Below are 55,587 nucleotides of genomic sequence, written 5' to 3'. Positions count from 1 at the left end.
GTTGTAGGCCGCGTTGACCTCGCCGCCGACGAACCACTTAGCGAACGGCGGGTCGGACCAGTCCAGCGCCTGGGTGAAGTCCCTGGACCAGCTCAGCAGCTCCCGGGCCTGCTTCGCCCAGAAGGCGGGACGGTCGGCGTCGGCCTCGGCGTAATCGGCGGCGGTGACCACTGCGTTCGCGGCGAACTCGGCGGACGGCGCGAAACGGCGGTTCTCCTGCGACAGGTTTTCGAACGCGTCGCCCTGGGGCATCTGCGTGGCCATGGAGCCGGGTGGTACCGCGGTGCGGGCGTTGGACATGGGAAACCCCTGTTCTTTCTTACATATTCTGCAGTGAAAATTGCGTGTGTGCGGCAGCGGCGTATCCCCAGGGTGCCTGGGGATACGCCGCCGTCGCAGCCAGCCGGGTTGATCAGTACTTGTTGATCAGTACTTGATGACCACGCGGCCGTCGATCTTGGCATGCTTCATTTCGTCGAGGACAGCATTCACTTCGGAGAGCTCCCTCGTGGAGACCGTGGGGTGGATCTTGCCCTGGGCGTAGAAGTCGAGTGCTTCTTCCAGGTCCTGCCGGGTTCCGACAATTGAGCCGCGGACCGTCAGGCCCTTGAGCACAATCTCGAAGATCGGCGCCGGGAAGTCCCCCGGCGGCAGCCCGTTGAAAACGATCGTTCCGCCGCGCCGGGCCATCCCGATGGCCTGCCCGAACGCTGACGGGTGCACTGCCGTGACCAGGACTCCATGACATCCTCCGGTTTCGCGCTGGATAACTTCGACGGGGTCTTCGTGCAGGGCGTTGACGGTCAGTTCGGCGCCGTGCTTCTTGGCCAGGGCCAACTTGTCATCGGCAATGTCCACCGCAGCGACCCGCAGCCCCATGGCGACGGCGTACTGGACAGCGATGTGCCCGAGTCCGCCGATCCCGGAGATGGTGACCCACTGGCCCGGCTTGGCCTCGGTCATCTTCAGGCCCTTGTAGACGGTCACGCCGGCGCAGAGCACGGGTGCGATTTCCACCGGGTCCGAACCGGCCGGAATGCGGGCGGCAAACCGGCTGTCGACCAGCATGTACTCGCCGAAGGAGCCGTCGACGCTGTAACCGGCGTTCTGCTGCGCCTCGCACAGGGTTTCCCAGCCAGTGCGGCAGTACTGGCAGTCGCCGCAAGCGGACCAGAGCCACGCGTTGCCGACCAAATCGCCGATGGCCAGATCGGTGACGCCCTCGCCGACGGCGACGACCTCGCCCACGCCTTCGTGGCCGGGAATGAAGGGCGGTGACGGCTTGACCGGCCAGTCTCCCTCCGCGGCGTGCAGGTCGGTGTGGCATACGCCGGTGGTGAGGACCTTGACCAGGGCCTCTCCGCGTCCCGGCACGGGAACGGGCAGGTCCTGGATCTGAAGATCCTTGCCGAATTCGGTAACTACAGCTGCTCTCATCGTCGTCATTGTCGATATTCCTTCGTCGTTTGTAGCCGCAGCAAATAATGCGCAGGCATGAGTTTGAACGTCACTCCAGAAGCCGGGCGTGATGCCCGTTGTCCGCCGAAAGCCTCACCGGGGGTGCGGGTGAGGCCCGCGGATTGTCAGGGTGTGGATAACCCAACCATCGCTGGCACTTGTGCTGAGCAGGATGATGGCCGCTGCCTAAAGCCTAGGGAAGGGAGGGTTGCGACGAGGTTGCAGTCTTGTGAGTCAGGTCACCTTGGCTGGTGAGTTCCGAGTTCGGCTTCCAGGCGCTCGATGTCGGCCACCACCCCAGCCCTCTTAGGGGAGCGGGGCGGCAGCAGCTTCAGCGCCGCCATCCGGACGGCAATGTCATCGCTCGCTTCGGGAAGTTCCGCATACTGGAGCAGGGCTTCCGCGCTGCCGTCCGTTAGGACCGCCTCCCGAAGGAGTGTGGAGACGCGCCTGCGCAGCGTCACCACACCCGGAGCCTCGGAGCGAGGCAACACCGGTCCGCGATAAATCTCCAGGGCGACTCGGTGTGCCCCGCGCTGGAGGCAACTGAGAACCTGTCCGGCGTCCGGCAGCACGTCCACGATGAGTCTGTAGGGCCGGGATTCCGGTACGGCGGCAGGATTGAACTGCTGCAGGACTTTTCTCAACCGGACCATCTCCGCCCGAAGTGTCATGGCTGGGACTTCCCCGAACAGCATGCCGCCCAGCTCTTCGCCGCTGAGACCATCCGGATGGATGCTCAGCAGGGCCAGAATCTCACTGTGCCGTGGAGACAGCGATACTGTTCTTCCTTCGATGCTGAGCAGCGCGTGGTCGCGGCCGAGCAGTTGCAGGCTGTTGCGATAGAGGCTCCGGGCCGGGCTGCCGGGAACGGTTCTGGGCCTTGCGGCGGACGCGGGCTCTCGCCGCCGTGCGAGCCGGTCGCGTTGCGCAGCGGCCAGCAGGAGACGCTCCACGTGCAGCTGCGCCTGCGCGGCCGCGACCGCAGCCTCTACGAGGGAAAGCGTGTGCGGGGCGACTGCCATCTCGGTGCCGGTGATATCCAGGACTCCGATCACGGCGCCGGTGTCTGGATCACGGAACGGCACGGCCGTGCAGCTCCACGCGTGAACAGCCCGGTTGAAATGCTCGGGACCGGAGACCTGGAGGCTGCGGCCCAGTGCCAGGGCGGTTCCAGGAGCGCTCGTGCCCACGCTGGCCTCGGACCAGTCCGCGCCCTCAACGAACATCATGCCCTCGGCACGCCGGCGCAGGGCAGCGTCCCCGTCGACCCACAGGAGCCGGCCCAGCTCATCCCCGACAGCCACGAGCAACCCTTGGTCGGAACTGGGCTGAATCAGCAGCTTGTTAATCACCGGCATGATCGACGCCAGCGGATGGCCGCGACGGTACTCCTCAAGGGCTTCTCCATCGAGGAGTACCGAGGACGGCGGCATGTCAGGGTTGGCCTGCAGCCGGAGCGAACGCTTCCAGGATTCTTCAATGATTCTGCGAAGCGGACCCGTCCCGGACCTGATGCTGAGCTGCATCGATGCTGTGACACGCCTGGCAGCAGATTGCGCCGGCTCGGTCGCCGGGTTTGGGGATAGCGACCGGGGACTACGCACGGTGGCTCCAGTGTCGACAAACAGGAGTGGGGTCCAAGTGGCCCCAATCACAAGGATACCGCCGCTGTGTGCCTTGATCGCGGCCTGGCCCCATCACAAACTGCTGGCGGAGTCCATCTAGACGCGTCCCAGGGCGTCGATGTCCTCGAGGAACTGCTGGTGCACTTCATCGCTGACCGTTGTCCGGGTGTCCGCGATCGCGTCGAGGTAGTCCTGGGTCGAGGGGCCCTTCCGGACCGCCTCGCGGACTGAGGCGCTGCCGCTGGACGCCGCGCCGCCGTCGTCGTACACCGCCTTTTCCAGCGCCCGCTGGGAGGCGCTGCGGGCCGCGTACTCGATGTCCGCGGGGGAGAAGCCCTCGGTACGGTCCACCAGGAGCTCGACGTCGACGTCGTCCACCACGGCAACGGGGATGAAGCGCTGCCACATGGCCTCCCGGGCCTGCCGGTCCGGCAGGCCGATCGGGATGACGTAATCGAACCGGCCGTGCCGCAGGAACGCCGAATCCAGGGCGCGGATGAAGTTGGTGGCGCAGACCAGGAGCCGGCCGGGCTGCTCGCGGAAGGCGGGGATGATCTTCAGGAGCTCGTTCGTGACGCCCTGCAGGGGAGAGGGCGGTTCGCCCGAGCGCTGCGCGGCGATCTCCTCGACCTCGTCGATGAAGACCACCGCGTGCTCCAGTTCGGCGATTTCCAGGAACGTCTCGCGCAGCGCCCCGGCCAGCCCCTTCGGATCGGCGGCCAGCCGGGAGGGGAAGACCTCCACGAACGGCCACTCCAGCCGGGACGCGATCGCCTTCGCAAACGTCGTTTTGCCGGTACCGGGAGGGCCGAAGAGGACCACGGCGCGCGGCGGCACCACACCGTATTCGTCGGCGAGGTCTGCCTCCGCGAGCGGAAGGACCAGCCGGCGCTCCAGGAGTTCCTTTTCCAGGCGCATGCCTGCGACGTTCTCCCACAGGTCACGGGCCAGGATGCGGCCGCCAAGCAGGCTGAGGGGTTCCAGTTCCTGGCGCTGGACCGGGATCTTCCGTTCGAAGTAGCGCAGGTTCTTCTTCAGCGCGAAGCCGCGGCCCAGGAACGCCTCCACCCGGGTTTCGGATTCCGGCATCAGGGCCGAGAGCTTGTTGAGCCCGTGCGGTGCCATCCGGTTCTCGACCGCGGCCAGCAGCGAGGTGCCGATTCCGCGGCCCCGGAATTCGGGCAACGTGGCCAGGAAGACGATCCAGCCCTGGTCATGGGCGGCCCGTCCGACGGCGGCACCCACCACCTGCTCGCCCTGCACCGCGACGACGGCGTGGTCCTTCTCGCAGGAGGCGAGCACCTCGGAGAGGGCGTAGACGGGCTCGACATTTGATTCCTTGAGGGACTCCCAGAGGTGCAGGATGCCGTCGAGGTCGGCCGAATGGAAATCCCTGATCCGCCAATTGGTCATGAGCTGTCTCCCGGGTGGTTCGTCGCTGAGCCATGTTGAGTCTGTCCGCTGAGCATATGCGAACCGGCCGCAGGAGAGGTTGCGGGGACGTTGCGTTACGCGGAGGCGGACTGCCGGGATGTTACTCCGAATCCCCGCCGGTCCCACGCACGGGTCGGTTGGCCACGAGCGGATACGGGCCGGTGAACCCGTCGCGGACGGCGGCGATCTCCAGGATGCGGTGCCGGCAGAGGCGCCAGCCGAGCATCAGCAGCGGGATGATGACCGCGAGGGAGGCGATGGTCCACGTTCCGACTGGCGAGTCGAAGGCCATGAGGACCAGCACCGCCAGGAGGAAGGCCAGGGTGATCCAGCCCGTGACGGGTGCGCCCGGCATGCGGAACGCGGGCCGGAGCAGTTCCCCGCGGGCTGCGAGCCGGGCGAGCTGCATCTGGCAGAGGACGATCATGGCCCAGGTGCTGATGATGCCCAGCGATGCGACGTTCAGGACGATCTCGAAGGCCTCGGCCGGGACCACGGCGTTCAGGATCACGCCCAGGACAGCCACTGCGGCAGTGAGGGCGATGCCGCCGTAGGGGACACCGGACTTATTCATCCGGCCTGCGAATTTCGGCGCGGAACCGGAAATGGACATCGAGCGCATGATCCGGCCGGTGGAGTAAAGGCCTGCGTTGAGCGAGGACAGCGCCGCGGTAAGAACCACGAGGTTCATGATGGCGTCCACGCCGTCGACCCCGATGGAGCCGAAGAATGTCACGAAGGGGCTTTCGCCGGCCTTGTAGGAGCTGTAGGGCAGCAGCAGGGAGAGCAGCACGAGCGAGCCGACGTAAAACACCGCGATGCGCACGATCACCGTGTTGATGGCCCGCGGCATGATCTTTTCGGGGTTTTCGGTCTCGCCGGCGGCGGTGCCGATCAGTTCGATCGAGGCGTAGGCGAACACGACGCCCTGCATCACCACGATGGCCGGCAGCAGGCCATTGGGGAACATGCCGCCGTTGTCCGCGATGAGGCTGAAGCCGACTTCCTGCCCGGCCACGGGCGTGCCGAAGATGACGAAGTAGATGCCGACGAGCAGGAAGGACACGAGCGCCACGACCTTGATGAGCGCGAACCAGAATTCCAGCTCGCCGAACACCTTGACGCTGATCAGGTTCAGGCCCAGGACCAGGATCAGGGCCGCCAGGGCCCAGGTCCACTGCGGCACGTCGGCGATGGGCGCCCAGTATTTCTTGAAGAAGTTCATGTACAGCGCGACGGCGGTGATGTCCACGATCGCGGTCATGGCCCAGTTCAGCCAGTACAGCCAGCCGGTGACGAACGCGGCCTTCTCGCCGAAGAATTCGCGGGCGTAGGACACGAACGAGCCGGACGAGGGCCGGTGCATCACGAGTTCGCCGAGCGCGCGCAGGATCATGAAGGCGAAGAACCCGCAGACGGCATAGCTGATGATCAGGGCCGGACCGGCGGTGGCGAGCCGGCCGCCGGCGCCCATGAACAGGCCGGTGCCGATGGCGCCGCCGATCGCGATCATCTGGACCTGCCGGGGTTTCAGGCCTTTGTGGTAGCCCTGGTCCTCGGCGTGGAGCGCAGCTCCCGAGGCGTGGGCATGAGCCGGAATGGTGTGGTCGGTGACGGCGGATTGTTGCTGGGTCTGCTGTCGAGCGGGCAGTTTTTGGGCGCGGGCAGTGTCAGGAGAAGTCATGGGGGTCCTTCGGGGTTCGGAGGGGCGCTACTTGCTCAGGTTGGCCAGGCGGTGCGGGCTGAGGAGCTCGGTGAGCTGCTCGTCGGTGAGCAGGCCGTGTTCGAGCACTAGTTCCGCGACGCCCTTGCCGGTGGCGAGGGCTTCCTGGGCGATGGCCGTGGCTGTGGCGTAGCCGAGTTGCGGGTTCAGGGCGGTGACGAGGCCGATGGATTGTTCCACGGTGAGGCGGAGGTRTTCGGTGTTGGCGGTGATGCCCCGGACGCAGCGGGCCGTGAGGGTGCGGCAGGCGGCTTCCAGGTGGGAGATGCTCTTGTGGAGGCTGTGGACGATGATGGGTTCGAAGGCGTTGAGCTGGAGCTGGCCGGCCTCGGCGGCCATGGTGATGGTGACGTCGTTGCCGATCACCTCGTAGGCGACCTGGCTGACCACTTCCGGGATGACCGGGTTGATCTTGCCGGGCATGATCGAGGAGCCGGACTGCACCGCGGGGAGGTTGATCTCGCCGAAGCCGGCGCGCGGGCCGGAGGAGAGCAGCCGGAGGTCGTTGCAGATYTTGGARAGTTTCACGGCRACCCGCTTSAGCACSCCGGAGAGGTGSACGAAGGCGCCGACGTCCTGGGTGGCCTCGATCAGGTCCACGGCCGTRATCAGCGGCAGGCCGGTGATTTCGGCCAGGTGCCGGCAGGCCGCTTCGGCATACCCGGCGGGGGCGTTCAGGCCGGTGCCGATCGCGGTGGCGCCGAGGTTGATTTCGTGGATCAGCAGGTCGGCTTCGGCCAGGCGGAGCCGGTCCTCGCCGATCGTGACGGCGTAGGTGCCGAACTCCTGGCCGAGGGTCATGGGGACGGCGTCCTGGAGCTGGGTGCGGCCCATCTTCACCACCGTGCGGAACTCGAGGGCCTTTGCGGCGAAGGCGTCTTCGAGCTCGGTGAGGGCCTGGAGCAGTTCCCGGGCCGCGAAGATCGTGCCGAGCTTGACCGCGGTGGGGTAGACGTCGTTGGTGGACTGGCTGAGGTTGACGTGGTCGTTGGGGTGCAGCCGGGCGTAGTCGCCCTTCGGGTGCCCGAGGATTTCCAGGGCCCGGTTGGCGATGACCTCGTTGGCGTTCATGTTCGAGGAGGTCCCGGCGCCGCCCTGGATGACGTCGACGACGAATTGCTCGCTGAGTTTGCCGTTCATGACCTCGGTGCAGGCTTCCCCGATGGCGGCGGCACGCCCGGCGTCGAGCAGTCCGAGCTCGTGGTTGGTGCGGGCGGCGGCGAGYTTCACGGCGGCCAGCCCGCGGACCAGGTGCATGTTGGAGGACAGCGGCTGGCCGGTGATGGGGAAGTTCTCCACGGCCCGGAGGGTGTGGACGCCCCAGTAGGCGCCGGCGGGAACATCCCGGTCACCCAGGAGATCGTGTTCGGAGCGGAATTCTGCGCGTTCGTCGTGCGAGGTCATGGCGGTCCCTTACAGGTTTTTGGGGGCGTGGGAGAACTTGGGGTCAGCGAGGAAATCGGTGGCCTGCAGCAGCCCGACGGGCCGGCCGCCGCCCAGCACAGGGGTAGCGGCAAGGCGCGCCAAGGGGGAGGTGTCGACGTCGAGCGCGGCCAGGACCCGGACGGTGACGGGCATCCGGGCGCGGTCTCCGCCGTCGGAAACCTTCACGGCGAGGGCACGGCCATCCGGGAGGCCCACCAGCTGGACGCCCTCGAAACCGTCCTTGGCAAGCAGGCCGGGGACCAGGCGCATCAGCTCGGTGACATCCCGGTCCTCGCCCGCAACCATCTCGGGGTGGCGGCGCATGGCGCGGCCGACGGCGGCTTCCGCTTCGCCGACTTCTGTTTCGCCGGATCCGGCCGCGGCGGCCGCGGCGAGGCGGCCGAAGGCGCGGGCCATGCCGCGCAGCGTGAGCGCAAAGAGCGGGGTGCCGCAGCCGTCAGTGGTGGTGCGCTGGGGGTCTTCACCGGTCAGGTCCGCCACGGTCCGGGCCACCAGCTGCTGTAGCGGGTGCGCCGGGTCCAAGTAGCCCTGAACCGGCCAGCCATTGATAACGCAGGTGGCCGCCATGGCGGCATGCTTTCCGGAACAGTTCTGCGTCAGTTGGGTGGCCTGGCCCCCGCCGCCGAGCCAGTCTTCGCGCTCGCGGACGCCGTAGGGGAGATCGGTGCTGTTCTCGAGGTCCGCGGGCGTCAGCCCGTGCAGCTCCAGGATGCGCCCGGCGCCGTCACGGTGGCTGGCTGCGCCAGAATGGCTGGCGGCGGCGAGGGCGAGGAGTTCGTCCGGGAGGTCCAGCCCGGCGCGGACCATGGCGACGGCCTGCAGGGGCTTCAGGGCGGACCGCGGGTAGAACGGGGCGAGGGGCTCCCCGGCAGTGAGGAGGATCTGGCCGTCCGCTGCGGTGGCGATGACCGAGCCGTAGTGGACACTCTCGACCAGCCCGTCCCGGGTCTGGACCGCAAGCGGGACGTGCTGCGGCAGCCACTCCGGGGCGAGCGGGGTCGGGGTGTTGGCGAGAGCAGGGGAAGTCATTGCGTCCTTTGGCGGTGGCGGTTGATGCGGTTGTGGTGGCTGGTCACTGTGTTGGTGCTGGTTTTGCCGGTGCTGACCAGATTGCTTACGGCATCGTTGACGGCACCAGGCACCAGGCACCAGGCGCCTGACCTCAGGCGTTGAGAATCGAGTCGAGGGCAATGCCAACGGCGTGCAGATGCTGGCTCATGGCGATGCGCGCCGTCGCCGCGTCGCCGGCTTCGATCGCGGCCAGGATGCGCCGGTGCTCCTCGTCGGACGCGTGCTGGCGGTCCGCCACCATGTTCAGGGTCTCGGACTGGTGGGCGAGGGCGTCCCGGATGTCCGCGACGACGTTCTCGAAGACCTTGTTTCGGCTGGCCCGCGCGATCAACGCGTGGAAGCTGGAGTCCAGGCCCACCCACACTTCGGGGTCGTCCTCGCCGCTCATCGCGGCAACGATGTCGCGCAGCGTTGCCAGCTCCTCGGCCGAACGGCGTTCTGCAGCCAGTCCGGCGGCAGGAACCTCGATATGGGGACGCGCCTCCGTGAGGTCGCGGGCCGAGTATTGGCCCAGGACCAGGTCCTTTGCCACGCGGTTGGCGACGACGAAAGTGCCCCGCCCGGTCTTGGTGACCGTCAAGCCCAGGGCGGTGCAGGAGCGCAAGGCCTCGCGGACCACGGAGCGGCTCACGCCGTACTGCTGGGCAAGAGTGGCCTCGGAGCTCAGCTTGGCGCCGACGCCGAGCTTGCCGGATTCGATCTCGGTGCGGAGGACGTTGAAAACGGCTTCGGCGGCACTGAGGCGAGCCAAAGGCTGTCCTGCTGTCCGGCTGTCTGACAGGTTCACGCTTTAAAACATGGCAGAGATCACATCGGCGTGTCAAGTATGACGGCGGCCCCGGGGGTTCGGGGCCGCCGTCGCCGCTCGGGCCGGAGTTCCGGCGGCGGCCTACTAGCCTGGGTTTGCGTCCGGGCTGCTGGCCGGGACTACTGGACCTTGGACGGGCGGGTGCGGACCAGCGCGGTGACGCCCGCGGCCAGGCCGATCAGCCCTGCAGCCAGGCCGATCCAGACGGCGGCGGATCCGCCGTCACTGGACGTGCCCGCTGCCGCTGCCGGGGCCGCCGAGGGTGCGGTCGTCGTGGCTGCGGCGGGGACGGCTGCGCCGTGGGCCTCGGCGTCCTTGGCCGTGGTCACGAAGGAGGGTGCCGGGTGCCCGGGTTCGGCCTGGCCCTCGACTGTCTTCTCGTCCCACTTCACGACGGTTCCATCGGTGTAGGTCTGGGCCGTCGGCAGCGTCACCGTAGTTCCCGCGTCCGGCAGGACGCCGACGGACAGTGAGAAGGCCTGGTACTCGTCCGGTCCGATCTGGTGGGCCTCGTCAGCGGTCCAGACCACGGAACTCGGGGCCTTGGTGATCGTGGCGCCGGCGACCGTGATCGGCTTCGGCAGCTCGCTCGTGGTGATGACGGCCTTCCAGCCCTCGACAGGCTTCACCGACACCGAAGTGAACGGGGTGTCCGTGGGCAGCGTGACTTCGAGTTTGCTGGTCTTGGCCGATTCCGACTCGCTGGGGACATTGAACGTCAGGTGGCTGTAGCCGCCCGCGGCCGGATCATCGGTGTCGACGTGGACGTGGGCGGAGGCGGCTGCTGCGCCGGCGGCGAGCAGGCCCGCGGTCATCGTGGCGGCAGCGGCGGTTTTGAGGGTACGGAGAAGGGAGGATTTCATGGCAAGGGTGCCTTTCACTAACGGATATCAAGTGGGGAGCCGTCCGGTGCGTTGTCCTTCCGGCGGTAGCAGTGGGGTGGCCGCCTGCTGTCCCCGTCCGTAGGTGAAAGGGATTGAAGTCAGGCGGCGGGCGACAGCGCCGGAGGTCCGCGCCTGGTCGGCAGGCGGAGGCCAGCCCGGGCTTTGGGGAAGACCAGGTTGACCGCGCAGGGGCCGGGGACGCGCAGGGGCGTGGCGGCGGAGGGCTGGGGCAGTTGCACGAGCGGGCGCAGCCAGGAAGCAAGTGCGGACAGGGCCCGCTCGCTGCGTGCGAGCAAAAGTGCCGTGCCGAGCGTCGCAATCGCGTGTGCGGCGAACATGGCTCCGCCCATGTCGGCCGCCGAAACCGCCATGGAAGGCTCGGGCATCGCCGGGGCAATGGCAGCCGCTGAATGGCCCGGATGGCCCGGATGACCCGCAGCCATCCGGGCCTGGAGGGCCGCGGGCGCCCCTGAGGACAAGGCGCCGAAGGACCAGTGCAGCCACAGTTGCCCTACGCCGAGCAGGCCGGCCAGGGCCGGAAAGGACAGGCGGACGCGGGTAAGTACGGCCACGGGGACCATCGCCACGGCACACAACGCCGTCACGATCGCCGGCTCGGGCAGCCGTCCGCCGCCGGCCAGGTGCCCGCCGGCTGCCAGCGCCACGATGATGGATCCGATCAGGCCGGTGCGGAACAGCCGGAAGGAAGCGCGCGTCATCGTGTGCAGTCCTTTCCGGATTCCGTGGGGTCTGGTTGTCGCTTAAGTCCCTTAAATCCTACGGGCCATTGTGAACCGCCACGTCCGCGCGCGGCTGAACCGCCCAATCTGTGCCGGCCGGGCTGCGCCAGCCGGCTATGACGGCGGGTGTCTTCGATCGCCGGCGGTTGCCCCCGCCTGCCCAGTTCGCCGGTACGTACGTGCCGTTATAGCTCTGTGCAGGCATCCTGGCCCGTCCTATACTGGAAATGCCTGCAAAGCGGCACGTTCGTACCGCCAGGGTTCGAACCCACAGGGTTCGAACCCACAGGGTTCGTACGCACGAACGCCGGACCCTCGGACGTGTGTTGACTAACGGGAGGCTGCCATGGGGAACGCATTTCCGGGCGAACTCGCTGCCGAGGCCCGGGCCCGGCGCGGGTCGCTCCGCCTGAGCCAGCGCGAGCTGGCCGAACTGGCCGGAGTCTCAGAACGCTTCGTCCGGTTCGTCGAACAGGGTAAACGCACGGTGCAGCTGGACTCCCTGCTGGCGCTCCTGGACACGCTGGGGCTGGAACTCCGGGTCCAGACCCGGACCAGCGCCGCAGCCCGGGCCCTCGCCGGCCCGGTGGCCGGCCTGCGGGCCGACGGTGAACTGCGGGACGGGCCGGAAGCCCGGCCATGAGGCACCGCATCGCGGATATCTATAAGGCCGGTGTGCTGGCGGCCCGGCTGGAACGGCACGACGGCGGCACCCGGTTCAGCTATCTGCCGGCCTATCTGGCGTCCGGGGGCCCCGCCGTCGCGAGCTCCCTGCCGCTAACTCCGGAACCCGTGCTGTCCGCGGCGGGGGCGGCCCCGCCGTATTTCACCGGGCTTCTGCCGGAGGGCCGGCGGCTGAATGCGTTGCGCCGTTCCATCAAGACCAGCGTGGATGATGAGCTGTCCTTGCTCATCGCGGCCGGTGCCAACCCGGTGGGTGATGTGCAAATCGTTGGCCATGGCGAGAAGCTGGACCCGGACGAGCACGCCGTCGAGCTTGACCCCGCAACGCCCGTGGATTTCGAGGCCCTGCTGGGCGACTCCGGGCTGATCGACCCGGTGGCCCTGGCGGGGGTGCAGGACAAGCTGTCCGCTGGAATGATCTCCATGCCGGTGGCCAGCGCCGGCCGGCGCTACATCCTCAAACTCAACGCCCCCGAGTTCCCGCACGTCGTCGAAAACGAGTACGCGATGTTCCGGTACGCGGCGCGGCTGCGGATCCCATTGAGCCGGGTCCAGCTGATCCGCGACGTCGCCGGCCGGCCCGGGCTCCTCGTGGAACGCTTCGACCGGGTGCCTGTAGCCAGTGGCACTGTATCCGGTGGGCCTGTCGCCGGCGGGTCGGGGCCCAAGGCGGCGGCCAGGTCGCCGCGGGCGGTGCAGCGGCTCGCCGTCGAGGACGGCGCGCAGGTGCTGGGCCTCTACCCTGCGGACAAGTACAACGTGGGATACGGGCAGGTGTGCCGTGCGCTTGCGGCTTATTGCGCGGCTCCGCTGCCCGCGGTGCGGAATTTGGCCCTCCAGGCGGCATTTGCGTGGCTGACGGGCAACGGCGACCTGCACGCGAAGAACGTTTCCATGGTGCAGCAGCCGGCCGGGGAATGGTCCATCGCGCCGGTATACGACATCCCGTCCACGGTCGTCTACGGGGACAAGACACTCGCCCTGACCCTGGACGGCAAGCGCACAGGGATTTCCCGGAAGCACTTCCTGGGCTGGGCCGCGGGGATGGGGCTGACTGAACGTGCTGCCGTCCAGGTGCTGGAACTGGCGCTGAAGGCCTCGGATCCGCTGCTGGCGGACCTTCAGGCGGGCACGGCGTTCCGCTCCATGACCGACGACGGCGCCTCGCCGTTTTCAGCGATGGTCACCCGCGACTGGGGCAAGGAACTCAAACACCGGCGCAGGCTGCTGGCCGGGTGATGCCGCCGGCGCCGGCTTGGCTTGCGCCGGATGCCGCTGACGGATGCCGTTGCGTGGAGCCTCAGAGGTGCTGGATGCCCGCCCGCTGCATGGCGTCTTTGTAGACCTCAACGTTCTTGGCGAGGAGCTCTTCCTGCTTGGCCGGAGATACCGCGAAGGCGCGGCCGCCAAGTGCGGTGGCCTTGTAGATCTTGACACCATGATTCTTCAGCGAGGAATGGTAGGTCTTCTCGAAAAGCGTCAGGAAGGAGTGGGCGTCCGCGCCGTGCGCAATAACCGCCGAGACGCGCTTGTTGATCTTGAGGAACTGGCGGAAGGGCCGGAGGCCGTCCGTCTTCTCCTGGACGTTCAGGGCGGAGGATGCCTCCGGATCGCGGATCCACGGGTAGGCGTTCCACGGCATCACATAGCGGGGGTCCAGCTCTGCGGCCTCGTAGATGGAGGTCGCGCGGCGGGCGGCTTCATCGTCGTTGAAGTGCGAGACAAAGCCTGATTCGGTGCCCTTGCCCGGGCTGATATGCAGGCTGACGATCCGGCATTCGTCCTCGTCATGGATGGGGTCGATGTACGGGACCACGGATCCAGGCTTCTTTTCCATGAGTTCGTCGCACAGCTGCGTCACCGCGGCGATGTTCGGCTCCTGCAGCAGGGTCTTCTTTTCGTCCCAGTCAATCGTCACGATTTCTCCCTCAGCACTTGGCGTCCAGAATCAGGCGGCTTCCTCCACTCTACGCTTTCGCGGCAGGGGGTGTTTCGGCCGGACCTATTCGGCCGGGGCTGCGCAGGGGTTTGCCCTGGGTCAACGGCCCTCTGGTGACGGCAGTGAGGCGGGCGTAGGCTTAAAGCGCCTGCAGGTAACCATCTGATGACTCCGGGTTGTTCGGGACATTGAAGTGTCCGAGCCGTCTCTTAGCGAGATCGCGAAGGTACCTGCAGGCCTGACGTCCGCCGCCGCTCAGGTGGTCGGGCGCTTTTCTTTGCCGCCGGCCTGCCGGATGCGATGAAGCGGGGCGGAGCCGAGGGCAAGAGCCGCGAATCGAGTGCTTCGAATAGCGGCCCGTCGCCCGACAACTGTGCCCCGAGGCCGAGCCAATGTTAGTTCGGTCCTGCACGGCAGCCACCGGACTGTCCCTATGCCGCAGCCCCAACTTTGGGCTTTCCACGCCTGAGCGTTTTGGCTTGGTGCCGGAGCTGGCGCCGGTGTCGGGAGCCCGGCTGGGACCCCGTCTGGTCCGTGGCTGATGGCCGGAGCGGAGTTCCCGGCAGGGGTGGCGCGGTGGAGTAGTAGCTGTGGCCTGTCGGTGTCGTCAGCTTGAGCGTGTGGCGGGTGCCGGGTGCGGGGCGTGCTTTCCAGCCGGGGGTTTCTTTGGTGTGGTTGCAGGCTTCGCAGAGGCCGGCGGCGTTGTCCGTAGTGGTCGGGCCGCCGGTGTGGTGGGGGACGATGTGGTCCAGATGACGGATGGGGGCGTCGCAGTAGGGGGTGCGGCACGTGTCGTCTCTGGTTTGGATGAAGCGGCGGTGCCCGGGCGGGAAGAGCCGGGCGCGGGAGTCCATCCCCACGAGCTCGCCGGTGCCGGGGTGGGTGTAGAGCCGCCGGAGCCAGAGGTTGAACGCGGGGTTGTCGCCGCTCCCGGCGGCGCCACCCGGTCCACGGGGACTGCCGGTGCTACCGCCCGGCGACGGGTTGATAAGGGTGCGGGCCCAGGCGGCGGGGACGGTGCCGTAGCCGGGCAGCCGGGCGGGTTCGGAGCCGGCCTGGAAGAGGGTGCGGTCGGTGATGACGAGCTGGATCTCGACGCCGCTGATCCCGCCCGGGGTTCCGGTGGTGCGTTCGACCAGCGCGTCGGCCATGAGCTGCCCGCGGCCCCTCGGGTCCGCGGCGGCGCGGAGGGTGTCGGCGTGCCCGCTCAGCGCCTTGTAGACGGCGACGCCTTGGGCGACGGGCAGCAGGGCGGTCAGATGGCACATGGTGTCGGGGGCCGGGCGCAGGCTGACGTGCCGCTCGGWKRCGGCGTGCGCGGCGCGTTCGGTGACGGAGCGGGGGTCACGCCGGTACGCGGCGGTGCGGGCCGCGGCCACAATGGCCCGGTCGCCCTTGCCCGCCAGCGCGCCCGAATCGGCGGCGAGTTCGGCGTCGACGGCGGCCCGGTCCGCGGCGCTCAGGCACGCGGTTTCGCGKACGAGCAGGGTGGCGCGCCATTCRTTGAGCTGACCGGTCTGCAGGGCGGCGAGCGTGTGCGGCATCTCGGTGATCAGGGCGTTGGCCAGGCCGAGGAGCCGGCCGCCCCTGGCCGGGGATTCGCGCCGGGCCAGGGCGATCTGCGCGCCGATCCCGGCGCCGAGCTTCTCGGCCGGGACCCCGAGCCGGGCTTGTTCGCGGCGTTGGAGCAGGTCGAAGGCCACGGCGAGTCGGGCCTGTTCCGCGGAAGCGGCGGACTTCCAGTCCTCCAGTTCCCGGATCCGGTCAATGATCCCGGCACTGTCCGTGGCCATGCTCACGGAACCCATCGGTCCGGCGGCCGCGCCGCTCCAGGCGCAACCAAAGCCGCCGTCGCCGTGTCCTGCCGGAACCACTTCGGGCCCTTCATTGCCGTCCATGAATTAAGTGTCCCTGCGGGCTATGACATTTATGGCCCTCCGCAACCGTTCCACCGCCTCGGAAGCCATCGGCGACCTTCCAGGGCCCAAAGTCACTCCCGAGACGCTGCCCAGGAAAACGTCGAGCTGAAGACGCGTCCGTAACGCGTCGAGCGCAGAGTGCAACTCGTCAAGCCGTCGGTACTGTTCGATCGTTCCGTCGGGATCCTCGGCCTGACGCACGTCCCGGAGCACGCGGGCGCAAAATGCGAGCAAATCCCGGCCGCCGTCGTCACCGCGCCCGGCGCGGCCGAAGCCGCCGTCGCCGTCTCCCGCCGGAACCACTTCGGACCCCTGATTGCCGTCCATGAATCCAGTCTCCTTCGGGGATCGGACATTAATTAGGGGTAACCAGAAGGAGGCCGCGAGGTTAGCGGGATTGGTGGGATGCGCTGGCGGTTGTGGAGGTGCGGCCGCGAGTTCCCGGCGTCCGAGGACCCCCCACCCGAGCGCCCCGCCCCTGTCTCAAACACGGGCACGGGTCCATCATGGGAGGGGGCGTTAGCTCTGCGCCCCAGGCGGAACCGGGCGGAGGATTGTCCATGAACCAGAGGGAATCTATAGGGACGAGGATCAGCTCGCTGCCTTCGGACCGCCGCTCGTTACTTAAAGCGGTCGGCGTCGGCGCCGCGGGGATAGCGGGCATGCCGCTGCTGGCCGCCTGCACTGCCCAAAGTGCCCCCGCCGGTGCCGGAAGCAGTGCCTCTGGCGCCTCCGGTACGCCGTCGGCGTCTGTGCTTCCGGCGCCGGAACCGCAGGTCGAACCGCTCCTGGACCAACAGAAGGTCAACGCCGCCTTGGCAAAGCTGGACGGGATGGTCCAGGGCGTGATGGAGAGTACCGGTGTTCCGGGAGTCGCCGTGGCCGTGGTCTACCAGGACCAAATGGTGTACGCCAAGGGCTTCGGCGTACGGGAATCGGGCCGGCCGGAGACAGTGGACACGGATACCGTTTTTCAATTGGCCTCGGTCTCCAAACCCTTGGCCTCCACGGTGGCGGCCGTGGCCGTGGGCCGCAAGGCCATCTCCTGGACGGAACCGGTGATCAACCACACCCCCGGCTTTGCCCTGAAAGACCTCTACGTCACGCGGAACGCCACGGCGGCGGACCTGTTGTCACATCAAGGCGGCCTCAGTACGGGGGCGGGCGATCTGTTGGAAGACCTCGGATTCGACCAGCCCTATATTCTCAGCCACCTCAACCAGCAGCCGCTGGACTCCTTCCGGTCGAGCTACAACTACAGCAACTTCGGCTACACGGCTGGTGCACAGGCTGTCGCCGATGCCATGAACAAGCCCTGGGCAGACCTCGCCGAAGAAGTCTTGTTCAAGCCCCTGGGCATGTCATCCACGAGCTATCGCCACGCGGACTACCAAAAGGCGACGAACAAGGCTCTGATCCACGTCCCAGCCGGTAACAAGACCTGGGTTGCCAAATACACCCGGGATGCCGACGCCGAAGCACCCGCCGGCGGGGCCAGTTCCTCCGTGCGCGACCTGGCGCGCTGGATCCGCCTGCAGCTCGCCAACGGCAGCTTTGAGGGAAGCGAGGTCATCGATCCGGACGCGCTTGGTGTCACGCATGTCCCGCACGCCGTCTCGGGCCCACCGGCGACGCCGGGCGCCCGCACCCGCTTCTACGGCTTGGGCTGGAACGTCTCCTACGACGACCACGCCCGCCTCATGCTCGGGCACTCGGGGGCCTTCAACCTTGGTGCCGCGACCGCCGTCTCACTGCTCCCCGGCGAGCAGTTGGGCATTGTGGCCCTGACCAATGGCCGGCCGCAGGGCATCCCCGAAGCCATCTGCGCCGCATTCCTGGACACGGCCCAGAACGGCGCCCCGACAGTGGACTGGATCGGATTCACGTCGGGCGTCTTCCAGAAGATCGATGAGTCGGAGAAGCCAAAAGTTGACTATTCCAAGGCACCGGCCCAGGCCAAACCGGCGCAGGGCAACGATTTCTACATCGGCAGTTACGTGAACTCCTACTACGGCCCGCTCACCGTCGCGGTGGAGAACGGCGTGCTGACCCTTGAGCTGGGCCCGGCCGGCAGGACCACCAAGTTCCCGCTCACCCATTTCGACGGCGACACCTTCAGCTTTGAGTCAATCGGCGAGAACGCCAACGGTCTTGCCGGGGCAATCTTCGCCCCCGGCGCGGACGCGGCCTCCGGCGCGGACGCGGCCCCTGGTGCGGACGCCGCAGCCGGAGGCGGCACGGCTTCGAGCGTCAGGCTCGATTTCTACGATCAGACCGGGCTGGGCACCTTCACCCGCGGCTGAGCCCGGACTTCAGTGAGTGAGCTTCTTCCGTAAGCTTCAAAGGAACGCCACGAGCCCCGATCCAAGGAACCCATGCCCATCAACACACAATCGCTGAAACAGGACGGCTTCACCGGTTTCCGGCCGCTCCAGGACCTTGACATCAACCGGATCCCGCAGAAGCCCGGGATCTTCGCGGTACTGCGGCCAGAGGGCTTCCGGCCCCAGTTCCTGGCCAGGAGCACCGCCGGCATCTTCAAGAAGAAGAACCCCACCCTCAAGACGGACGCTCTCGACGCCGAATGGGTGGACGGTGCCGATGTTCTTTTCCTGGGCAAAGCCGGCCCCGGAAGCAAGGGCAACCGCGGACTGCGCCGGCAAATCCAGGAATTCGTCGACTTCGGCGAAGGCAAGCCGCCGGGCCACTGGGACGGGCGGCTCATCTGGCAGCTCGCCGTGCCCGGGTCCCTGATCATCGCGTGGAAAGAGTTGCCCGTTGAGCAACTCAACGCGGCCGAAGCCCGGTGCCATGCCGCATTCATCGAAGAATACGGCCGCCTGCCGTACGCCAACTTAGTCCAGGCGCGCGTCAAAGGTGCCTAGCCGCCGTACGTGAACCGTCCCGCCACTAACGTGGCGGCCACCGGCATGGCCGCAAACTCCGCATCCGACACGGTCACTGGGTCGCCGTCGAGCACTGCAATATCGGCGGGGTCCCCGACCCGGAGACGGCCGCGACCGCGGGTCGAGGCCGTGAGGGCCTCCTGCCGCGTGAGGGCCTGCTCGGCATGCCACGGCCCGCGGCCATCCAGCCGGGCCCGCGCCGTGGCAGCGGACATGGCAATCCACGGATCCAGGGGGGCCACCGGAGCGTCCGAGCCCAAGGCGAGAGTCGCCCCGGCGGCCAGCAATGAACGGAGCGGGAAGGACCGGTCCGTGCGCCCCGGCCAGTTCGCCTCGGCGGCGTCCCGGTCATCGAGGGCATGCGCAGGCTGGACGCTCGCGGTCACGCCCAACCGGCCGAAGCGGGCGAAATCCTCGCTCCGGACAAACTGGGCATGCTCCACCCGTCCGGCGAGGCCCGCCGCCTCAAACGCATCCAAGGCGACTTGGTTGGCCGCGTCGCCGATTGCGTGGACCGCCGGCACAAAACCCGCCTGCCGGGCCCGGACCAACAGGGCGAGCAGCTCCGCCTCGCTCACGGTCAGCAGCCCGTGGCCGCCGTTCGGATACGGGTCCACGCAATACGCTGTGCGGGTATTGAGCGAGCCGTCGATCAGCACTTTCAGGGGGCCCACGCTGAGCAGCCCGCCACTGCCGGCCACCGCCAAACCTGTCCGCAGCCCCTCTGCCACGGCCCGGTCCAGGTCCTGCGGATAGACCCCCGCTTCAACCCGCAGGGCAGCGAAGCCGCCGGAGATCCTCCGCAGCCAGGCGTCGCGGTTCCACGTCATCTCGAAGTCCACAATCCCGACCACGCCCCGCGCGGCCGCAGCCTGACCTGCCTGCCGCACCCACGGATCCACCACCGCGTCCGGCAGCTGGCCAAGCTCCCGGGTCAGGGCGAACGCCGGTTCTTCCCGGAGCAGGCCGCCCGCATCCACCGGCATTCCGTACTGTTGGGCCGCTGCGGAGTTGAGCCAGACACAGTGGAGGTCGTGGCTGATCAGCGCCGTAGGCCGGCCGCGCGTCACGCCGTCCAGGAGGTCCAGACTGGGCAGGTCATGCCAGATGGCATCGCGGAAACCGACGCCCACCAGCGTCTGGACGGGACCCGGAGCTCCGGCGCCGCTTCCGGTCCCGGTGCTAGTGTCCCCGGCGATATGGGCCCCGACGACGGCGGCCGCCTCGCGCGCCGAGCCGGCACTGGAGAGGTCAAGCCGGTTGGAGGCCAGCGCCCACTGCGTCATATGAACGTGCTCATCCCACAGCCCAGGAATGGCGTAGCGGCCCTCCAGATCCACCACCCGGGTGGCAGCGGGGAGCGCCCCCGAGCCCGGGCGCGACGGGATGATTGCCGACACGGCCCCGGCACGAAGATGAACGTCGAAGCATATTTCCTCCCCGGGGTGCCGCGCGGAGGCCAGCACGAGATCCGGGGGTCGGCAGGGATCGAGCGGATCAGACATAGGAACAGGCTAGGCGGGCGACGCCGCAGGACCCAACAGGCGCACACGGGACTTTCGCCCCTTACCTCTGCCACGAGCGCCCCCCAAGCTGAATGTGTGGGGAGGTTGCTGCACGGCCAGTTGGGGGGACGTGTCGAGCGAAGAACCACTTCACGTAAATACGGCACGGGTCTCACCGCGAATTGGGGAAGGAAATGGCGTTTGCACTTTCCGGCTTCAGCAGGAAAAGGCAGGAGACCACGGCCACATGAGTATCCATCACCATTCGGGGGACCCTAAACTCAAGGTGCTCATCCGCCTGAACGCCGACGCCGAAACAGCGCGGATCGACGTGCATGGTGTGGTGACCGTGGCCAACGTGCGGGCGCTGTACGTCGTTTGCCGCCGCGTCACAAGCAAGCTTCCCGGGTTTGAACTCGTGCTCGACCTCGCCCATGCCCGGGTGTCGGCCGCCGCGATCGAGGAACTCCGTGAGCGTGCCCGCGCCTCTTTGCTGTATTCGGGGATCGATGGCACGGAGACTCCGTGCCGTCTGCGCCTCGTGGACCCGCTGGTCATCCTCAAAACCAAGGAGCACGTATGAAAGCCCTCGTCTATGGCGGTCCCGGGGAGAAATCGTGGACCGAGGTCCCCGATCCCACCATCCAGAATCCCAGCGATGTGATCGTCAAAGTGGACACCACCACCATCTGCGGGACCGATCTGCACATCCTCAAAGGCGACGTCCCCGCGGTGGCCAAGGGCCGCATCCTGGGCCACGAAGGGGTCGGCACCATCACGGAGATCGGCGCCTCCGTGACCAGCCTCAAGGTCGGGGACCGCGTCATCATTTCATGCATCAAGTCCTGCGGGCACTGCGCCAACTGCAAGACCGGCCTGTACTCCCATTGCCTGGGGGAGGAGGGAACCTCCGGCATCGGTTGGGTTTTCGGACATCTGATCGACGGCACGCAGGCCGAGTTCGTCCGCGTCCCCTACGCAGAGAACTCCCTGCACCTCCTGCCTGAGGGAGTCAGCGACCAGCAGGCCGTCATGCTCTCCGACATCCTCCCCACCGGCTTTGAGATCGGCGTGCAGTACGGCCGGGTCAAGCCCGGCGACACGGTCGCCGTCATCGGCGCGGGCCCCGTGGGACTTGCCGCGATCTCCACCGCCGGCCTCTACGGCGCCGCCACGATCATCGCCGTCGACCTCGACGCGAACCGGCTCGAGAAATCCCGCGAATTCGGAGCCACCGATGTGGTCCTCTCATCCGATGCCGACTGGAAGGAGCAGCTCATGCTCCTGACCGACGGGCAGGGCGTGGACGTGGCGATCGAGGCCGTGGGCGTCCCGGCGACCTTCACGATGTGCACCGACATCGTGCGTCCTGGCGGCACCGTGGCCAACGTGGGCGTGCACGGCAAAGCCGTGGAACTGCACGTCGAAGACCTCTGGATCCGGAACATCAACATCAGCATGGGCCTGGTGAACACCAACACCACCCCCATGCTGCTCAAGCTCGTGGCACAGCAAAAGATCCCCGCGGACAGTTTCGCCACCCACCACTTCACCTTTGACGAGTTCATGGAGGCGTACGACACTTTTGCCCGCGCCGCGGAGACGAAGGCCCTCAAAGTCGTGATCACGGCATGAAAGCGCTCGTTGTCCTCCACTCCGGCGGTGCCGGCGCGATCGACGAAGCCAAGCCGTTCGTGATCTCGCTCGGGCGGTAGCGGCCCGGGCCGCCAGCTTCCGGAAGCCACGCCCGGCCGGGCGTGGCAAACGGACCATCTGAAAGGACGGCGGCCATGAAAGCAGGCCGGATTGTCATGCTGGTGATCGGCTCGCTGTGCGCGCTGGTCGGTTTGGGACTGTTGGCGGGCGCCGGCTTTGCGGGCTGGGTCAACTACCAGCAACGTGACGGCAGGTACTTCATCACGCCGTCGGCGCCTTTCTCGGGCAATTCCTACGCGCTGACGACCCCCCGGCTGGACCTCATGACAGGCGGCGGCGTGGACGACGGCGTTCCGGTGGACATTGCGGGCAGCGTGCTGCTCCGCGGTTCCTCCACCGATCCCGGCAAGGAAATCTTCATTGGAATTGCCCCGCGGGCCGACGTCGCGACGTACCTGGCTGGTGTCCGGCGCACCGAAATCGTCGACGTCAGGTTCAACCCCTTCCGCGCGCGGTACCGCGAAGTGGCCGGCTCCCAGGTCCCGTCCAATCCGGCGCAGCAGACCTTCTGGGCCGCGACTGCCACAGGCCCGGGGGAACAGGAACTGACCTGGGACCTCCGCTCCGGATCCTGGGCAGTGGTGGTCATGAATGCCGACGCGACGTCTCCGGTGAGCGTGAATCTGCAGGCAGGGGCACGCACAGACCTGCTCCTGCCGGTGTTCATCGGCCTGCTGATCGGCGGACTCGTGATGCTGCTGATCGGCGTGCCGCTGATAGTGCTGGGCGCCGTTGGACTCGGCCGCGGCGGCCCGGGCCAAGGCGGGACGGGCAGCGGTGTCCCTCCCGGCCGCTTGCCGGCCCAGCCCGGCCAGCCGTATCCCGCGGGTCCCTACCCGCCCAGGGCCACCCCCGGCCAGCAGAACAGTGCGGCCCCGCCGGGTGCCGTTGCGGCCTACGCTGCTCCGCCGGGGACTCCGTATCCGGTGGCGCCGGGTGCTACGACCGCATATGTGTACCCCGCCCGTCTCCACGGCTACCTCGACCCGAACCTGTCACGGTGGATGTGGCTCGTGAAGTGGTTCCTGGCCATCCCGCACTTCATCGTCCTGTTTATCCTCTGGTTCGCCTTCGGAGTGGTCACGATCGTGGCGTGGTTCGCGATCCTGTTCACGGCGCGCTACCCGCGCTCGCTGTTCAATTTCAGTGTCGGCGTGATCCGCTGGAACTGGCGTGTGGCCTTCTACGCCTTCAGCGCTATCGGCACGGATGTCTATCCCCCCTTCACCCTGGCCCGCACCGATTACCCGGCGGACTTCGACGTCGACTATCCCGAACGGCTGTCCCGCGGCCTGGTGCTGGTCAAATCCTGGCTGCTGGCCATTCCACATCTGCTGCTTATCAGTCTGCTGACGGGGACCGCGAGGACGTGGGAGTACCGGGACGGCGAGTGGGTGCAGCAAGGTGTGGGCATCTCCCTCCTGGGGCTGCTGGTCCTGATCGCCGGCGTGATCCTATTGTTCACGGGCCAATACCGGCGGGGGCTCTTCGACCTCCTGCTTGGCCTGAACCGCTGGATCTACCGCGTTATCGCCTACGTTGCCCTCATGCGGGACGAATATCCGCCATTCCACCTTGATATGGGTCCGGTCGATCCGGGCGAGCTGCCGGTGCCTGCATACGCCGGACCCGCGCTCGGAACCGGAGGACCCGCCGCCGGACCCGTCGGGCCTGGACCAGCCACCGGACCCGCGGTCGGGCCCGGACCCGCGGCCGGCCCCAGACCCTCCGCCGGACCAGCCACCGGGCCCGCGCCCGGAACCGGAGGACCAGCCACCGGACCCGGAGGGCTGCCCAGAAGCTAATGCCGCGCTGCGCCCGGTCCTCTTGCCACCCGCGCTCCGCAAGAACATAGTTGAGGGAATTCACGTACTCCGCGGCACTAGGCAGGCGACCATGGTGAACATCGGGATTCCGGAAAACGGCGTGCTTCACGGCAAGACCGCCCTGATCTACGGCGGCGGCGGGGCGGTCGGCGGGGCGGTGGCAAGGGCTTTCGCGGCCGACGGCGCCACGGTGCACATTGCCGGAAGGACGGAATCGCGGCTGGAAAAAGTAGCCAATGACATTCGCGAGGCAGGCGGCACAGCCGAAACTGCCGTCGTCGACGCCCTGGACGAAGAGCAGGTGGATGCCTTCGTAAACCGGGTGGCGAAGAAGAGCAAGAGGATTGATATCTCCTTCAACGTGATCTCATTCGGCGACGTCCAGCAGCCACTCATGGAGATTGATGTGGATGACTTCACCCAGCCCATCACCCTGGCCGCGCGGACGCACTTCCTGACCACCCGCGCGGCCGCCGCCTACATGGTCAAGCAACGCTCCGGCGTCGTGCTCATGTTCGGCGGCTCGGGCCCGCAGACGATCCCCGGCCTGGGCGGTTTCAAGGTGGCGCTCGACGCGATGGAAGGACTGCGCCGGCAATGGGCCCTGGAACTGGGAAAACACGGCATCAGGGTGGTCACCATGGTCACCGGCGGCATTATCGAAACCATCCCGTGGCAGGCCGAGGGCCGCGATGAGATCGTGGTGGAGATTGCCAGGGCCGCGCATTTGAACCGGACGGCCACGCTGGCGGACGTCGGTAACGTGGCCTCCTTCATCGTCTCGGACAAGGCGGCGGCCATCACGGACGCGACCGTCAACATCTCCGCCGGCGCGATCGTGGACTACTGACGCCGGTCAGGCCACCAGGTTGGCTGCGGCGACGTCCATGTGTTCGAGGACCGTCGTGCGGGCCAGTGTCGCGTTGCCGGTCTCGATCGCGGCGACGATGTCGTGGTGCCGGTCCACGCTCATGTTCTTGACGGCCCTCTCGATCCCGGCAAACATGATGGACATCCGAATGGAGCCCTCAAGCGACTCCCAGGAGTGCAGCAGGGTCTCGTTTCCGGTGAGCCTGCACAGTGTCCGGTGGAACTCCAGATCGGATTCAATCCGTTCCTCCAGGCTGGCCTCGGCGGCCGCGGCCATGGCATCGACGGCCGAGCGCAGGGATGTAATCACGGAGGCCCGGTCCGGCAACTCACACAGTGTCCGGACCGCAAGCGATTCGAGCGCAGCCCGGACAGCGAAGATGTCCCGGATTTCCTTGCCGTCCAGGTGCCGCACGGACAGCCTGCCGCGCGGTCCGGCGGACAGCAGTCCTTCTTGCTCCAACTGACGCAGGGCCTCGCGCAGTGTACCGCGGCTGATCTGGAGCATGTCGGAGAGTTCGGTCTCCACCAGATGCCGCCCCGGCTCCAGCTCTCCGCTCGTGATGGCCGTGCGCAGGGCGGATAGCGCCTGCTCGCGGAGGCTCTTCTTTTCCAGTCCGAGAAGTGGGGCTGTTGCTCCGGCCATCGTTAGTCCTCACGCTCAGCGGTCAACTGTTTGTCAGTGGTCAACTGTTTACAGTTGGTGTGTTAACAATTGATGGTACGGCATGGGCGGGGCCGGCGACTGCCGATCCCTCCCATCCTCAGCCGAGTTCGGCGAGCACCTTGGCAACGACTCTCTGCACCGAAAGGCCGTAGCGTTCGTGCAGGGTGGGCAGCGCGCCCGCGTCCAGGAATTCGTCCGGCAGCGCTACCGGCACCACCCGTTTACCCAGCCCTGCGGTGACCACGGCCGAAGCCACGGTCTCGAACAACCCGCCCACCACACTGTGGTTCTCCAGCGTGACCGCGAGGCGGTCGGTGTTCAGCTCGGCGAGGACCGTCGCGGCGTCGAACGGCTTGATGGTGGGGGCGTGGACGACGGCGACATCCACGTGGTGCGCAGCCAGCGCCTCGGCCGCCTGAAGGGCCCGCATGGTCATCAGCCCGCTGGAGACGAAGACGACGTCACGGCCGCCACGCAGGACTTTCGCCTTGCCGAGTTCGAACGTGTAGTCGTACTCGTCCAGCACGGTGGGGACGTTGCCGCGCAGCAGTCGTAGGTACGTGGGGCCCTCACTGGCGGCCAGTTGGGGGACGGCCTGCTCGATGTCCAGCGAGTCGCACGGGTCCACGATGGTCAGATTGGGCATGCCGCGGAAGATCGCCATGTCCTCGGTCGCCTGGTGGCTTGGACCGTACCCGGTGGTCAGCCCCGGGAGCCCGCCCACGATATTGACGTTGAGGTTTGGCTCGGCGGCATCCAGGCACAGGAAATCGTAGGCGCGCCGGGCAGCGAACACCGAGTACGTCGAGGCGAACGGGACCAGACCGGTCTCAGCCAGGCCCGCCGCGGCGCCGAAGAGCAGCTGTTCGGCCATGCCCATCTGGAAGAAGCGTTCCGGGAATGCCTGGGCGAAAATGTGCATGTCCGTGTACTTGCCCAGGTCCGCGGTCAGTCCCACGATCTTGTCGTTCTCCTGCGCGGCCTTGACCAGGGCGTGCCCGAACGGCGCGGACGCGGTCTTCTGGCCCGGGTCCGCGAAGGAGGCGATCATGGCAGAGGTCTTCAGCTTGGGTGTTGTTGCGGTACTCATCGTGCAGCCTTTCCTTCGAAACCTGCGGTCAGCTGCTCGCGGCAGAGCTGCCATTCGTGTTCTTCGATGCGCATGAAGTGGGCTTTTTCGCGGTCCTCGAGCAGCGGCACGCCGCGGCCCACCTTCGTGTCACACAGGATCACGGAGGGACGTCCGACGGCGGCGGCCTGGGCGGCCGCGTTGTCGAACGCGGCCAGCAGCGCGCCGACGTCGTTCCCGTTCACGCGCTGGGCGTACCAGCCAAACGCCTGCCACTTTTCGGTGACGGGCTCGGTGCGCAGCACGGTGTCGGTCTTGCCGTCGGCCTGTAGGGCGTTGATGTCCACCATGGCGGTGAGGTTGCCGAGGCGGTGGTGGTGGGCGCCCATCGCGGCCTCCCACGTGGAGCCCTCGTCAAGTTCGCCGTCGGAGAGGAAGTTATAGACCCGGGAACCCGAACCCTGGTAGCGCAGGCCGAGGGCGGCGCCGACGGCGATGGAGAGCCCGTGGCCGAGGGAGCCGCCGGAAATCTCCATGCCGGGGGTGTAGGTGGACATCCCGGACATCGGCAGCCGGGAGTCGTCCGAGCCGTAGGTCTCCAGTTCCTTGACGGGGATGATTCCGGCCTCGGCGAGGGCCGCGTAGTGGCCGATCGCGTAGTGGCCGGTGGAGAGCAGGAACCGGTCGCGGTCCTCCCACTCAGGATCGTCGGCGCGGAAACGGAGCTGGTCCGCGTAGACCGCGGCAAGCATGTCGGCCGCGCCGAGGGCCTGGCCAACGTAGCCTTGGCCTTGGACTTCGCCCATGTTCAGGGCATGGTGGCGGATCCGGTAGGCGGCCCCTTCGACCCGTGCCAGGCGTTCTGCCTCGGCGTCGGAGGCGTTGCCTCGGGTGGTTATTTCCTGTGTTGAAACCACGATTCTTCCTTTCAGATATGACGTGGCGAGCTGCTTCGGGAGGCCTTCGACGGCTTCCGGGCGGTGCGTATCTACGCGCTCACGTGGGTGGGGGTGCTTTTGGTAGCCTGATCCGCGAATTCCCGTTCGCGCTTGCCCCAGGTTTCACGGGTGGCGACGGCGGCCCACAGGCCGATGGCGGCGTAGGTGCCGAAGAGCAGTGCCGGTCCCATCCAGCCGAAGCTGACGAAGAGCAATGTGGTGATGAACGGGGTGAACCCTGAGACCATGGCCGAGATCTGGTAGGCCAGCGAGGCGCCGGAGGCGCGGGTCTTGGCCTGGAACAGCTCCGGGAACCACGGGCCCTGGGCGCCGGCCAGGGAGTTCTGGCAGACGGCGTAGGAGATCACGAGGGTGGCGATGATGAAGATGAACAGTCCGGTGTTGACCAGCAGGAACATCGGCACCGCGAAGGCCACGGCGAAGGCGCAGGACCAGATATATAGCGGGCGCCGGCCGATCCTGTCCGTCAGCCGTGCCCAGGCCTGGGTGGCGAAGATGCCGATTGCGGAGGCGATGCACAAGGCCACGAGCGTCTGCGACTTGTCGGCCAGGTGCTGGCTGTTCAGGTAGGAAATCATGTAAGTGATGGACACGGCGTAGCCGGCGGTCTCGGCGATGCGCAGGCCGATGCCCTTGACGATGTTGCGCCAGTCGGTCTTCAGGACCTCCTTGATGGGCGACTTGACGATGTCGCCGCTGTCCTTGACCTCGTCGAAGACGGGGGATTCGGGGACCTTGGAGCGGATGATCAGTCCGACGACGACCAGCACGATGCTCGCCAGGAAGGGAATGCGCCAGGCGAGTTCGCCGCCGAGCTGGACGCTGAAGAGGAACACGAGGTTGGCCAGCAGCAGCCCGACCGGGAAGCCGGCCTGGACCATGCCGGTGTACTTTCCCTTCGATTTCCAGGGTGCGTGTTCGTAGCTCATGAGGATGGCGCCGCCCCACTCCGCGCCGAAGGCCAGACCCTGGACGATGCGGACAAACACCAGCAGAGCCGGAGCCAGCAGACCCACCTGGGCGTAGGTGGGGAGCAGGCCTATGACGAAAGTGGCGATGCCCATGAGGATCAGGGAGGCCACCAGGACCGGCTTGCGGCCGACCTTGTCCCCAAGGTGCCCGCCAATGATGCCGCCGATCGGGCGCGCCGCGAATCCGACACCCAGGGTGGCGAAGGCAGCCAGGGTTCCGGTCACAGGATCGCCGGTGGGGAAGAAGGCCGTACCGAAGTACAGGGCAGCCGCTGTGCCGAAGCCGATGAAGTCATAGGTTTCGATGACGGCGCCGACGCTGGAGCCGATCGCGACCCGTTTCGCTTCCCTGGTGCCGTGCACCGGGCCCCGCATGGTGAGAGCTTCGTTGCTCATGTCAATCCCTTTCGAAGAGAGCTGCCGACGCTTCCGCACCGACACTGTCGACTGTTAACAGATGATACGCCAGTGTGACCCGCGCCATAAGCAATGTCAACAGTCAACTTCAAAGGTTGACTGTTGACAGTCGAATTCTATAGTGTGGTCCGTATCACCACCGCCTCCGGGCGCAACCAGAGGAACAACGACGATGTTCAATTCCCGACTCGGCTGCTCGTCCATCAGCTTCCGCCACCAGAGCCTGGCAGAGGCCCTGCGCACCATCGAGGGCCTCGGCTTCGATGAACTGGATCTCGGTGCGCTACCCGGAGTGTGCGACCACGTTCCCTACGACCTCGACGCCGATGCCGTCGCCGCCGTCACGGCCGGGGTGGTTACCTCCGGGCTGCGGGTCCGGTCGGTCAACGGGGACATCGGGGACCTGAACGCCTTGCTCGACGCCGACGCACAGGCAGCACGGAACCGGCACCTTGACGCGCTGCTCAGCTTGGCAGCCGGCACGGGCGCCAAGGCGCTGGTCCTGCCCTGCGGCGCCCTCGGCCGCGACCCGGTCCGCAGCCTCGACGAGGACCTGGACACCATTGCCGCGCAACTCACCGCCGCCAAGCGGCGGGCCGACGTGTTCGGCGTCGAGCTCTGGACCGAGTCCCTGCACTTCCTGCGGTTCTGCTGGAACCTCGAGCGCGCGGAATTGCTGGCCGGGCGGCTGGCCGGTTCCGGGGTCGGGATCGTCATGGACTTCAGCCATATCGTGGCCGCCGGCGAGGATCCGTTGGACTACCTCAGGCGCCATCAGGGCCGCATCGCCCATGTTCACTTGCGCGATGCCGTGCCGGGGAACATCAACCTCAGCATCGGCAACGGCCAGGCCGATTTCGCCGCCGGCCTGGAGGCCCTCGCGGCCGACGGCTACACCGGCCACTTCTCCCTGGAGCTGGAGACCCGGGACGTGACCCACGGGGAGCGCCCCGCGGCGGCCGCCAAGGCCGCGAGCTTCATCACAGACCTCATCTGACTTGCCACACCAACGAACAACCCAAGGAGCATCATGAGCACCATCCAGCGCACCGCCGTCCTCACCGGGGCAACCTCGGACCGGGGCATCGGCATCACCACCGCACGCCGCTACGCCAGCCAGGGCTGGGCCGTGGTGATCCTGGACCTGGACGGCGAGAAGTCCGCCAAGGTCGCAGCGGAGATCGGCAACGAGTTCACCGTTCCCGCCTTTGGCTACGAGGTCGACGTCGCCAGCGAGGACTCCGTGGCAGCCGCGTACAACGCCGTGGCCGCCGAAGTCCGCTCCGGCAGCCTTCCCGCCGTCGGGGCCCTCGCCAACATCGCCGGCATCACCTCTCCGGTGCCGTTCCTCGAGACCACCCTGGAGCTCTGGAACAAGGTCATGGCCGTGAACGCGACGGGAACCTACCTTGTCACCCGCGCCTTCCTGCCGGACATGATCGCCAGCGGCTGGGGCCGGATCGTGAACATGTCCTCCGTCTCTGCCCAGCGCGGCGGCGGCGTCTTCGGCAAGGTGCCCTATTCCGCGGCCAAGGCGGCCATCCTGGGCTTCACCAAGGCCCTGGCCCGCGAAATCGGCAGCACCGGCGTGACCGTCAACGCCATCACCCCCGGCGCCGTGGACACGAATATCCGCGTGGGCAGCACCGAAGAGCAGGAAGCGGCCATCAACGCCGGAATTCCGCTGGGGCGCAACGCCAGCACCGAGGAAATCGCGGCCGTCATCACCTTCCTGTCCTCCGAGGAGTCCGCCTACCTCACCGGAACCACCATCGATATCAACGGCGGAAGCCACATCCACTAGCAGTCCCGCCGTTGAGAAGACCGCGAGCAGCTGAAAGAGCCCACGATGACCAGAATATTTAACAACCCGTCCGATTTCGCCGAGGAAGCCCTCGCCGGCTTCTGCGACGTCCATGCGAACCTGGTGCGCCAGGTGCCCGGCGGCGCCGTCCGCCGGCACCGGCCCCGCCAACCGAAGGTGGCCGTGCTGGCCGGCGGCGGCTCGGGGCACTACCCGGCCTTCGCCGGGCTGATCGGCGCTGGACTGGCCGACGGCGCCGTCGTCGGGAATATCTTTACTTCGCCGTCGGCCCAGCAGGCGTACTCCGTGGCCAAGGCAGCGGATTCCGGGGCCGGGGTGGTCTTCACCTATGGCAATTACGCGGGCGACGTCATGAACTTCGGCATGGCCAGCGAACGGCTCGCCGCCGAGGGGATCGAAGTGGAGAACGTCCTGGTTACCGACGACGTCGCCAGCGCGCCGCCGTCGGAGTCGGAAAAACGGCGCGGCATTGCCGGTGATTTCACGGTCTTCAAGATCATGGGCGCGGCCGCCGAAGCCGGCGCCGACCTCGCCGAGGTGGTGCGCCTGGGCCGGAAGGCCAACGACCTGACCCGCACCATCGGCAGTGCCTTCCACGGCTGCACCTTCCCCGGCGCCGAGGCGCCGCTGTTCACCCTCGAGGACCGGCAGATGGGCCTCGGCCTGGGCATTCACGGCGAACCCGGCCTGTTCGACACGGATCTGACGCCCGCGAAGGAGCTGGGCCAGGAGTTCGTGTCCCGGCTGCTGGCCGAGACGCCGCATGGTGCGGGAGACCGCATCGCCGTCATTCTCAATGGACTCGGTTCCACTAAGCACGAAGAACTCTTCGTCCTCTGGCTCAGCGTCGCACCGCTGCTTCGCGCCGCCGGCTACACACTGGTGATGCCGGAAGTCGGCGAACTGGTCACAAGCCTGGATATGGCCGGTGTGTCCCTGACCGTGACGTGGCTCGATGACGAACTCGAGCCGCTCTGGACCGCTCCCGCCGAGACCCCCGCCTACCGGCGCGGGAATGCCGCGCTCCCCGGCGGCGAGGCGGACGAGACGACCCCGGCCGAGGACACCGAGGCGCCGGAAGCCTTCGCCGCGGCAGAAGCTTCACGCGACTATGCACAGCAGTGCGTTGCCGCCCTGGCGGCAGCCCGCGAGGCCATCCACGACGCCGAGAAGTTCCTTGGCGACCTCGATGCCATTGCCGGTGACGGAGACCACGGCCGGGGCATGGTCCGCGGGATTGATGCAGCAAGTGCCGCTGCGGCAGGCGCTGCGTCCCGCGGTGCCGGTGCCGGGGCCGCCCTGGGCGCCGCCGGCGATGCGTGGGCGGACAACGCCGGCGGCACCTCCGGGGTGCTGTGGGGCGCCGGCCTGCGGGCCTTTGGCGAGGCGCTCGGCAACCACCACGCACCCAGTGCAACCGAACTTGCGGCAGCGGTGGCAGCCTTTGCCGCCCGGATCACCGAGCTCGGCAAGGCCGACGTCGGCGACAAGACCATGGTGGACGCGCTGGTCCCGTTTGCCGAGACCTTCAGCCGGCTCACCAGCGCAGGGGCCGGGGCGGATGCCGGGTGGGCGGAAGCTGCGCGGGAGGCTGCCTCCGCGGCCCAGGCCACCGCGGCCCTGCGCCCGCTGAAGGGCCGGGCGCGGCCCCTGGCGGAAAAGAGCGTGGGCACACCCGACCCCGGAGCCACGTCCCTGGCGATGGTGTTCACTGTGTTCGGTCCGCACCTTGCCGGTGTGCGGCAGGCTGCAGGGGCACGCCCGTGAGCCCGGGAGCAGGGATCCGGCTCATTGTGGGTGCGGACGAAGCCGGAGTGGACTACAAAGACCAGATCCTGGCGGACCTCCGGACGGACGCGCGGGTGGCCGAGGTCATCGATATCGGCGTCAACCGCGGCGACGCCCCGGAGGAGTTCGCCAAGCCCTACCCGTACGTGGGCATCGCCGCGGGCGAATTGATCCGGGACGGGCAGGCGGACCGGGCCATCCTGTTCTGCGGCACGGGGATCGGGGTCGCCATTGCCGCCAACAAGGTGGACGGCATCCGGGCCGCGACCGCCCATGACTCCTTTAGCGTGGAGCGGTCCGTACTCTCCAACGACTGCCAGGTCCTCACGATGGGCCAGCGCGTGGTGGGACTGGAACTGGCACGGCGGCTCGCGCGGGAGTGGATCGGCTACACCTTCGATCCCTCGTCCGCCTCGGCGGACAAGGTCAAGGTGCTGACCGGCTACGAGGGATGCTGAGGCCTGCCCCGGGCCGCCCGGCCAGGCACGGGCCCGGCGTCTTCCAAGAAATGGTATCTATCATGGGCCCGTGCCGCCCCTTGATGTAGTCCTCACCGCCTGGCAGATCGACTGGGCCGCCGCCGCCCTGATCGGCGGCTCGGCGTTGCTGTATGCGCTGGGCCTGAGGGCCGCGGCGGCGCGCGGGCACCGCCATCCCGTGTGGCGGACGCTGGCGTTCTATCTTCTGGGCCTTGGGTCCCTGACAGTGCTGACGTGCGGGTTCCCTGGCGTCTACAGCGCGCAGCTCCGGTGGGCCTTCACGCTCAAGATTTCCCTGCTGCTCTTCGTGGTGCCGCTGCTGATCGGCCTGGGAAAACCCATCTCCCTCGCCCGTGCGGCCCTGCCGCCGCGCGGCGTCGGCCGGCTGAACAGGGCGCTCGCCCACAGTGCGGTGCGGTTGGCCGGCAACTCCATGGCCGCCCCGCTCCTGGGCCTTGCCCTCTTCTCCACTTTCCTGACTCCGGCGTTCTACACCCTCCGCACAGCCGCTTGGGCCGAGGCGCTCCTGACGGTCGGGGTCCCGCTGCTTGGCATGATGATGGCCCTGCCGATCATCGAGGACGCGGACTTCCGCCGCTCCAGCGCGTTCTTCATCATGGAGTTCGTGTTTGTTTTCATCGAGTTGCTGGTCGATGCCGTGCCCGGGATCCTGCTGCGCCTCAACGGCCAGGTGCTGGATCACGTCGCATCGACGCCGTCTGCGCTGGGCTGGTTCCCCAACGCCCTGCGTGACCAGCAGCTGGCGGGGGACGTCCTGTGGTTCATCTGCGAAATTGTCGACTTGCCCCTGATCATCCTGATGTTCATCCGCCTCTCCCGCAGCGACAAACGCGAGGCCCGCGGCTTTGACGAGCTCACGGATTCCCAGCTCGAGGAACTGAATGCGGAGCACCTGCGGCGCGGCCGCTAAGTCCCCGCGCCCCGGGTGGGGCGCTATGCCACGCTGACCTTGATCCGCTGCACCACATTGTTACCCATGCCCTGGTAGTTCCATTCCGGTTCCAGCGGCTGGACCGCGCCACTGGCATCCGTGGCACGGCAGGAGAGCTCGTGTTCGCCCGGATCGGCCACCCACGGCATCGACCACGCACACCACGCGAACGGCGCAGCCGGGGGCTCCAGATGGGCCGCGGCCCACTTTCCGTCGATCCCGACGTCGACGCGCTGCACGGCGCCCTGCCCGGACCAGGCCCGGCCGGTGAGCATCACCGGTCCCGGGGGCAGGATCCGGCTCCGGGTGAAGAAATCCGGGACACCCGGGGGCATCATGAGCGAGCGGACCTTGATCCAGGTGACCGGGATTCCGGGATCCTCGGCATCCTGCTGGTAGCGGTACGCCACCGCCTGCTGGAAACCGTCATAGGGCTTGGTCAGAACCTTGATCGAGGTCAGCCACTTCACGCTCGCCATGCCGTACCAGCCCGGCACCACAAGCCGCAGCGGATAGCCGTGCTGCGGCGGCAGGTCCGCGCCGTTCATCCGGTAGGCGAGCACGACGTCGGGACGCAGGGCCTCCTCGATCGGCAGGCTGCGCGCGAACTGCTGGGCGACGCCGCCCTGGCTGCCGGCGTCGGCCCCGGTGAAGAGCACCTCCACGGCGTCGTCCTCCACTCCGGCCCGCGTCAGCAGGTAGGCGAGCGGGACACCGGTCCACACGGCGGTCCCCACGCCCTCGAGTACCCACGGCTGGCTCAGCGGGCGGGGCCGCAGGAGGGACCGGCCGTTGCCGGCGCACTCCAAGGTGACCGGGAGGGTGATGCTCGGTGCCCGGAGCAACGCCCGCAGGCTCAGTTCGAAGGACCGCTGCACGGCGCCGCCGATCCACAGATGCCAGTGCTCGGCGTCGATGAACGGGATGTCGAAGTGCGTGAGCACGTAGTGCAGTCCGGGCGGTGTGGTGTCGCTCCGCAGGGCCTCGAGCGGCATGGAATGGTTCCGCACGGCGAGCTGGAGTTCCTCCGCCGTCAGCGGGCCGTGGCTCGGTTCGCCGGGATGCGCCCGGGGTTGTCCGGCCTGCCGGCGCGGACTTTTCAGGACAGAAGAGTGTCTGGACATTTGCTTTGGCATGGCATGCCGCGATTCTTTCCGGACCAGCCCGGTCCCGGTCCTGTGAAGGACCCGCCGGTTTAGTAGGTATCACCTGGTCTCAGGTCTACGCCGCAGCCCGGAAACCGTCAACACCGGGACGCACCGGTCCCGCCCCTTCCGGTCCAGGGGCTACAGCGTGTGCGCCTCGGCCAGGAACTGCGCCAGGCTCAGCGGTTCCCGGCCCGTCAGCTCATGCACCGCCGACGTCGGACCGGCGAGTTCGCCGGCGGCGATGGCCGTGTAGGTGCTCACCCAGGCGTCCACCTGCCATGGCGGGGCGCCGTAGGAGGCGCGGGACCCGTAGGCCTCCGCCAGGGTCTCGTTGTGGAAGGTGATGGCCCGGTCGGTTCCGGCGGTCAGGAGTTCGGCGGCGCGGGCCAGCGAGATGTCTTCCGGGCCGGTCAGGTCATAGGTCCGTCCCACATGCAGGGACGGGTCCCGCAGCACGGTGACGGCCGATCGGGCAATGTCTGACCGCGCCACGGCAGCCATGACGCCGTCTCCGGCGGGGCCGCGGATCACGCCGTCCTCGCCGGCCAGCAGCGGCAGGAAGTCCAGGTAGAAGTTGTCCCGCAGGAACGTGTAGTCCATGCCGGAGGCCTTGATGCGCTCCTCCGTCGCGAAGTGGTCCCGGCCCAGCGTGAACGTGGAGTCCGGCGCCGCGCCGAAGAACGAGGTGTACACGATGTGCTGGACGCCCGCTGCGGCCGCGGCATCGACGAAGGCATAGTGCTGCTGCAGCCGGTCCTCGGCCTCGGCTGCGGAGACCATGAACAACGTTTTCGCCCCGGAAAGCGCCGTCTTCGTCCGCTCCGGCTCGGCGTAGGTGGTGACGAAGGGGACGGCGCCTTCGAGCTCAGGTGCCCGGGCAGCGTCCCGCACCAGGAGCCGTTGCTGGCTGCCGGCCTGGGACAGCTGCCTGGCCACCAGGGCGCCCAGCTGGCCGGTGGACCCGGTGACGGCAAGCTCGGGAGCGTTGGTCATGGCCTAGGCCTCGCGGGAGGCGGGCGACTTGGTCTGCGCGGGGTCGCGTTCGGCCAGTGAGCCGATGACGGCGTCGATCTTGTCCATGATCACCGCGTCCAGCTTCACGCCGGCTGCCGCGACGTTCTTCTCGATCTGCTCCGGCCGGGACGCGCCCATGATCGCGGAGGCCACGTTCTTGTTCTGCAGCACCCAGGCGATGCTGAGCTGCGCCATGGTCAGCCCGGCCTCCTCCGCGATCGGCTTGAGCTGCTGGACGCCGGTGAGGACCTCGTCGGACATCCAGCGCTCGATCATCCGCGAGCCGCCCTTGGAGTCCGTGGCGCGGCTGCCCTCAGGGGCAGGCTTGCCGGGGTGGTACTTGCCGCTCAGCACGCCCTGGGCAATCGGGGACCAGACAATCTGGGACAGGCCCAGTTCTTCCGACGCCGGAATCACCTCGGCCTCGATCACCCTCCACAGCATGGAGTACTGAGGCTGGTTGGAGATCAGTTGGAAGCCCAGTTCCTTGGCGAGGGCATGGCCGTCGCGGATCTGGTTGGCCGTCCACTCGCTGACCCCGATGTACAGGGCCTTGCCCTGCCGCACGATGTCCGCGAAGGCCTGCATGGTCTCTTCCAGCGGCGTCTCGTAGTCGTAGCGGTGGGCCTGGTAGAGGTCCACGTAGTCGGTCTGCAGCCGGGTGAGGGAGCCGTTGATGGATTCCATGATGTGCTTGCGGGACAGGCCAAGATCGTTGTGGCCCTTGGGCCCGGTGGGGCCGAAGACCTTCGTGAAGATTTCCAGCGATTCGCGGCGCTCGTCCTTCAAGGCTGCTCCGAGGACCGTCTCCGCCGCTGTGTTGGCGTACACGTCGGCCGTGTCGAAGGTGCTGATACCGGCGTCGAGCGCGGCCCGGACGCACTGGGTGGCGACGTCGTTCTCCACTTGGGAGCCATGGGTCAGCCAGTTGCCAAACGTGATTTCTGAAATCTTGAAGCCGCTGTTTCCGAGGTATCTGAATTCCATGGGTTCCAACGTAGCGGACTTGCCTGCCCGGGGTAAGGGCTCAGCCGGCCTTGCGTTCCTGGACCGGCTGTTTGGCCTTCCCGGCCGGCGGAGTGCCACGCAGCGCCACGAGCGATCCGGTGTCCAGCAGGGACTTCGCTGCGGGCATGGGCGGCTTTTTGAACGCCCGCGGGACGGCGCCAAGTGTTCCATTGGTGTCTGTGGCCGACTGCACGAGGGCAGAGACTTCCGTGATGTCCTGTGCCGGTGCCAGGGGGTCGGGCAGGTCCCGGACGGTGACCCGGACGGCGGGTCCGGCCTCGGCCCTGGCCCTCGCGGCGGCGCGGGCATCTGCCCGGGCCACGGCGGCCGCCCACCCCGGGGACAGCGCGGGTTCCTTTTTGGCTGCATTCCGGGCGGGGCGTGCGGGCTTCACGGCCTTGGCCGGCCGGTGCGGCGCCGGCTCTTCCGCAGCCCCATTTTCCCGTGATACCGGGGTTCCGCGGACGAGCCCGGCGACGGCCAGGACAACGACTGCCGCCAGCCGGCCGATCCCTGCGAGCACGAGGGTGGCGGCGAAGACCAGGAAGAGGCCGAGGAACATGAAGAACGCCACGCCGAGGGTCCCGAAAAAAGTCAGGTTCAGCGCAATGGTCGTTGGATCTTCCATGTCACCTCTCCTTGCCGGCCTGCTTCAGCGTGGTCCCTGCCGCAAGCACGCGGCGGGCAGGAGCCCCCTTAACAATACGTACTTTTCGCTGGCCCCGTGCCGCCCGCGGCAGTCGTGGCGAATATGTGTCAAAGCCGTTATCCGCGGGGCGGGGCACGGGCCCCGCCGGCCGGGCGTCTATAGTCGGAGACAGCCTCGCCGGCGTCGTCCGGCCCGCCGGAAGGACATCTTGTGACGCACGCCGCAGCAGCCGATTCCGAGCCCGCCGGAGCATCCGGCACGGACCGGTCCGTGAGTATTCCGGAAGCGGCATATTCCGCGTCGTATGAGGGGAACTGCCCGTGCCTGTCGGGCGAGGCGTATGTGCACTGCTGCGGCCGGTTCCATCGCGGGGACGCCGAGGCGCCAACGGCGGAGCAGCTCATGCGCTCCCGGTACAGCGCCTTCGTGGTCCGGGACGCGGGGTACCTGCTCCGGACCTGGCACCCGGACACTCGGCCCGCTGAGCTGGAGTTTGACTCCGGCATGCAGTGGCGACGCCTGGACATCCTCTCCACCAGCCGCGGCGGCCCGCTTGACAGCGAAGGCACGGTGGAATTCGCGGCACACTACCGGCACGAGGGCGAACGGGGCTTGCACCGCGAAAGCAGCCGCTTTGTGCGGGTGGACCGGCGCTGGTACTACGTAGATGGCGTCGTTGCCGGCTGAGCCTTCCGGGGCTGACGCCGTTGCGGCTAGGGGCGCCCGGCTGAGTTGTCTCCGGCTGAGTTGTCCCTGACGGTCTGGTTCTCAACCGTTGCTGCCGGGCTGAAGCCGGCCCGGTCCACCCTGCGGTGGAAACGCATTCCCGCGAGGCCGCCCAGCACTGCGCCCACCAAAGCCACCGCGGCCACGACGATCGCCGCGATGATGCTCAGGGTGTTCAATTCGCCCTCGTTGATCGGGATCCGCGGGAAGCTGTTCAGGCTGGCCAGGATGTTGAAGCGCTGCCCGGCGACCAGGCCCAGCACGGCGACGACGATCGCGGCGATCAGGGCCCAGATCCAGACCATGAAGCCCTGCCTGGCGCCGTTGAAGCGGGCCATCCGCCCGGCGACGTATCCGCCGCAGTAGTAGGCGCCCAGGAGGATCACGAGCAGCACGATGATGCCTGTCAGCCCGACCGTCTGGTTGCTGGAGGCCTGGTCGACGGCGTCATTCACATCGGTGTTGGTGGCCAGTCCGACGGCGGTACCGCCGGCAGCGACCAGCGCGGTGAGCAGCACGGCCGTGCCCGTGGCCGTCAGCCAGCCGAAGAATGCCGAGCCGACTTTGATGCCGCCGAACTCTTCCTTCTCGCGGGCCACGACCGTCTCGCGCGTGGGGATCTCGTCCACGACGGTGTCGTGAACAGTTTCGCGGACCGGTGCGTCGCGGACGGGGTCGTCGTGGCGGACTGCTGTCACCGGACGGGTTGTGGCGTCGTCCTGCGCGGCGTGGCGTGTTGTCTTGTCGTCGGGGCCTGCGGTGCTGCTCATGAGGGCTGCTCACTTTCGCTGAATGACCGGGCACCCTGGAGGTGCCGGTCTGGCGTCAACCTAACCACGGCGGAATCCGGTTAGCAAGGATGCTTACTATCCGTGGCGGCGGCCCGTCAGCGGTACTTGCGGTGCAAGTCCTCCCGGACGGAGGCACGCCGGCTGGCGTCCGCGATCCACGGACCGGTCCCTTCGGACTGGTCGAGGATCCCGGCCTCCAGCCAGGTGTAGTCCCCGGCCAGTGTCTTGCGGGCCAGGGCATGGTCGGCGTCGTCGGTGTTCCGCCACAGCCGGTCGAAATATTCGTCGACGCGAACGCGGGCCTGTTCGCAGTACGCCTCGGCGAGTTCGTACGCGGAAGCGCCGCGTTCCGGCTGCGTCCGCAGCAGCATCTCGGCGCGCGAACAGCAGGCGGCCATGGCAAACAGCTCCGCACCGATGTCCACGATCCGGCCCAGGAACGCCTGCTTGTGCTCAAGTTTGGCCTGCCACCGGCCCATCCCGTAGAAGGTCTGCCGGGCCAGGCGCCGGGAGGAACGCTCCACGTAGCGCAGCTGTTTCGCGAGCCGGCCGAAGTCGCTGTAGGAGCGCGGGTCCATGCCGGCGCCGGCCACGAGTTTGGGCAGCCACTTCGCGTAGAAGCCGGAGGCTCCGACGGCGGCCTTCGCCTTGTCGGAGAGGCGGGCGTCCTCCGAGGCGAGGTCTCCCGCGGCCGCCAGGTGCGCGTCCACGGCTTCACGGGCGATCAGCAGCCTCATGATTTCCGAGGATCCCTCGAAGATCCGGTTGATTCTCATGTCGCGGAGCTGCTGTTCCGCGGCGACGGCGCGCTCGCCGCGGGCTTCGAGGGAGTCCGCCGTTTCAAAGCCCCGGCCGCCGCGGATCTGCACGAGCTCGTCCGCGATGAGGCAGCTGATCTCCGTGGACCACAGCTTGGCCAGGGCCGCCTCGATCCGGATGTCTTTCTGCCCGGCGTCGGCCATTTCCGCGGAGAGTTCAAACACGGCGTCCAGGGCGAAGGCGCTGGCGGCGATGAAGGCGATTTTCTTGCCCACTGCCTCATGCTGGCCGATCGGCCGGCCCCACTGGGTGCGGGCGTCGGACCATTCGCGGGCGATCTTCAGGCTCCACCGGCCGGTGGCGACGCACAGCGCGGGGATGGAGAGCCGGCCCGTGTTCAGCGTGGTGAGGGCGATCTTCAGGCCCTGGCCTTCCCGGCCCAGCCGGTTGGCGGCCGGGACCCTGACCTGGTGGAAGCGGGTGACCCCGTTTTCGATCCCGCGGAGCCCCATGAAGGTGTTGCGGTTTTCCACGGTAATGCCGGGGGTGTCCATTTCGACCACGAACGCGCTGATGCCGCCTTTGTGGGCGGTCCCGTCCGCATCGGTGTGCGGCGGCACGAGGGCCATGACCACGACGAGCTCGGCGATAACACCGTTGGTGGTCCAGAGCTTGACGCCGTCCAGGAGGTACGACTCGCCGTCGCCGGAGAGGACGGCAGTGCTGCCCATCCGGGCGGGGTCGCTGCCGACGTCGGGCTCGGTGAGCAGGAAAGCGGTGACGGCGCCGGCGGCGCAGCGGGGCAGGTATTCACGCTTCTGGGCCGGAGTGCCAAAGACCTTGACGGGCTCCGGGACGCCGATCGACTGGTGCGCGGAGAGCAGGGCGCCGAGGCTTGGGTGCACCGAGCCCAGCAGGGCCAGGGCGCGGCCGTAATACACGAGCGTGAGGCCCAGACCGCCGTATTCGCGGGGAATCTTCATTCCGAACACACCGAGCTCCGCGAGCCCCTTGAGATAGTCGTCCGGGATCCGGTCGTCGCGTTCGATGGTGCGCCCGGACATCGTGCGGCAGTAGGCGGCCAGCCGGGCCATGAACGCCTCGCCGCGTTCGACGTCGTCGGCGGGAGCCTCGGGCCACGGGTGAATCAGCGACAAATCGAAGCTGCCAAGGTAGAGGCCCTTCGCGAAGCTGGGCTGGGTCCAGCTGGTTTCGCGGGCGGCCTCGGCAATGGCGCGGGCGTCGGCGGCCGTCGCGTCGGGGCCGACGTGCTCAGGGGCCCCGGCGGCCGCCGGAATTGGAATGCCTGATGTTGGAGAATCTGACGCTGGAGTACCGGGTGTGGTGGCGGGGTCTTCGATGGCGGAGCTCACGGGGCATCTCCTCTAACCGGGTGACCGGCTTGAGCCCTGGATCCGCCGCGGGTGGAGGACCCTTCAGCTGTCCCGCAATACTACTCGCGGGTAAGTGCCTGTGCCAGGGGAGGCCTGGCCCGGAAAGTCGGACCGGAAGTCCGTGCCGAAGTCGACCTGGAAATCGGCGGGCATCTCCACCGTTGAGGCGTGGTGGACCAGCCGGTCCCAACCGTGGTTGATGCCGTGGACCAGGCCCACCAGCGCGCCGGCCACGAGGTACCAGGCGAGCCGGCCGACACCGACCAAAACCATGGCCGCGAACGCGGACATCATCATGAAGGCGCCGATCATCACGGCAAACACGAGGGTTCCAATGACCACCATCGTGCCGGTTTCCACTGCGCTTAGGTCGAACTGCATTCTTCCCCCTGCACCATTGCTCCGGTTGAACCAGTAGCCCGAGCGTAGGGTGCCGTGGGCGTGCTGAACTAGGGTCCTTTGGACATTGGCGGCCTCTTGATACGGGATCGAAATGCTACCGGGGCGTAGGTCACGGCGGTGTTGCGGCCCCCTCACCGATCGCGGGGGTCGCACCTCTTGTCAGTGCCGGGAGGCTGCCCGGTGTCAGTCTTCGTCGTGTTCAGGGGCGCTCTGGCTCATGACCTGGAAGTCCGCGCCGAGGGCGACTTCGACCTGGGACCCGTCGTTGAGGCGTACCTCGACCTCGTAGGCCGCGCCGGAGTCGTCATCCCGCTCCACTTCGGTGACGCTGCCCTGGCCCACCTTCGCCAACGCGGCCTGGGTTGCCATGGCACGGTCGGCGTCACTGAGCGCCGGTCCATCGGAATCGTCACCGATCTCAAAGTTCCCGATCCTGGCGGTGAGGGTGCCCGCACTTCCGGACCAGACATCCCTGGCCTGGGTGGCCCCGACCGCAATTGACGCTCCCCCCAGCACCACCGCTGCAGAGGCCGCCCCGGTGATCCAGATCATTCTCTTGCGCATGATCGTCTCCCTTCGGCTGGTCATTCCAGTGTGCGCCGACATAGGGGAGCAGACAACGATAAATGCGGACGGGGCCCTGCGTTAACCTTGTAGCTGGCAGTTTTTCGAATCCGCTGCCCCGCAACGCCACCCCAATCCATCCCCTGGCAGCCGAAGGAGAGCGCGTGTCCCGTTCCGCCGTGTCATCAGCCGACGCCATCAGCACCCGGCTCCGGGACCTTGAGCTCCTTACCAAGGGACCTGCCTGGGCGCTGACGCGTTCGGCGCCTTGGGTGATCGCCGTGCTACAGGCTTCCTTCACCCGCACGCGCGCGCAGCTGCCGCTGGAACAGTTCCACGCCGACGTCGACGCCTTCCTCGAGCAGCTTCGTCGGCAGGCCCCCGGCACGGGAGAGCAGCACGGCGGCTCGGCCAACGGCACACTTTCCGGAAAGAAATACGCGGACGAATGGACCCGCAAGAACTTCCTGACCCGCCGGAACCAGTCGGGCCAGATCGTTTACGAAGTCACGGAGCCTGCTGCCCGCGTCCTGGCTTTCCTGGACAGCCTCTCCAGTGAGCGGTCCACGCTGAACGGCTCCCGGCTCGGCACACTGCTGGGCGACGTCGAGAAGCTCGCCAACGAGACCAATCCGGACCAGAGCGCACGCATTGAATCCCTCGAAGAGGAGATCGACGAGCGCCGCCAGCTGATGGAAGACATCAGCTCCGGCGATTTCGACGGGCTGCTCGACGACGACGAGGCCGTGGAGGCGGCAGGCAACATCCTCGATCTTGCGGCCAGCCTGCCCGCGGACTACAAGAAGATGCGTGACCGGATCGAAGAGCTCGTGGGGGAGCTGCGCAACCAGATCATCGAGGAATCGCTCAGCAAGGGCGCCACCATGGCCCAGGTGCTCGAGGCCGACAAGCGGCTGCGGCAGAGCCCCGAAGGCCGGACGTTCCGCTCCTTCACCGCGTTCCTGGAGGACCCGCAACAGCAGTTGAGGTTCCGGTCGGCGATCGGCGAAGTCCTGAGCCGGCAGTTCGCGGACGAGCTCAGCCACGATGAACGCGAGACGCTGAAGAACCTTGTGGCGGAACTCCGCACCCAGCACAGCCAGATCCAGCGGATCTACGGCAAGCTCAGCGAGAGCCTCAACACCTACGTCCAAAGTGACGACTTCCGGCAGTCGGTCCGGCTCCGGAAGGTCCTGCGCGAGGCTGAGCAGGCGATCCGCACCCTGCCGTACGAGCGCGAACGGCCCGGCCTTGTCCGCGGCCCGGTGCTGTTCAGCGCCGGTTTCGAGTCCCTGGCCATGGTCAAGCTCTTCGACCCTGACGAATTCGCGGCTCCACCCAAGCTGGCCGACCCCATCGCGTTCTCCGACTCGGACCGGGCGCGCTCGCCCCGGACCGCCAAGGCCAAGCCGGAGGCCATCCGCGCCGCGCTCGCGGGGGCCTCAACCCTCACCGAGGCCTGGGCGCAGCTGCCGGCAGAGGAACGCCACATCAACTCCATCCGGGCCCTGTTGTCGCAGACCCTCCATGAAGGCGCCGGCTTCGACCGGGGGACCTGGGGACCCATCGAATTCGAACAAATCGACGGCACCACCCGCACCGCTTACCTGCCCGTCGTCACGCTCGCGAAGGATTGACCATGACTGAAGAGACTGTGACCGAGACCCTGACCGAGACCCTGACCGAGACCGCGACCGAGGCTGTGACCGAGACCGCGGCGGCGGACCTGCAGTCCGCGCCCGAGTCTTTGCCCGCGGACAGCGATGGCGCCCACGTCCGCAGCGACCCCTTCACCGTCACCCCCCGGGACACGTTCGTCGACGGCGCCGCGCTCTTCCCGGGCGACACCGGCGTGCTGCCCATGAAGGTGCGGCAGGCGCTCGTGAAGCTGCTCAAAGGCCCCTACATCGACGGCGGCCGCGACGAAAAACTGTGGACCACGCTCCTGGACAACCGGCTGATCCTGCGCAGCCGCCTCTCCGAACTCTTCCTGACGCTGCAACTGGACCACGAGCGCAAGGTCGCCGTCCTGCGCCCGGTTGACCCCGAGGCGATCGGCGGCAGTACGCGGTCCAGTATCCTGCGCCAGCAGCGTGCCCTGAGTCGGGTCGAGACCATCGTCCTGCTCCGCCTGCGCCTGCTCCTGGACCGGCACGTCACCGCCCAGACGGACCCGACGATCACGCGCGAGGAAATCGCCGAACTCGTCGCCCACTACCAGCCCACCGGCCAGCAGGACGCCCTGCGCGATGCCGACGTCGTCAATCGCGCTATCACCAAGCTCCTGGCCCGTCAGCTCCTGCTCGCCACGGGCCTGGACGAGGTCTACACCATCTCCAACGCCCTCCCGCTGGCCCTGCCGTTCGAAAACATCGGCGACATCCCGGCCCAAATCGAAGCCCTGGTGGCAGCCAGCACAGACCAGTCGGGAACGGAGCCGCTCCTGGAGCTCGACACCGACACCTCGGCAAACGCGGAGGACGACCCGGACGACGACGCCGATGCCGCCACCGTCGGTGACCCGACCAGCGACGACGGCGATGCCGCCCCGGGAGCGGCATCGCCGTCGTCGCCCGACGCAACCACGAACACGGAGACCAACAAGTGAGCATCGCAACCATGCTGCCGATGGGCGAGCTCACCAACCCCGGCCAGATGCGCCTGGCCCTGGTCCAGGTGGTCAACTGGGGCACATTCCATGGCGCCCACACGATGCACGTGGACCGCAACGGCACGCTGCTGACCGGCAATTCGGGCGTCGGAAAGTCCACGCTGTTCGATGCCATGCTTCGGGTCTTCGACGCCCGTCCCCGCTCCAACGAAGCGGCGGCACAGCGGGCAGGCGGCGCCGTCGAGGACAAGCGCACCACGTTCACGTACATGCGCGGCAAGGTAGGCGACAAGGCCGTGGGGGAGGGCTCGGCGAGTGCGTTCCAGCGCCCCGGCGCGACCTGGTCCGCCGTCGCGCTGACGTTCGACAACGCGGCCGGCACGCGGGTGACGGTTTCGGCGCTTTTCGACCTGCCCAAGAACGGCACGGAATCCAGCGTCGGCCGGTACTACGTGATCGACAACAAGCCGCTGGACCTCGCGGCGATCGAGGGCATCGCGGAGAAGCGGTTCACCAAGTCGGCGCTGGACGCGATCTTCCCGGACGCCCAGATCTTCGACGTCCACAAGGCCTTCGCCGAACGATTCCGCCGTCTCCTCGGCATCAACTCGGATCAGGCCCTTCCGCTGCTGCGCGTCATCCAGGCCGGCAAGGGACTCGGCGGCAGCGTCAACACCTTCTTCCGCGACCAGGTCCTCGATGCCCCTGCCACGCTGGCCGCGGCGGATGACGTCGTCGAGGAATTCAGCAACCTCATGTCCATCCGGCAGCGCCTCGAGGACGTCCGGCAGCAGCGCGACCAGCTGGCCCCCGTCCCCGGGCTGAACAAGGAATACGCGCAGGCGCTCCTGGACGCGAACCGGCTGCGGGACCTAACAGGTGAGGAATTCGAGGCCTACAAGCAGCAGCTCGCGGTCACAATCCACGAGAAGACCCTGGCCCGGCTGAAGGAGCTGGCCCAGGCGAAGGCCACGGGCCTGGCCGCCGAACGCGCTGTCCGTGACGGCTTCGCCAAGGAACTGCGCCAGCTGGAGGGCGAGTACAACAACCAGGGCGGCAACGCGATTTCCGCGATCGAGCAGTCCCTGGAGAACGCCCGGGTGGGACTCAAGCTCCGGCAGGAAGTCGAGGCATCGACCCGCAAGGCGCTGACCGACGCCGGGCTGGAACTGCAGTGGTCGGCCGCCGGCTGGGATCAGGCCCACGAGCACGCCGCGGCACGCTCGGCTGAGCTCCAGGACGATTCCGAAGCGCTCAAGGAACTGCGCTTCGAGGCCTTTGATGGCCACGCCACCCGGAAGCGCGAACTCGCCGCGGCCCAGCAGGAGCTCGTCTCGCTGAAGACGCGCAAATCGTTGCTGCCGCCGTCGAGCATTGAAAACCGGAGCGCCATTGCCGCTGCCACGGGCGTGCCCGAGGAGCAGATGCCCTTCGGCGGCGAGCTGATCGACCTTGCCGAAGGCCAGGAACACTGGCGCCCGGCTGCTGAGCGCGCGCTGCGGAGCCTGGCCACTACGCTGCTGGTCCCGGGCGAGCACTTCGCGGCAGTCACCCGTTACCTCAACGACCATTCCGTGCGCGGAGCGCTGCGTGCCGTGGACGTCTCCCGGCCCCTGGCCGGCGGTGCGCTGGCCGTCGAGGACGTGGCCGATCGCGACCTGCTGACCAAGCTCAGTTTCCTCACCGATGCCGGGCTGCCCGCCGGGCCACACGCCCAGGCGCTTGCGCAGTCCAGCGCCTGGCTCCGCGAACGGATTGCCCTCGACTTCGCCTACCCGTGTGTGGAAAACCCGGACGAGCTCGCCGGCCTGGACAAGGGCCTGAGCCTGGGCGGTGTGGTCAAGCGCAACCGCCACACGGTGGAAAAGGATGACCGCTTCACGTCCCGCCAGGACTACGTCCTCGGGTTCGACAATGCCGCCAAGCTCGAACTGGTGGCGGCCCAGGTTGAGGACCTGCAGCAGGAGCTGGCCAAAGCCGCCGAGCTGGCGCAAAGCCGGGAAGAGTCGCACCAGGGCATGACCCGGCAGCTTGAAGCCTTGCGCCGGGTGGCCGAGGACCACCGGCCCTGGGAACAGGTCTCGGCTGCCGTGGCCGGCGAGGAGCTCGCCCGGATCGAGCAGCGCCTCAAGGACGCCCTCGCCGCACAGGCCGACCTCGAACCGCTTCGCGCCAGCATCGAAGCCGCGCGGCACAAGCACCAGTCCAGCACCGAATCCGCGGCCGTGCTGCAAAGCGAGTACAAGGCCCTCGATGCGCGCATGACCGCCGCTGGTGCGCTGCTCGATGCCGCACGCACCCGGCTGGCGCAGGCACCGCCGTCGGACGCCGGCGTCGCCGCGCTGGAACCGTACTTCACCGGCTTCGGTGACGTCCTGGAGATGCACGAACTAGACAACCTCGCCAACCAGGTCCGCACCAGGCTCCTGGCCGAACTGCACGTCGCCGAGTCCCGCGGGCAGGCCACCTCGGAGCGCCTCACCCGCATTTTCGAGGGCTTCGTCCGGGAGTGGGGCACGGCGATTTCCGCGGACCACGGCACCTCGATCGGCGCCGCGGGGGAGTTCGAATCCCGCTACCACGCGATTGTCAGCGACGGGCTGCCCGCCCAGGAGGCCGAGTTCCGGCAGTTCTTCAACCAGCGGACGCACGAATCCTTTTCCACCCTGCTGCACCTGCTCGACGAGGAGCGCCGCGCCATCACGAGCCGCATCCTGCCGCTGAACGGGATCCTGTCCGAGGTCAACTTCCACGAGGGCAGCTTCCTGGAACTCGACATCAAGCAGACGCTGCCGGCGACGGCGAAGCAGTTCAAGGACGCCATCCAGAACGCGCTCAAGGTCCGGCACACCCGGCCCGGCAAGACCGTTACTGCAGCGTCCGCTGCAACGTCCGCTGCAACGTCCGCCGCTGCGTCCGGGGCGGAGAGGGACGACGACGCCGAGCTCACCACCCGCTATAAGTCACTCGAAACGCTCGTGAAGCGGCTCGGCTCGCAGACCCCAGAGGACCGCCGCTGGCGGGCCGAAGTGCTGGACGTCCGCGGCCACCTGTTCATCCAGTGCAAGGAACACCGCGAAGTCCAGGGTGCCGGTTCCAAGGGCGCCGGTGCCAAGGGGGCGGCGAAGGGCGCGAAGAAGACCGAGGTCTACATGCACGCGGACACCGGCTCCATGTCCGGTGGCGAGCGGCAGCGCTTCACCGCGTTCATCATGGCGGCGGCGCTGAGCTACCAGCTGGGCATCGCCGAGCAGGGGTTCACCACGTACGGCACTGTCATGATGGACGAGGCGTTCGTGCTCGCCTCGGAGGAATTCGCCGGCGCGGGCATCAAGGCGCTGCATGAGTTCGGCTTCCAGCTCCTGCTGGCCGCGCCGGAGAACGTCATCGACCTCTCCCGGCACCTCGGCTCGGTGACGGAGATCCTCCGGGACAAGCGCACCAACCGTTCCGGCGTCCTGACGGCTCCGGTGATTGCCGCACGTCCGGGCACGGAGGGCACCTGGCGCTCCGAGGCGAACCCCGTGGACATCGTCCTGCGCTGACCGCGCTCCATTCCAGGGCGACGCGGGCACCGTCAAGGAGCTGCGCCGGTACCTTGTGCGAGACGTGGGGATCGACCGGAACCAGGTCGCGTTCAGGGGGTACTGGCGGCAGGGGAAAGCCCGGGCACCAAGCGACGCTCCCGCAGGTCCTGCGGTTCTCGCCCCGACGCTCCCGCAGGTCCTGCCCGACTTGCGGCCGCAACCGCTGCTTTGTGCGGTCTTGGGGGTGGGTCACCTTCGGTGCGTCCCACCTGTCATAAACGAGACTCGTCAGTTGCGACGCGGGGCCGGTCACCTTGGGTTAACTCTCCCTTTCCCTGGCAGCTTTTTGCGGGGGTTAGTTTGGACGGATGGGTTCAGTTCCTTTGCTTCCGGATCGAGGCGGGCGGCGGGTCTTTGTTGCCTTGGGGGATTCCTTCACCGAGGGTGTGGGGGACTACGATTCCCGCTTCCCCAATGGCGTGCGGGGCTGGGCAGACCGGGTTGCGGAGAAGCTGGCCAAGGCGCAGCCGGGGTGGGAGTACGCCAATTTGGCCATCCGCAGCAAACGGCTGCGCCACATAGCCGGCGAACAGCTCGGTCCCGCAGTGGCCATGGAGCCGACCCTCGTCACGCTCTACGCGGGCGGCAACGACATCCTGGATTTCGGCACGGACATCGGGGCCCTCATGCGGGACTACGAGTCCCTGGTGGCTGCGCTCGCAGACACGGGGGCAACGCTGGTGCTCTTCACCGGCTTCGACGTCAAGGTCTCCGCGCTGCTGGAGCCGCTGAAGAAACGTAACGCCTTCTATAACCGGCGCGTCCGCGAGATCGCCGGCCGCTACGGCGCGGTGCTGGTGGACTACTGGTGCTTCGACGCCTTCCATGACCCGCGGATGTGGGATTCGGACCGGCTGCATATGTCCAAGGCAGGCCACAAATACCTCGCCTCACAGGTCCTGGACCACCTCGGCGTGCCGCACAAGATCAAACCCAGGGAATGGGAACCGCCCGTGAAACCGGGCCTGCGGGAGTGGGAACGCCGGCAGCGCCGCTGGGTCCGCGACTGGGTATTGCCATTGTTCGGGCGGAAGCTCCGGGGCGTAACCCTCGGCGATCAGCTCCGGCCGCGCTGGCCCGAACCCGTGCGGGTCCCGCGCAAGGGCGGCCTGAAGAAACTGCTGCACGACCAGCGCGCCATCGGCCAGTCCGGCGCCGGGTAGCCGCCGGGACTCAGCTGTCCAGCAGGTTTTCGTAGCCCGGAGCCACCCTGTTGGCGTGGAATTCCATGACCTCGAATTCAGCCACACCATTGACGTAGAACGGGTCCTTGGCCAGTGCGGCGTCAAGGCTGGCCCGGTCCGCGTTCGAGAGCAACAGACCGCCGGTGCGGGGGATTTTGCGCCCCGCGACCATGAAGACGCCGTCGTCGAAGGCTGCCTGCAGCCACGTCACGTGCGCCGGAAGATGGAACTCCACAATGTCCTCGGGGACTTTGTATGTCAGGGAGACTACGTACATGCGGCCAGCCTACCGGTAGCTGGCCACGGACAGGCGGGAAGTTTTCCGGAATTGCCTCGGCTGAAGTTGAATCGTCAAGCTTCCAGTCTCCTAGAATGTAGCCATGACCGAACCCCGCTGGCTCAACGCCGACGAACGCCGGGCCTGGCTTGCCCAGCTCAGCATCAACACCATGCTGCCGGCCGCCCTGGACACCCAGCTCCACGCCGCGGGCAAGCTTTCCCTGTTCGACTACAACGTGCTGGCGATGCTTTCCGAGGCCGAAGGGCGCTTCCTGCCCATGAGTGAGCTCGCCGCGCGCACCAGCGCCTCCCTGTCCCGGCTCTCGCATGTGGTCACCAAGCTGCAGAACCGCGGCTGGCTGGAGCGCAGGCCGCACCCCGGCGACGCCCGCGTGACCACGGCCCACCTGACCGATGCCGGGATGCAGACGATTGTGAAACTCGCCCCGGGGCATGTTGAGGCGGTCCGCTCACTGTTCCTCGACGCCCTGAGCCCCGAGGACGTCGCGGACCTGGCCCGGATCGGCGAAAAGATCGTGGCCCGACTCGACGACGACCACTGGATCCTGCGCGACATCTAAGCGCGACAGCCGAAGGCGCCGCAGTCCGACGTCGGACATCCCCGTCTTTGTTGCTCACGGCAACTGCTGGCAGACTGGATCCATGGATTTCACGTCCCGCTATGTAGCCCTTGGAGACTCTTTTACGGAAGGCGTCGGCGACGACGACCCTACCCGGCCCAACGGCGTCCGGGGCTGGGCGGACCGGGTGGCAGAGGGGCTTGGCGCCGCCGATCCCGGCTTCGGGTACGCGAATCTTGCCATCCGCGGCCGGAAACTCCGCCAGATCCTGGCCGAACAGGTCGATGCCGCCGTCGCCCTCGATCCCACCCTGGTCAGCATCTACGCTGGCGCCAACGACATCCTCCGGCCCAAGGTCGACATCGATGACCTGCTGGCCGAATACGATGCCGGGATCCGCAAGCTCACGGCCACCGGCGCCACCGTGGTGATGTTCACCGGCTTCGACGCGCGGGGCTCCAAGATTTTCGGCACCATGCGCGGCCGTACGGCCATCTACAACGAACTGGTTCGCGGCATCGCCGGGGACCACGGGGCCCTGCTGGTCGACTACTGGCGTTTCAGCGAGTACTACGACTGGGGCATGTGGGCCACAGACCGGATGCACATGTCTGCCGCCGGCCACGCGAACATGGCCAAGCGCGTCCTCACGGTGCTGGCACACGAGCACTCGATTGACGTCCCGCCCATGACGCCGGTTCCCGAGCTGAGCCGGGTGGACGCCCTCCGAGCGAATGCCCGGTGGGTCCGCGAATTCGCCGGCCCGTGGGTTGTCCGGCGCGTCACCGGCAAGTCGTCCGGCGACGGCCTGGAGCCGAAGTACGGCCAGCTGACCCACCTCTAGAACGGCACCCTAGGCGCGGAACCCACGCGTCGCGAGCAGCTCCCCGTTGCGGCGGACCGCGAGGACGTCGATCTCCCAACCGTCCGTGGCCCGGTGCAGCATCGCGGTCCCGCCGGCCACGATCGCCGTCGCGAGCACATCGGCGGTGACAATGTCCGTCGCGGCCACGGAAACCTGGGCGAACCCGGCGCCGGAGGAGCCCGCTGCCCGGCTTCCGGTTCCCGCAGCCCAGATGTGGTCACCGCGCTCCGCCGAGCCCGACGTCGCAAGGGCGCACCGGGTGCCAGGCCCGCCCAGCTCGTAGGCGGCAAGCAGCGCTGAGCGGTCCATCGGGTCAACGACGCCGGCCGCCCACGCGGTTCCGCTGCCCGGCACGGGCGAGCCCATCACCAGTACGTCGCCGCCGGCATTCAGGCACCAGTCGGTGATCCCGCGGCTGCGCAATGCCTCACCGGCCTGCCCGATCGCGTAGCCCTTGATAAGCCCCGAAAGGTCCAGCACGCCGTCGGGCCGTTCCGGGGAGAACGCGCCCTCCGTCCTGAGCCGCCAGCTGAGCGCCTCCGCGTAGCGGTCCCGCATCGCGGCGGATGAGTCCCGCAGGGAAAGCTCCCCGCGCGCCAGCCGGCTAGCCTCGGAGTCGGGACGGTACAGGCTGAACGTTTCGTCCAACCCGGCAAAGACGCGCTCGACGGCGGCGCTTGCGGCGTCGAGCCCGCCCTCCCCGCCCGCAGTTCCCGGAACGGCCCCCGCTGGAACGGTCAGGCTGATGACGGTGCCCATCGAGCCAAACGTCCTGGCCTGCAGGGCAGAGCCGCCCAGCTCAGAGGTTGGCTGCATCGAGGGCCGCCTGCAGGGAGTTCAAGTACGCATCGGAAGTCACCGTGGCACCACTGATGGTCTGCACGTCCGCGGACTGGGCCTGGAGCACCTCGTCGCGCAGGAGCGGGGCCGCCCGGTTGCTGATCTGCACGGACTTGCGTTCAGCATCGGTCAGCTGGAGCGCCGTGACGTCGGTGATCTTCCCGGCCTGCACGGTGATCTGCACCTGGACGGAGCCGAAGCGGGTCTGGACGACCGAGCCAGGGTACGTCCCTACGGCCTTGGCCGAGGCCCCTGTGGTGCCCGCCCCCGACGCGCCGGACGAAGCTGTTGAGTCGGACGTCCCGCTGGAGCTGGACGTTCCGCTTGAGCCGGACGAACCCGTGGCCCCCGTGGTCCCGGCCGCCGCGCTTGCGACGGAGCTGCCGGTATCGGCTACATGGGCGCCGGACTGCCAGCCGGCGATGAGGATGCCGGCGGAGGCCAGGGCGGCTGAAACTGCTGCGCGGGTTCTCACCAGTCGAACCTTTCGTAGTGGATTTGGTCTTCCCTGACGCCAGCTGCGCGGGCGTCTTCAAGCACGTTGTGTGCCCAGGCGGAGGGGCCGCAGACATACACATCGGCGTCGGCGATCTTCGGGTCATAACTGGCAAGCCGGTGGCCGGCACGGGCCGCGTGCTCCGGAAGCCAGGTCTGGATGCCGGCCGGGCGGGAGCCGGTCAAGTGGAAGAGCGTGGCGCCGCGGCGCCGGCAGAGATCGAGGATCTCCTCGCCCAGGTAGAGCTCGGATTCACTGTGGCCGCGGAGAATGACAGTGGCGTTGCCGGGCTGGAATGGCGTGCTCTCCAGCAGGGCACGAACCGGCGTGATGCCAATTCCGGCTCCCACCATGACCATATGGTTGCGGCTCCGCGCGGACGTGCTGAACAGTCCGTACGGTCCCTCCACTGCCACTTTGGTGCCGGGCTTCAGCGACGCCAGCTGGGATGACCCCTTGCCCAGGTTGCGGACAGTGATCCTCAGCGTGCCCTGGCCGGCGGCGTCGAAGTGGACGGGTTCGGCGGACAGGCTGAACGGATGCGGATGCCACCACAGGCCCGGAGCCAGGAACCGCCAGATAAAGAACCGGCCGCCACTGCCCGCCAGTTCGTCCAGTCGAAGGCCGGACATTTCAATGCTGACCACTCCGGGGGCCACCCGCACCACACGCTTGACGGTCAACTGGTGCCTGAATGTTGCCGCCACAGGCTGGACCACCCGGTAGTAGAGGAGTGCGGCGCCGGTCGCGATGCAGAGGGCCAGCCAGTACCAGCGCTGCCAGGTTCCCTCGGCAAAGAGACCGCCCACACTGAACTGGTGGGGGAGCGAGGTCAGGACGGCCGCGTACGTCAGGAGGTGGACGGCGTACCAGAATTCGTAAGGGAACCGACGTCGGACGGCCACCAGGGAGGTGATGACGACGGCGATGAACAGGAGCACGGAAATGTAGGCCAGCCACATGTCAGGCACAAGGACCCAGAGGGCAACCGACTCGCTGACGGGGTCCAGCCCTTCCGCCATGCCGTAGCCGATCGCAATGAGGACTCCGTGCGCCAGCAGCAGATACAGGGCCGGTTTGCCCAGCTTGCGGTGCAACTCAAGGGCACGGTCGTGGCCGACTGTCTGGTCGATGAGTGGGATTCGGGCCGCCAGCAGCAGCATGAGAAGCACCAGGTCCATGCCGGCGAGGCCGGCCACAATCCCCAGCGCGGTGAAGGAACCGGCTGGAGTCGAGAAGCCGGCCATTCCGCCGTCGGCCAGCCACAAGGCGGCCGCGCCGGCCAGCGACGCCCAGAAAAGGACCGTCAGCAGATCCGCTCTTAGCAACCGCCGGCGGTACTGCGCCCTGAAGGGGTTCACAGCGCCATCGGAGCTGCGGCGAATCCCGGGACGGTTCGTCAGAAGTTGTGTGTTCATGGATCCAGAATTGCCCCGCTGCCTTTCATTTCCCTGTGAAAAGCCTTCGTCGGGCATATGACCTGGGACGGCACCGGCCCCACGCCTGCACTGGCTGTGGGGCACTGCCCCATACACCATTCAGCGACGGATTGGTCTTTAAATCGCCGAACTCGTAGACTTGGTAGGCGCTAGGTGGCGCGGAGCGTGCGCAATTGCTCCGGTTGGCAGGACCCGTCTGAAACATCGACGGTCCTGGAGGCCGGTAGTTAGGGGCTCAAGTTGCGCGCATTCCTGTATTCGCCCAGCATCCCGGCACTTCGCAATGACGGTCCAACAGACCGCCGGCGCCAGGTGCCCGTGGCCCACAATCTTCGCCGCAGTGAGGAACCAGACGGTTTGTGCCGTCTGCCTGAATCCCGCGGACAACGACGGTTGGGGGAGGGAGCCGGATGCGGACGCCGCCCAACGCACGGTCAACGGGAACTCCGTTAGCCGTTTCATATATTTTTTGAGGAGAGTCGTCATGGCAGCACACTGCCAGGTGACCGGAGCCGAGCCGGGCTTTGGACACAGCATTTCGCACTCGCACCGTCGCAACAAGCGCCGGTTCGACCCGAACATCCAGAAGAAGCGCTACTGGGTTCCGTCCCTGCGCCGCAATGTCACCCTGCAGGTCTCTGCGCGTGGCATCAAGACCATCGACGTACGCGGCATTGACGTAGTCGTCGCCGCCATCCTGGCACGAGGAGTGAAGCTCTAATGGCAAAGGATAAGGACGTACGTCCGATCATCAAGCTGAAGTCGACCGCGGGCACGGGCTACACCTACGTGACGCGCAAGAACCGTCGTAACGACCCGGACCGTCTGGTCCTGAAGAAGTACGACCCCAAAATCCGCCAGCACGTCGAATTCCGAGAGGAGCGCTAAACACATGGCTAAGAAGTCAATGATCGCTAAGAACGAACAGCGTAAAGTCATCGTCGAGCGTTACGCTGCAAAGCGCCTCGAACTGAAGAAGGCTCTGGTTGATCCCAACTCAACCGACGAAGTACGCGAAGCTGCCCGCCTCGGCCTGCAGAAGCTGCCCCGCAACGCCTCACCGGTACGTCTGCGTAACCGCGACATCATCGATGGCCGTCCGCGCGGTACCTTCCAGAAGTTCGGCATCTCCCGTGTTCGCTTCCGCGACATGGCTCACCGCGGTGAGCTCCCGGGCATCACGAAGTCTTCCTGGTAATTCAGTACACCTGAAGCCAGTGGCTTGAAGAAGGGCCGGCAACCATTTGGTTGCCGGCCCTTCTCGCGTTTAAGGCCTTGGCAGTTCACGCCCCCCACTGTTCCGTGCCGCGGTGACGCACCACACAGTGCGGGTTTACGGCGCCGGCGGGCCTGGTTGGGTGGTTTTGGGTTGTGGTGGCGGGGTTTTTGGGTGGTGGGGTGGGTGTGGGGGGTGGAGTTGCGGTGGGGGCGTGGTGGGTGTATTGTTTTCTAAGTCGCCGCGAGGGAGACCAGCGGAAATGCTGGGAACCGGAGGCGGCCAATCCCCTAAATTTCAAGACCGGATCTGGTCGGCGTTTTGTGCGCTCCGGGTTCGGGTGGGGCGGG

At 67.5% G+C, this 55,587-nt stretch carries 53 protein-coding genes and 1 pseudogene; 25 read left to right on the top strand and 29 right to left on the bottom strand.

What is annotated here, in order from left to right; translation table 11 throughout:
* The 10 genes from AC1DRO_RS19700 to AC1DRO_RS19655 form a co-directional block, all read right to left on the bottom strand.
* The coding region (locus tag AC1DRO_RS19700; RefSeq protein WP_476952110.1) for an acetyl-coenzyme A synthetase N-terminal domain-containing protein at window positions 1-300 on the bottom strand (300 nt) is incomplete at its 3' end.
* 126 nt (window positions 301-426) lie between these two features.
* Complete coding sequence (adhP, locus tag AC1DRO_RS19695) at window positions 427-1,437, bottom strand: alcohol dehydrogenase AdhP (protein WP_476952109.1); 1,011 nt, start codon at window positions 1,435-1,437, stop codon at window positions 427-429.
* 260 nt (window positions 1,438-1,697) lie between these two features.
* Window positions 1,698-2,987 (bottom strand): GAF domain-containing protein, encoded by a 1,290-nt coding sequence (locus AC1DRO_RS19690; protein WP_043436418.1) that lies wholly within the window; start codon window positions 2,985-2,987, stop codon window positions 1,698-1,700.
* 195 nt (window positions 2,988-3,182) lie between these two features.
* Window positions 3,183-4,499: an ATP-binding protein gene (locus tag AC1DRO_RS19685; RefSeq protein WP_243178046.1), complete on the bottom strand. Its 1,317-nt coding sequence runs from the start codon at window positions 4,497-4,499 to the stop codon at window positions 3,183-3,185.
* A gap of 121 nt (window positions 4,500-4,620) precedes the next feature.
* Window positions 4,621-6,204, bottom strand: coding sequence for an amino acid permease (locus AC1DRO_RS19680; RefSeq protein WP_476952108.1), 1,584 nt, complete (start codon window positions 6,202-6,204; stop codon window positions 4,621-4,623).
* A gap of 27 nt (window positions 6,205-6,231) precedes the next feature.
* Complete coding sequence (locus tag AC1DRO_RS19675) at window positions 6,232-7,647, bottom strand: aspartate ammonia-lyase (protein WP_476952107.1); 1,416 nt, start codon at window positions 7,645-7,647, stop codon at window positions 6,232-6,234.
* Between the two features lie 9 nt (window positions 7,648-7,656).
* Complete coding sequence (locus tag AC1DRO_RS19670) at window positions 7,657-8,718, bottom strand: asparaginase (RefSeq protein ID WP_476952106.1); 1,062 nt, start codon at window positions 8,716-8,718, stop codon at window positions 7,657-7,659.
* A gap of 133 nt (window positions 8,719-8,851) precedes the next feature.
* Complete coding sequence (locus AC1DRO_RS19665; RefSeq protein ID WP_476952105.1) at window positions 8,852-9,547, bottom strand: FadR/GntR family transcriptional regulator; 696 nt, start codon at window positions 9,545-9,547, stop codon at window positions 8,852-8,854.
* A 140-nt stretch (window positions 9,548-9,687) separates the two neighbouring features.
* Window positions 9,688-10,431, bottom strand: a complete 744-nt coding sequence (locus AC1DRO_RS19660; protein ID WP_476952104.1) for a YcnI family copper-binding membrane protein — start codon at window positions 10,429-10,431, stop codon at window positions 9,688-9,690.
* Between the two features lie 119 nt (window positions 10,432-10,550).
* Window positions 10,551-11,171: a hypothetical protein gene (locus tag AC1DRO_RS19655; RefSeq protein ID WP_476952103.1), complete on the bottom strand. Its 621-nt coding sequence runs from the start codon at window positions 11,169-11,171 to the stop codon at window positions 10,551-10,553.
* 367 nt (window positions 11,172-11,538) lie between these two features.
* On the opposite strand from AC1DRO_RS19655, the gene AC1DRO_RS19650 reads away from it, so the two are divergent.
* Window positions 11,539-11,835, top strand: coding sequence for a type II toxin-antitoxin system Y4mF family antitoxin (locus AC1DRO_RS19650; RefSeq protein ID WP_223914978.1), 297 nt, complete (start codon window positions 11,539-11,541; stop codon window positions 11,833-11,835).
* Window positions 11,832-13,115: a type II toxin-antitoxin system HipA family toxin gene (locus AC1DRO_RS19645; RefSeq protein WP_476952102.1), complete on the top strand. Its 1,284-nt coding sequence runs from the start codon at window positions 11,832-11,834 to the stop codon at window positions 13,113-13,115. The genes AC1DRO_RS19650 and AC1DRO_RS19645 overlap by 4 nt, the downstream gene beginning before the upstream one ends.
* A 61-nt stretch (window positions 13,116-13,176) precedes the next feature.
* Here the strand turns inward: AC1DRO_RS19645 and AC1DRO_RS19640 are convergent, their stop codons facing one another.
* Together AC1DRO_RS19640 and AC1DRO_RS19635 are read right to left on the bottom strand one after the other, a co-directional pair.
* Entirely contained in the window at window positions 13,177-13,794 is a 618-nt protein-coding gene (locus AC1DRO_RS19640; RefSeq protein WP_028276890.1) for a uracil-DNA glycosylase family protein, read from the bottom strand.
* A 452-nt stretch (window positions 13,795-14,246) separates the two neighbouring features.
* Entirely contained in the window at window positions 14,247-15,713 is a 1,467-nt protein-coding gene (locus tag AC1DRO_RS19635; protein WP_476952101.1) for an HNH endonuclease, read from the bottom strand.
* 159 nt (window positions 15,714-15,872) lie between these two features.
* On the opposite strand from AC1DRO_RS19635, the gene AC1DRO_RS19630 reads away from it, so the two are divergent.
* From AC1DRO_RS19630 to AC1DRO_RS19620, 3 genes are all read left to right on the top strand, one after another.
* Window positions 15,873-16,097: a hypothetical protein gene (locus AC1DRO_RS19630; RefSeq protein WP_476952100.1), complete on the top strand. Its 225-nt coding sequence runs from the start codon at window positions 15,873-15,875 to the stop codon at window positions 16,095-16,097.
* A 197-nt stretch (window positions 16,098-16,294) separates the two neighbouring features.
* On the top strand, window positions 16,295-18,037 hold the full coding sequence (locus tag AC1DRO_RS19625) for a serine hydrolase (protein ID WP_476952099.1): 1,743 nt from the start codon (window positions 16,295-16,297) through the stop codon (window positions 18,035-18,037).
* A 72-nt stretch (window positions 18,038-18,109) separates the two neighbouring features.
* Window positions 18,110-18,619, top strand: a complete 510-nt coding sequence (locus AC1DRO_RS19620) for a hypothetical protein (RefSeq protein WP_476952098.1) — start codon at window positions 18,110-18,112, stop codon at window positions 18,617-18,619.
* Here AC1DRO_RS19620 and AC1DRO_RS19615 read toward each other — a convergent pair.
* Window positions 18,616-20,145, bottom strand: a complete 1,530-nt coding sequence (locus tag AC1DRO_RS19615; RefSeq protein ID WP_476952097.1) for an amidohydrolase — start codon at window positions 20,143-20,145, stop codon at window positions 18,616-18,618. The two genes, AC1DRO_RS19620 and AC1DRO_RS19615, sit on opposite strands and share 4 nt — an antisense overlap.
* A 247-nt stretch (window positions 20,146-20,392) precedes the next feature.
* Here AC1DRO_RS19615 and AC1DRO_RS19610 point away from each other — a divergent pair, with 247 nt between their 5' ends.
* The 4 genes from AC1DRO_RS19610 to AC1DRO_RS19595 all read left to right on the top strand — a co-directional run bounded on the left by AC1DRO_RS19610 (window position 20,393) and on the right by AC1DRO_RS19595 (window position 24,537).
* Entirely contained in the window at window positions 20,393-20,728 is a 336-nt protein-coding gene (locus AC1DRO_RS19610; protein ID WP_028276886.1) for a hypothetical protein, read from the top strand.
* The gene (locus tag AC1DRO_RS19605; RefSeq protein ID WP_018776072.1) at window positions 20,725-21,780 is read left to right on the top strand and encodes a zinc-dependent alcohol dehydrogenase family protein; all 1,056 of its coding nucleotides are present in this window, start codon (window positions 20,725-20,727) and stop codon (window positions 21,778-21,780) included. Before AC1DRO_RS19610 ends, AC1DRO_RS19605 begins: the two co-directional genes overlap by 4 nt.
* A 155-nt stretch (window positions 21,781-21,935) precedes the next feature.
* Window positions 21,936-23,666, top strand: coding sequence for a DUF4389 domain-containing protein (locus AC1DRO_RS19600; RefSeq protein WP_476952096.1), 1,731 nt, complete (start codon window positions 21,936-21,938; stop codon window positions 23,664-23,666).
* 91 nt (window positions 23,667-23,757) lie between these two features.
* On the top strand, window positions 23,758-24,537 hold the full coding sequence (locus AC1DRO_RS19595; RefSeq protein WP_476952095.1) for an SDR family NAD(P)-dependent oxidoreductase: 780 nt from the start codon (window positions 23,758-23,760) through the stop codon (window positions 24,535-24,537).
* 6 nt (window positions 24,538-24,543) lie between these two features.
* Here the strand turns inward: AC1DRO_RS19595 and AC1DRO_RS19590 are convergent, their stop codons facing one another.
* The 4 genes from AC1DRO_RS19590 to AC1DRO_RS19575 all read right to left on the bottom strand — a co-directional run bounded on the left by AC1DRO_RS19590 (window position 24,544) and on the right by AC1DRO_RS19575 (window position 28,619).
* The gene (locus AC1DRO_RS19590) at window positions 24,544-25,203 is read right to left on the bottom strand and encodes a GntR family transcriptional regulator (protein ID WP_018776075.1); all 660 of its coding nucleotides are present in this window, start codon (window positions 25,201-25,203) and stop codon (window positions 24,544-24,546) included.
* A gap of 118 nt (window positions 25,204-25,321) precedes the next feature.
* Window positions 25,322-26,314, bottom strand: coding sequence for a transketolase family protein (locus tag AC1DRO_RS19585; RefSeq protein ID WP_476952094.1), 993 nt, complete (start codon window positions 26,312-26,314; stop codon window positions 25,322-25,324).
* Complete coding sequence (locus AC1DRO_RS19580) at window positions 26,311-27,192, bottom strand: transketolase (RefSeq protein ID WP_476952114.1); 882 nt, start codon at window positions 27,190-27,192, stop codon at window positions 26,311-26,313. Before AC1DRO_RS19580 ends, AC1DRO_RS19585 begins: the two co-directional genes overlap by 4 nt.
* Before the next feature lie 89 nt (window positions 27,193-27,281).
* Complete coding sequence (locus AC1DRO_RS19575; RefSeq protein WP_459385853.1) at window positions 27,282-28,619, bottom strand: MFS transporter; 1,338 nt, start codon at window positions 28,617-28,619, stop codon at window positions 27,282-27,284.
* A 193-nt stretch (window positions 28,620-28,812) separates the two neighbouring features.
* Between AC1DRO_RS19575 and AC1DRO_RS19570 the strand changes: the two genes are divergently transcribed.
* The 5 genes from AC1DRO_RS19570 to AC1DRO_RS19550 all read left to right on the top strand — a co-directional run bounded on the left by AC1DRO_RS19570 (window position 28,813) and on the right by AC1DRO_RS19550 (window position 33,663).
* Window positions 28,813-29,637, top strand: coding sequence for a sugar phosphate isomerase/epimerase family protein (locus AC1DRO_RS19570; protein ID WP_476952093.1), 825 nt, complete (start codon window positions 28,813-28,815; stop codon window positions 29,635-29,637).
* Window positions 29,638-29,670: 33 nt separating this feature from the next.
* A complete protein-coding gene (locus tag AC1DRO_RS19565; RefSeq protein ID WP_028276880.1) occupies window positions 29,671-30,444 on the top strand; it encodes an SDR family NAD(P)-dependent oxidoreductase in 774 nt (257 codons plus the stop codon).
* 45 nt (window positions 30,445-30,489) lie between these two features.
* A complete protein-coding gene (locus AC1DRO_RS19560; RefSeq protein ID WP_476952092.1) occupies window positions 30,490-32,232 on the top strand; it encodes a dihydroxyacetone kinase family protein in 1,743 nt (580 codons plus the stop codon).
* 14 nt (window positions 32,233-32,246) lie between these two features.
* Window positions 32,247-32,711 (top strand): ribose-5-phosphate isomerase, encoded by a 465-nt coding sequence (locus tag AC1DRO_RS19555; protein WP_476952113.1) that lies wholly within the window; start codon window positions 32,247-32,249, stop codon window positions 32,709-32,711.
* A gap of 70 nt (window positions 32,712-32,781) precedes the next feature.
* Window positions 32,782-33,663 (top strand): cytochrome c oxidase assembly protein, encoded by an 882-nt coding sequence (locus AC1DRO_RS19550; protein WP_476952091.1) that lies wholly within the window; start codon window positions 32,782-32,784, stop codon window positions 33,661-33,663.
* A gap of 23 nt (window positions 33,664-33,686) precedes the next feature.
* Here AC1DRO_RS19550 and AC1DRO_RS19545 read toward each other — a convergent pair whose 3' ends face one another.
* From AC1DRO_RS19545 to AC1DRO_RS19530, 4 genes are all read right to left on the bottom strand, one after another.
* Window positions 33,687-34,808 (bottom strand): sulfite oxidase, encoded by a 1,122-nt coding sequence (locus tag AC1DRO_RS19545; protein WP_476952090.1) that lies wholly within the window; start codon window positions 34,806-34,808, stop codon window positions 33,687-33,689.
* A 162-nt stretch (window positions 34,809-34,970) separates the two neighbouring features.
* Window positions 34,971-35,825 (bottom strand): SDR family oxidoreductase, encoded by an 855-nt coding sequence (locus AC1DRO_RS19540; protein WP_243178022.1) that lies wholly within the window; start codon window positions 35,823-35,825, stop codon window positions 34,971-34,973.
* A gap of 3 nt (window positions 35,826-35,828) precedes the next feature.
* Window positions 35,829-36,833 carry an aldo/keto reductase family protein gene (locus tag AC1DRO_RS19535; RefSeq protein WP_476952089.1) on the bottom strand — a complete coding sequence of 335 codons (1,005 nt, stop codon included), beginning with the start codon at window positions 36,831-36,833 and terminating at the stop codon, window positions 35,829-35,831.
* A gap of 40 nt (window positions 36,834-36,873) precedes the next feature.
* Entirely contained in the window at window positions 36,874-37,482 is a 609-nt protein-coding gene (locus AC1DRO_RS19530) for a hypothetical protein (RefSeq protein WP_476952088.1), read from the bottom strand.
* A gap of 291 nt (window positions 37,483-37,773) precedes the next feature.
* On the opposite strand from AC1DRO_RS19530, the gene AC1DRO_RS19525 reads away from it, so the two are divergent.
* Window positions 37,774-38,190 (top strand): YchJ family protein, encoded by a 417-nt coding sequence (locus tag AC1DRO_RS19525; RefSeq protein WP_476952112.1) that lies wholly within the window; start codon window positions 37,774-37,776, stop codon window positions 38,188-38,190.
* 26 nt (window positions 38,191-38,216) lie between these two features.
* On the opposite strand, the gene AC1DRO_RS19520 is transcribed toward AC1DRO_RS19525, so the two are convergent.
* From AC1DRO_RS19520 to AC1DRO_RS19505, 4 genes are all read right to left on the bottom strand, one after another.
* Window positions 38,217-38,999: a hypothetical protein gene (locus tag AC1DRO_RS19520; protein ID WP_476952087.1), complete on the bottom strand. Its 783-nt coding sequence runs from the start codon at window positions 38,997-38,999 to the stop codon at window positions 38,217-38,219.
* Between the two features lie 116 nt (window positions 39,000-39,115).
* Window positions 39,116-41,152: an acyl-CoA dehydrogenase family protein gene (locus tag AC1DRO_RS19515; protein WP_476952086.1), complete on the bottom strand. Its 2,037-nt coding sequence runs from the start codon at window positions 41,150-41,152 to the stop codon at window positions 39,116-39,118.
* A gap of 63 nt (window positions 41,153-41,215) precedes the next feature.
* Window positions 41,216-41,554 (bottom strand): hypothetical protein, encoded by a 339-nt coding sequence (locus tag AC1DRO_RS19510; RefSeq protein ID WP_476952085.1) that lies wholly within the window; start codon window positions 41,552-41,554, stop codon window positions 41,216-41,218.
* Between the two features lie 204 nt (window positions 41,555-41,758).
* On the bottom strand, window positions 41,759-42,139 hold the full coding sequence (locus AC1DRO_RS19505) for a PepSY domain-containing protein (RefSeq protein ID WP_476952084.1): 381 nt from the start codon (window positions 42,137-42,139) through the stop codon (window positions 41,759-41,761).
* Window positions 42,140-42,303: 164 nt separating this feature from the next.
* Between AC1DRO_RS19505 and AC1DRO_RS19500 the strand changes: the two genes are divergently transcribed.
* The 5 genes and pseudogenes from AC1DRO_RS19500 (at window position 42,304) to AC1DRO_RS19480 (ending at window position 49,500) form a co-directional block, all read left to right on the top strand.
* On the top strand, window positions 42,304-43,776 hold the full coding sequence (locus AC1DRO_RS19500; RefSeq protein ID WP_476952083.1) for a DUF3375 family protein: 1,473 nt from the start codon (window positions 42,304-42,306) through the stop codon (window positions 43,774-43,776).
* Between the two features lie 2 nt (window positions 43,777-43,778).
* Window positions 43,779-44,747 (top strand): DUF4194 domain-containing protein, encoded by a 969-nt coding sequence (locus tag AC1DRO_RS19495; RefSeq protein ID WP_476952082.1) that lies wholly within the window; start codon window positions 43,779-43,781, stop codon window positions 44,745-44,747.
* Window positions 44,744-48,295, top strand: a complete 3,552-nt coding sequence (locus tag AC1DRO_RS19490) for an ATP-binding protein (RefSeq protein ID WP_476952081.1) — start codon at window positions 44,744-44,746, stop codon at window positions 48,293-48,295. Before AC1DRO_RS19495 ends, AC1DRO_RS19490 begins: the two co-directional genes overlap by 4 nt.
* Window positions 48,296-48,311: 16 nt before the next feature.
* Window positions 48,312-48,416: pseudogene (locus AC1DRO_RS19485) on the top strand (SIP domain-containing protein); the annotation flags it as partial.
* A gap of 229 nt (window positions 48,417-48,645) precedes the next feature.
* A complete protein-coding gene (locus AC1DRO_RS19480) occupies window positions 48,646-49,500 on the top strand; it encodes an SGNH/GDSL hydrolase family protein (RefSeq protein ID WP_476952080.1) in 855 nt (284 codons plus the stop codon).
* Between the two features lie 10 nt (window positions 49,501-49,510).
* On the opposite strand, the gene AC1DRO_RS19475 is transcribed toward AC1DRO_RS19480, so the two are convergent.
* Window positions 49,511-49,798, bottom strand: coding sequence for a YciI family protein (locus tag AC1DRO_RS19475; protein WP_018776102.1), 288 nt, complete (start codon window positions 49,796-49,798; stop codon window positions 49,511-49,513).
* Window positions 49,799-49,901: 103 nt separating this feature from the next.
* Here AC1DRO_RS19475 and AC1DRO_RS19470 point away from each other — a divergent pair, with 103 nt between their 5' ends.
* Together AC1DRO_RS19470 and AC1DRO_RS19465 are read left to right on the top strand one after the other, a co-directional pair.
* The gene (locus AC1DRO_RS19470; RefSeq protein ID WP_223915074.1) at window positions 49,902-50,381 is read left to right on the top strand and encodes a MarR family winged helix-turn-helix transcriptional regulator; all 480 of its coding nucleotides are present in this window, start codon (window positions 49,902-49,904) and stop codon (window positions 50,379-50,381) included.
* 82 nt (window positions 50,382-50,463) lie between these two features.
* Window positions 50,464-51,225 (top strand): SGNH/GDSL hydrolase family protein, encoded by a 762-nt coding sequence (locus tag AC1DRO_RS19465; RefSeq protein WP_476952079.1) that lies wholly within the window; start codon window positions 50,464-50,466, stop codon window positions 51,223-51,225.
* A 9-nt stretch (window positions 51,226-51,234) separates the two neighbouring features.
* Here the strand turns inward: AC1DRO_RS19465 and AC1DRO_RS19460 are convergent, their stop codons facing one another.
* From AC1DRO_RS19460 to AC1DRO_RS19450, 3 genes are read right to left on the bottom strand one after another with little or no spacing between them, the layout of a single operon-like run.
* Window positions 51,235-52,005, bottom strand: a complete 771-nt coding sequence (locus AC1DRO_RS19460) for an FAD:protein FMN transferase (RefSeq protein WP_476952111.1) — start codon at window positions 52,003-52,005, stop codon at window positions 51,235-51,237.
* A 40-nt stretch (window positions 52,006-52,045) separates the two neighbouring features.
* Window positions 52,046-52,561 carry an FMN-binding protein gene (locus tag AC1DRO_RS19455; RefSeq protein WP_476952078.1) on the bottom strand — a complete coding sequence of 172 codons (516 nt, stop codon included), beginning with the start codon at window positions 52,559-52,561 and terminating at the stop codon, window positions 52,046-52,048.
* Window positions 52,558-54,000: a ferredoxin reductase family protein gene (locus tag AC1DRO_RS19450; protein ID WP_476952077.1), complete on the bottom strand. Its 1,443-nt coding sequence runs from the start codon at window positions 53,998-54,000 to the stop codon at window positions 52,558-52,560. The genes AC1DRO_RS19455 and AC1DRO_RS19450 overlap by 4 nt, the downstream gene beginning before the upstream one ends.
* A 505-nt stretch (window positions 54,001-54,505) precedes the next feature.
* Between AC1DRO_RS19450 and rpmB the strand changes: the two genes are divergently transcribed.
* From rpmB to rpsN, 3 genes are read left to right on the top strand one after another with little or no spacing between them, the layout of a single operon-like run.
* On the top strand, window positions 54,506-54,742 hold the full coding sequence (rpmB, locus tag AC1DRO_RS19445; protein WP_011693744.1) for a 50S ribosomal protein L28: 237 nt from the start codon (window positions 54,506-54,508) through the stop codon (window positions 54,740-54,742).
* Window positions 54,742-54,909, top strand: a complete 168-nt coding sequence (rpmG, locus tag AC1DRO_RS19440) for a 50S ribosomal protein L33 (protein ID WP_003798558.1) — start codon at window positions 54,742-54,744, stop codon at window positions 54,907-54,909. The genes rpmB and rpmG overlap by 1 nt, the downstream gene beginning before the upstream one ends.
* Window positions 54,910-54,913: 4 nt before the next feature.
* On the top strand, window positions 54,914-55,219 hold the full coding sequence (gene rpsN / locus AC1DRO_RS19435; RefSeq protein WP_026266887.1) for a 30S ribosomal protein S14: 306 nt from the start codon (window positions 54,914-54,916) through the stop codon (window positions 55,217-55,219).
* Window positions 55,220-55,587: the final 368 nt, after the last annotated feature.

It is taken from the genome of Arthrobacter sp. P4_F11, from assembly GCF_056401395.1.
This window is presented reverse-complemented; position numbering and strand designations above follow the sequence as displayed.

Bases quoted from the DNA above. Each gene is read 5' to 3' on its own strand.
- AC1DRO_RS19565 (WP_028276880.1), top strand. From the start codon at position 29,671: ATGAGCACCATCCAGCGCACCGCCGTCCTCACCGGGGCAACCTCGGAC.
- AC1DRO_RS19655 (WP_476952103.1), bottom strand. From the start codon at position 11,171: ATGACGCGCGCTTCCTTCCGGCTGTTCCGCACCGGCCTGATCGGATCC.
- AC1DRO_RS19545 (WP_476952090.1), bottom strand. From the start codon at position 34,808: ATGTCCAGACACTCTTCTGTCCTGAAAAGTCCGCGCCGGCAGGCCGGA.
- AC1DRO_RS19610 (WP_028276886.1), top strand. From the start codon at position 20,393: ATGAGTATCCATCACCATTCGGGGGACCCTAAACTCAAGGTGCTCATC.
- AC1DRO_RS19575 (WP_459385853.1), bottom strand. From the start codon at position 28,619: ATGAGCAACGAAGCTCTCACCATGCGGGGCCCGGTGCACGGCACCAGG.
- AC1DRO_RS19480 (WP_476952080.1), top strand. From the start codon at position 48,646: ATGGGTTCAGTTCCTTTGCTTCCGGATCGAGGCGGGCGGCGGGTCTTT.
- rpmG (WP_003798558.1), top strand. From the start codon at position 54,742: ATGGCAAAGGATAAGGACGTACGTCCGATCATCAAGCTGAAGTCGACC.
- AC1DRO_RS19470 (WP_223915074.1), top strand. From the start codon at position 49,902: ATGACCGAACCCCGCTGGCTCAACGCCGACGAACGCCGGGCCTGGCTT.
- AC1DRO_RS19615 (WP_476952097.1), bottom strand. From the start codon at position 20,145: ATGTCTGATCCGCTCGATCCCTGCCGACCCCCGGATCTCGTGCTGGCC.
- AC1DRO_RS19475 (WP_018776102.1), bottom strand. From the start codon at position 49,798: ATGTACGTAGTCTCCCTGACATACAAAGTCCCCGAGGACATTGTGGAG.
- AC1DRO_RS19510 (WP_476952085.1), bottom strand. From the start codon at position 41,554: ATGCAGTTCGACCTAAGCGCAGTGGAAACCGGCACGATGGTGGTCATT.
- AC1DRO_RS19590 (WP_018776075.1), bottom strand. From the start codon at position 25,203: ATGGCCGGAGCAACAGCCCCACTTCTCGGACTGGAAAAGAAGAGCCTC.
- AC1DRO_RS19600 (WP_476952096.1), top strand. From the start codon at position 21,936: ATGAAAGCAGGCCGGATTGTCATGCTGGTGATCGGCTCGCTGTGCGCG.
- AC1DRO_RS19585 (WP_476952094.1), bottom strand. From the start codon at position 26,314: ATGAGTACCGCAACAACACCCAAGCTGAAGACCTCTGCCATGATCGCC.
- adhP (WP_476952109.1), bottom strand. From the start codon at position 1,437: ATGAGAGCAGCTGTAGTTACCGAATTCGGCAAGGATCTTCAGATCCAG.
- AC1DRO_RS19540 (WP_243178022.1), bottom strand. From the start codon at position 35,825: ATGACCAACGCTCCCGAGCTTGCCGTCACCGGGTCCACCGGCCAGCTG.
- AC1DRO_RS19645 (WP_476952102.1), top strand. From the start codon at position 11,832: ATGAGGCACCGCATCGCGGATATCTATAAGGCCGGTGTGCTGGCGGCC.
- AC1DRO_RS19690 (WP_043436418.1), bottom strand. From the start codon at position 2,987: ATGCAGCTCAGCATCAGGTCCGGGACGGGTCCGCTTCGCAGAATCATT.
- AC1DRO_RS19570 (WP_476952093.1), top strand. From the start codon at position 28,813: ATGTTCAATTCCCGACTCGGCTGCTCGTCCATCAGCTTCCGCCACCAG.
- AC1DRO_RS19660 (WP_476952104.1), bottom strand. From the start codon at position 10,431: ATGAAATCCTCCCTTCTCCGTACCCTCAAAACCGCCGCTGCCGCCACG.
- AC1DRO_RS19465 (WP_476952079.1), top strand. From the start codon at position 50,464: ATGGATTTCACGTCCCGCTATGTAGCCCTTGGAGACTCTTTTACGGAA.
- AC1DRO_RS19625 (WP_476952099.1), top strand. From the start codon at position 16,295: ATGAACCAGAGGGAATCTATAGGGACGAGGATCAGCTCGCTGCCTTCG.
- rpsN (WP_026266887.1), top strand. From the start codon at position 54,914: ATGGCTAAGAAGTCAATGATCGCTAAGAACGAACAGCGTAAAGTCATC.
- AC1DRO_RS19520 (WP_476952087.1), bottom strand. From the start codon at position 38,999: ATGAGCAGCACCGCAGGCCCCGACGACAAGACAACACGCCACGCCGCG.
- AC1DRO_RS19460 (WP_476952111.1), bottom strand. From the start codon at position 52,005: ATGGGCACCGTCATCAGCCTGACCGTTCCAGCGGGGGCCGTTCCGGGA.
- AC1DRO_RS19450 (WP_476952077.1), bottom strand. From the start codon at position 54,000: ATGAACACACAACTTCTGACGAACCGTCCCGGGATTCGCCGCAGCTCC.
- AC1DRO_RS19560 (WP_476952092.1), top strand. From the start codon at position 30,490: ATGACCAGAATATTTAACAACCCGTCCGATTTCGCCGAGGAAGCCCTC.
- AC1DRO_RS19670 (WP_476952106.1), bottom strand. From the start codon at position 8,718: ATGACTTCCCCTGCTCTCGCCAACACCCCGACCCCGCTCGCCCCGGAG.
- AC1DRO_RS19530 (WP_476952088.1), bottom strand. From the start codon at position 37,482: ATGGAAGATCCAACGACCATTGCGCTGAACCTGACTTTTTTCGGGACC.
- AC1DRO_RS19650 (WP_223914978.1), top strand. From the start codon at position 11,539: ATGGGGAACGCATTTCCGGGCGAACTCGCTGCCGAGGCCCGGGCCCGG.
- rpmB (WP_011693744.1), top strand. From the start codon at position 54,506: ATGGCAGCACACTGCCAGGTGACCGGAGCCGAGCCGGGCTTTGGACAC.
- AC1DRO_RS19680 (WP_476952108.1), bottom strand. From the start codon at position 6,204: ATGACTTCTCCTGACACTGCCCGCGCCCAAAAACTGCCCGCTCGACAG.
- AC1DRO_RS19505 (WP_476952084.1), bottom strand. From the start codon at position 42,139: ATGCGCAAGAGAATGATCTGGATCACCGGGGCGGCCTCTGCAGCGGTG.
- AC1DRO_RS19605 (WP_018776072.1), top strand. From the start codon at position 20,725: ATGAAAGCCCTCGTCTATGGCGGTCCCGGGGAGAAATCGTGGACCGAG.
- AC1DRO_RS19495 (WP_476952082.1), top strand. From the start codon at position 43,779: ATGACTGAAGAGACTGTGACCGAGACCCTGACCGAGACCCTGACCGAG.
- AC1DRO_RS19620 (WP_476952098.1), top strand. From the start codon at position 18,110: ATGCCCATCAACACACAATCGCTGAAACAGGACGGCTTCACCGGTTTC.
- AC1DRO_RS19595 (WP_476952095.1), top strand. From the start codon at position 23,758: ATGGTGAACATCGGGATTCCGGAAAACGGCGTGCTTCACGGCAAGACC.
- AC1DRO_RS19535 (WP_476952089.1), bottom strand. From the start codon at position 36,833: ATGGAATTCAGATACCTCGGAAACAGCGGCTTCAAGATTTCAGAAATC.
- AC1DRO_RS19685 (WP_243178046.1), bottom strand. From the start codon at position 4,499: ATGACCAATTGGCGGATCAGGGATTTCCATTCGGCCGACCTCGACGGC.